44 protein-coding genes (2 of these 44 only partly in view) are annotated in these 57,671 nt (G+C 71.9%); 26 read left to right on the top strand and 18 right to left on the bottom strand.

All coding sequences use genetic code 11. The features are described 5' to 3' along the window. Positions 1–763: the 3' portion of an ROK family protein gene (locus tag ACFVDM_RS21360; RefSeq protein ID WP_383642091.1), read on the top strand. 476 nt of this gene lie to the left of the window's left edge; 763 of the gene's 1,239 nt are visible here — the last part of the coding sequence; its start codon lies off the left edge, out of view; its stop codon occupies positions 761–763. Positions 764–836: 73 nt separating this feature from the next. Here the strand turns inward: ACFVDM_RS21360 and ACFVDM_RS21355 are convergent, their stop codons facing one another. From ACFVDM_RS21355 to xylA, 5 genes are all read right to left on the bottom strand, one after another. Beyond that, positions 837–2,222 carry a GH1 family beta-glucosidase gene (locus tag ACFVDM_RS21355; protein WP_383642088.1) on the bottom strand — a complete coding sequence of 462 codons (1,386 nt, stop codon included), beginning with the start codon at positions 2,220–2,222 and terminating at the stop codon, positions 837–839. An 11-nt stretch (positions 2,223–2,233) separates the two neighbouring features. Then, a complete protein-coding gene (locus ACFVDM_RS21350; RefSeq protein ID WP_383642085.1) occupies positions 2,234–3,088 on the bottom strand; it encodes a carbohydrate ABC transporter permease in 855 nt (284 codons plus the stop codon). Positions 3,089–3,093: 5 nt separating this feature from the next. Continuing rightward, positions 3,094–4,053: a carbohydrate ABC transporter permease gene (locus ACFVDM_RS21345; protein WP_383642082.1), complete on the bottom strand. Its 960-nt coding sequence runs from the start codon at positions 4,051–4,053 to the stop codon at positions 3,094–3,096. Positions 4,054–4,063: 10 nt separating this feature from the next. Continuing rightward, positions 4,064–5,326: an ABC transporter substrate-binding protein gene (locus ACFVDM_RS21340; protein WP_383642080.1), complete on the bottom strand. Its 1,263-nt coding sequence runs from the start codon at positions 5,324–5,326 to the stop codon at positions 4,064–4,066. A gap of 141 nt (positions 5,327–5,467) precedes the next feature. Continuing rightward, complete coding sequence (gene xylA / locus ACFVDM_RS21335; protein ID WP_383642077.1) at positions 5,468–6,637, bottom strand: xylose isomerase; 1,170 nt, start codon at positions 6,635–6,637, stop codon at positions 5,468–5,470. A gap of 270 nt (positions 6,638–6,907) precedes the next feature. Here xylA and xylB point away from each other — a divergent pair, with 270 nt between their 5' ends. The 3 genes from xylB to ACFVDM_RS21320 all read left to right on the top strand — a co-directional run bounded on the left by xylB (position 6,908) and on the right by ACFVDM_RS21320 (position 11,481). After that, a complete protein-coding gene (xylB, locus tag ACFVDM_RS21330; protein WP_383642074.1) occupies positions 6,908–8,395 on the top strand; it encodes a xylulokinase in 1,488 nt (495 codons plus the stop codon). 60 nt (positions 8,396–8,455) lie between these two features. Then, positions 8,456–10,708: an alpha-xylosidase gene (yicI, locus tag ACFVDM_RS21325; protein WP_383642071.1), complete on the top strand. Its 2,253-nt coding sequence runs from the start codon at positions 8,456–8,458 to the stop codon at positions 10,706–10,708. 128 nt (positions 10,709–10,836) lie between these two features. Further along, a complete protein-coding gene (locus ACFVDM_RS21320) occupies positions 10,837–11,481 on the top strand; it encodes a histidine phosphatase family protein (RefSeq protein ID WP_383642068.1) in 645 nt (214 codons plus the stop codon). A gap of 118 nt (positions 11,482–11,599) precedes the next feature. Here the strand turns inward: ACFVDM_RS21320 and ACFVDM_RS21315 are convergent, their stop codons facing one another. Further along, positions 11,600–13,855, bottom strand: a complete 2,256-nt coding sequence (locus ACFVDM_RS21315) for a glycosyl hydrolase family 18 protein (protein WP_383642065.1) — start codon at positions 13,853–13,855, stop codon at positions 11,600–11,602. A gap of 771 nt (positions 13,856–14,626) precedes the next feature. Between ACFVDM_RS21315 and ngcE the strand changes: the two genes are divergently transcribed. The 9 genes from ngcE to ACFVDM_RS21270 all read left to right on the top strand — a co-directional run bounded on the left by ngcE (position 14,627) and on the right by ACFVDM_RS21270 (position 26,820). Next, positions 14,627–16,072 carry an N-acetylglucosamine/diacetylchitobiose ABC transporter substrate-binding protein gene (ngcE, locus tag ACFVDM_RS21310; protein ID WP_383642062.1) on the top strand — a complete coding sequence of 482 codons (1,446 nt, stop codon included), beginning with the start codon at positions 14,627–14,629 and terminating at the stop codon, positions 16,070–16,072. A 50-nt stretch (positions 16,073–16,122) separates the two neighbouring features. Then, positions 16,123–17,046 carry a carbohydrate ABC transporter permease gene (locus tag ACFVDM_RS21305; protein WP_383642058.1) on the top strand — a complete coding sequence of 308 codons (924 nt, stop codon included), beginning with the start codon at positions 16,123–16,125 and terminating at the stop codon, positions 17,044–17,046. A gap of 91 nt (positions 17,047–17,137) precedes the next feature. After that, a complete protein-coding gene (locus ACFVDM_RS21300; protein ID WP_383642055.1) occupies positions 17,138–18,055 on the top strand; it encodes a carbohydrate ABC transporter permease in 918 nt (305 codons plus the stop codon). 250 nt (positions 18,056–18,305) lie between these two features. Beyond that, the gene (locus tag ACFVDM_RS21295) at positions 18,306–19,505 is read left to right on the top strand and encodes an ROK family protein (protein WP_383642051.1); all 1,200 of its coding nucleotides are present in this window, start codon (positions 18,306–18,308) and stop codon (positions 19,503–19,505) included. Positions 19,506–19,628: 123 nt separating this feature from the next. Next, positions 19,629–20,696 (top strand): sugar ABC transporter substrate-binding protein, encoded by a 1,068-nt coding sequence (locus tag ACFVDM_RS21290; protein ID WP_383642048.1) that lies wholly within the window; start codon positions 19,629–19,631, stop codon positions 20,694–20,696. Positions 20,697–20,929: 233 nt separating this feature from the next. Beyond that, a complete protein-coding gene (locus tag ACFVDM_RS21285; protein WP_383642044.1) occupies positions 20,930–21,718 on the top strand; it encodes an ATP-binding cassette domain-containing protein in 789 nt (262 codons plus the stop codon). Beyond that, the gene (locus ACFVDM_RS21280; RefSeq protein ID WP_383642041.1) at positions 21,715–23,013 is read left to right on the top strand and encodes a sugar ABC transporter permease; all 1,299 of its coding nucleotides are present in this window, start codon (positions 21,715–21,717) and stop codon (positions 23,011–23,013) included. The genes ACFVDM_RS21285 and ACFVDM_RS21280 overlap by 4 nt, the downstream gene beginning before the upstream one ends. A 222-nt stretch (positions 23,014–23,235) precedes the next feature. After that, positions 23,236–25,158 carry a 1-deoxy-D-xylulose-5-phosphate synthase gene (dxs, locus tag ACFVDM_RS21275; RefSeq protein ID WP_383642446.1) on the top strand — a complete coding sequence of 641 codons (1,923 nt, stop codon included), beginning with the start codon at positions 23,236–23,238 and terminating at the stop codon, positions 25,156–25,158. Between the two features lie 159 nt (positions 25,159–25,317). Then, complete coding sequence (locus tag ACFVDM_RS21270) at positions 25,318–26,820, top strand: amino acid permease (protein ID WP_383642038.1); 1,503 nt, start codon at positions 25,318–25,320, stop codon at positions 26,818–26,820. A 69-nt stretch (positions 26,821–26,889) separates the two neighbouring features. Here ACFVDM_RS21270 and ACFVDM_RS21265 read toward each other — a convergent pair whose 3' ends face one another. Continuing rightward, positions 26,890–27,996, bottom strand: a complete 1,107-nt coding sequence (locus ACFVDM_RS21265) for an LCP family protein (protein WP_383642035.1) — start codon at positions 27,994–27,996, stop codon at positions 26,890–26,892. A 357-nt stretch (positions 27,997–28,353) separates the two neighbouring features. Here ACFVDM_RS21265 and ACFVDM_RS21260 point away from each other — a divergent pair, with 357 nt between their 5' ends. From ACFVDM_RS21260 to galU, 6 genes are all read left to right on the top strand, one after another. Next, positions 28,354–29,463 carry a hypothetical protein gene (locus tag ACFVDM_RS21260; protein WP_383642032.1) on the top strand — a complete coding sequence of 370 codons (1,110 nt, stop codon included), beginning with the start codon at positions 28,354–28,356 and terminating at the stop codon, positions 29,461–29,463. Positions 29,464–29,839: 376 nt separating this feature from the next. Beyond that, positions 29,840–31,603, top strand: coding sequence for a stealth family protein (locus ACFVDM_RS21255; RefSeq protein WP_383642443.1), 1,764 nt, complete (start codon positions 29,840–29,842; stop codon positions 31,601–31,603). Between the two features lie 56 nt (positions 31,604–31,659). Further along, complete coding sequence (locus ACFVDM_RS21250) at positions 31,660–33,324, top strand: stealth family protein (RefSeq protein ID WP_383642028.1); 1,665 nt, start codon at positions 31,660–31,662, stop codon at positions 33,322–33,324. 4 nt (positions 33,325–33,328) lie between these two features. After that, on the top strand, positions 33,329–35,332 hold the full coding sequence (locus ACFVDM_RS21245; protein ID WP_383642025.1) for a glycosyltransferase: 2,004 nt from the start codon (positions 33,329–33,331) through the stop codon (positions 35,330–35,332). Between the two features lie 39 nt (positions 35,333–35,371). Beyond that, the gene (locus tag ACFVDM_RS21240) at positions 35,372–37,378 is read left to right on the top strand and encodes a glycosyltransferase (RefSeq protein WP_383642022.1); all 2,007 of its coding nucleotides are present in this window, start codon (positions 35,372–35,374) and stop codon (positions 37,376–37,378) included. A 28-nt stretch (positions 37,379–37,406) separates the two neighbouring features. Continuing rightward, complete coding sequence (gene galU, locus ACFVDM_RS21235; RefSeq protein ID WP_383642020.1) at positions 37,407–38,321, top strand: UTP--glucose-1-phosphate uridylyltransferase GalU; 915 nt, start codon at positions 37,407–37,409, stop codon at positions 38,319–38,321. 76 nt (positions 38,322–38,397) lie between these two features. On the opposite strand, the gene ACFVDM_RS21230 is transcribed toward galU, so the two are convergent. The 5 genes from ACFVDM_RS21230 to ACFVDM_RS21210 form a co-directional block, all read right to left on the bottom strand. Next, positions 38,398–40,527: a 3-hydroxyacyl-CoA dehydrogenase NAD-binding domain-containing protein gene (locus ACFVDM_RS21230; RefSeq protein WP_383642017.1), complete on the bottom strand. Its 2,130-nt coding sequence runs from the start codon at positions 40,525–40,527 to the stop codon at positions 38,398–38,400. Beyond that, the gene (locus ACFVDM_RS21225) at positions 40,524–41,750 is read right to left on the bottom strand and encodes a thiolase family protein (RefSeq protein ID WP_383642015.1); all 1,227 of its coding nucleotides are present in this window, start codon (positions 41,748–41,750) and stop codon (positions 40,524–40,526) included. The genes ACFVDM_RS21230 and ACFVDM_RS21225 overlap by 4 nt, the downstream gene beginning before the upstream one ends. 279 nt (positions 41,751–42,029) lie before the next feature. Continuing rightward, a complete protein-coding gene (locus tag ACFVDM_RS21220; protein ID WP_383642012.1) occupies positions 42,030–43,304 on the bottom strand; it encodes an HRDC domain-containing protein in 1,275 nt (424 codons plus the stop codon). A gap of 156 nt (positions 43,305–43,460) precedes the next feature. Beyond that, complete coding sequence (locus ACFVDM_RS21215; RefSeq protein ID WP_018100712.1) at positions 43,461–44,123, bottom strand: response regulator transcription factor; 663 nt, start codon at positions 44,121–44,123, stop codon at positions 43,461–43,463. Between the two features lie 273 nt (positions 44,124–44,396). Then, positions 44,397–45,056, bottom strand: a complete 660-nt coding sequence (locus ACFVDM_RS21210; protein ID WP_383642009.1) for a DUF3000 domain-containing protein — start codon at positions 45,054–45,056, stop codon at positions 44,397–44,399. A 92-nt stretch (positions 45,057–45,148) separates the two neighbouring features. Here ACFVDM_RS21210 and hemE point away from each other — a divergent pair, with 92 nt between their 5' ends. Then, positions 45,149–46,222, top strand: coding sequence for a uroporphyrinogen decarboxylase (hemE, locus tag ACFVDM_RS21205; protein ID WP_383642006.1), 1,074 nt, complete (start codon positions 45,149–45,151; stop codon positions 46,220–46,222). Between the two features lie 22 nt (positions 46,223–46,244). On the opposite strand, the gene ACFVDM_RS21200 is transcribed toward hemE, so the two are convergent. Further along, on the bottom strand, positions 46,245–47,627 hold the full coding sequence (locus tag ACFVDM_RS21200; RefSeq protein WP_383642003.1) for an FAD-dependent oxidoreductase: 1,383 nt from the start codon (positions 47,625–47,627) through the stop codon (positions 46,245–46,247). Positions 47,628–47,711: 84 nt separating this feature from the next. Beyond that, positions 47,712–48,662, bottom strand: coding sequence for a DUF4349 domain-containing protein (locus ACFVDM_RS21195; RefSeq protein ID WP_383642000.1), 951 nt, complete (start codon positions 48,660–48,662; stop codon positions 47,712–47,714). 136 nt (positions 48,663–48,798) lie between these two features. Here ACFVDM_RS21195 and hemG point away from each other — a divergent pair, with 136 nt between their 5' ends. After that, a complete protein-coding gene (hemG, locus tag ACFVDM_RS21190) occupies positions 48,799–50,292 on the top strand; it encodes a protoporphyrinogen oxidase (RefSeq protein ID WP_383641997.1) in 1,494 nt (497 codons plus the stop codon). A 4-nt stretch (positions 50,293–50,296) separates the two neighbouring features. Then, positions 50,297–51,031, top strand: coding sequence for a hydrogen peroxide-dependent heme synthase (gene hemQ, locus ACFVDM_RS21185; RefSeq protein WP_383641993.1), 735 nt, complete (start codon positions 50,297–50,299; stop codon positions 51,029–51,031). Positions 51,032–51,165: 134 nt separating this feature from the next. Here the strand turns inward: hemQ and ACFVDM_RS21180 are convergent, their stop codons facing one another. The 4 genes from ACFVDM_RS21180 to ACFVDM_RS21165 all read right to left on the bottom strand — a co-directional run bounded on the left by ACFVDM_RS21180 (position 51,166) and on the right by ACFVDM_RS21165 (position 55,239). After that, positions 51,166–51,951 (bottom strand): TIGR04222 domain-containing membrane protein, encoded by a 786-nt coding sequence (locus ACFVDM_RS21180; protein WP_383641990.1) that lies wholly within the window; start codon positions 51,949–51,951, stop codon positions 51,166–51,168. 66 nt (positions 51,952–52,017) lie between these two features. Then, a complete protein-coding gene (locus tag ACFVDM_RS21175) occupies positions 52,018–53,052 on the bottom strand; it encodes a TIGR04222 domain-containing membrane protein (RefSeq protein WP_383641987.1) in 1,035 nt (344 codons plus the stop codon). 5 nt (positions 53,053–53,057) lie between these two features. Further along, the gene (locus ACFVDM_RS21170) at positions 53,058–54,362 is read right to left on the bottom strand and encodes a DUF692 domain-containing protein (RefSeq protein ID WP_383641984.1); all 1,305 of its coding nucleotides are present in this window, start codon (positions 54,360–54,362) and stop codon (positions 53,058–53,060) included. A gap of 109 nt (positions 54,363–54,471) precedes the next feature. Beyond that, positions 54,472–55,239: a peptidyl-tRNA hydrolase gene (locus ACFVDM_RS21165; protein WP_383641981.1), complete on the bottom strand. Its 768-nt coding sequence runs from the start codon at positions 55,237–55,239 to the stop codon at positions 54,472–54,474. Between the two features lie 71 nt (positions 55,240–55,310). Between ACFVDM_RS21165 and ACFVDM_RS21160 the strand changes: the two genes are divergently transcribed. From ACFVDM_RS21160 to ACFVDM_RS21145, 4 genes are all read left to right on the top strand, one after another. Continuing rightward, complete coding sequence (locus tag ACFVDM_RS21160; RefSeq protein ID WP_383641978.1) at positions 55,311–55,988, top strand: AIM24 family protein; 678 nt, start codon at positions 55,311–55,313, stop codon at positions 55,986–55,988. A gap of 11 nt (positions 55,989–55,999) precedes the next feature. Continuing rightward, positions 56,000–56,857 carry an ATP-binding cassette domain-containing protein gene (locus tag ACFVDM_RS21155; protein WP_383642440.1) on the top strand — a complete coding sequence of 286 codons (858 nt, stop codon included), beginning with the start codon at positions 56,000–56,002 and terminating at the stop codon, positions 56,855–56,857. Positions 56,858–56,936: 79 nt separating this feature from the next. Then, positions 56,937–57,608: an ABC transporter gene (locus tag ACFVDM_RS21150; protein ID WP_383641975.1), complete on the top strand. Its 672-nt coding sequence runs from the start codon at positions 56,937–56,939 to the stop codon at positions 57,606–57,608. A gap of 14 nt (positions 57,609–57,622) precedes the next feature. Continuing rightward, a protein-coding gene (locus ACFVDM_RS21145) for a hypothetical protein (protein WP_383641972.1) crosses the window boundary here: on the top strand, positions 57,623–57,671 show its start. Its footprint extends 173 nt past the window's final position; only the first 49 of its 222 coding nucleotides appear in the window; it begins with the start codon at positions 57,623–57,625; the stop codon falls past the right edge of the window.

The raw sequence follows: 57,671 nt of genomic DNA, 5'->3' as shown, positions 1-57,671 counted from the left end.
GGCCCTGCCCGGTCTGGTCTCCGGCGGCATGGTCCGCCAGGCGCCCAACCTCGGCTGGTACCGCGTCGCCGCCGAGGGCATTTTCGGACAGGCCCTCTCCACCCTCCGCCCGGCCGGCCGCGCGCTGGCGGTCAGCTCCGACAACGAGGCCAACCTCGCGGCCCTCGCCGAGCTGTGGTTCGGCGGACGCGGCGGAGAACGCGGCTTCCTCTACCTGACCGGGGAGATCGGCGTGGGCGGCGCCCTCGTCCTCCAGGGCGAACTGCTGCGCGGCGCCCACGGTTTCGCGGGCGAGGTCGGCCATGTGGTGGTCGATCCCGAGGGACCGCCCTGCGGCTGCGGCGCGCGCGGCTGCCTGGAGCAGTACGCCGGACAGGCCGCGCTGCTGCGCGCCGCCGGCATCGATCCCGCCGCCGGTGTCCGCGGACTCGGTGAACTGGAGCGGCGGGCGGGCGCCGGCGACCCCGGCGTCCTGGAGGTGCTGCGGGCGGCCGGCGAGCGGATGGGCGTCGTCCTCTCCGGGGCCGTCAACCTCTTCGACCTCGACGCGGTCGTCCTCGGCGGCATCTACCGCGATCTGATGCCCTGGCTGGCCCCCGCCGCCGACGCCCAGCTCGCCGCCCGCGTCGTGTCCGGCCGCTGGCGTGCCGGTGACGGCGGCGGGCTCCGCGCCTCCTCGCTCTCCGGCGACGCGGCCCGGGGCGCGGCGGCCCGGGTGGTGCGCGGCGTCCTCGCCGACCCCGCGGCCTACGCCGGCCGCTGACCCCGTACGGGCCCCGGACAGCGCACCGCCCCCGTCCGGGGCGGACGGGGGCGGTGCGGGTGCGCGGAAGGGGCTACTTCCCCGTGCGGTGGGCCGCGATCAGCTGCTGGTACCAGCGGTAGCTGTCCTTCGGGGTGCGCTCCAGGGTGTCGTAGTCGACCCGGACGATCCCGAACCGCTTCGCGTAGCCGAGCGCCCACTCGAAGTTGTCCAGCAGCGACCAGACGTAGTAGCCGCGGACGTCGACTCCCGCGTCCATCGCCGCGCGCAGCGCCGTGAGGTGCGTACGGAGGTACTCGACGCGGTCGGCGTCGCGCACCTCGCCGTCCGCGTCCACGGTGTCGAACTCGGCCGAGCCGTTCTCCGTGATGTGCACCGGCGGCAGCGCGTCGCCGTAGGTCTGCTTGAGCGCCGTCAGCAGATCGGTGAAGGTCTCCGGCACGACGGGCCAGTTCATCGCGGTCCTGCGGACGTCGGGGTACTCGCCCTCGCTGTAGCGGTTGTCGGTGGCGACCCGCAGCGCCGGGTCGGCCTCGCGGTGCGGGGCGGCGGCGACGACGATCGGGCGGTAGTAGTTGATGCCCAGGAAGTCCAGCGGCTGGGAGATCAGCTCCAGGTCGCCCTCGCGCCGGAAGTCCTCCCCGGTGATCAGCTCGCCCCAGGTCTCCTCCTCGGTGGCCGGGTAGCGGCCCGCGAGGATCGGCTCGGTCCACACCAGGTTGTGCTGGGTGTCCGCGCGGACGACGGCGGCGAGGTCGGCGTCCGATTCGGTGGCGGGGACGTTGCGGTCCAGGTTGAGGGTGATGCCCGCCTCGCGGACGCCGGCCGCGCGCAGTTCCTTCATGGCCAGGCCGTGGCCGACGAGCAGATGGTGGGCGGCGGCCAGCGCCCCGCGCCCCTCCTTGGCGCCCGGCGCGTGCCGGCCCACGGAGTAGCCGAGGAAGGCGCTGCACCACGGCTCGTTGAGCGTGATCCAGCGCGGCACCCGGTCGCCCAGGCGCTCGGCCATGAGCGCGGTGTACTCGCCGAAGCGCTCCGCGGTCTCGCGGACCCGCCAGCCTCCCTTGTCCTCCAGCGCCTGGGGCAGGTCCCAGTGGTAGAGGGTGGCGGCGGGTTCGATCCCCGCCTCCAGGAGTTCGTCGACGAGCCGGGAGTAGAAGTCCAGGCCCTTGGTGTTCACCGCGCCCGAGCCCTCCGGCAGGACACGGGACCAGGCGATCGAGAAGCGGTACGAGTCGACGCCCAGGCCGCGCAGGAGCGCCACGTCCTCGGGGTAGCGGTGGTAGTGGTCGCAGGCCACGTCACCGGTGTCGCCGCCGTCCGTCTTCCCGGGCGTGTGGCTGTACACGTCCCAGATCGACGGGCCTCGGCCGTCCTCCCGCACGGCGCCCTCGATCTGGTACGCGGCCGTGGCCGCGCCGAACACGAAGCCGGGCGGGAACACGGGGAACTCACTCATGGGTACGACCCTCACTTGACGGAGCCGCCGGTGATCCCGGCGGCGATGTACTTCTGGGAGAGGACGAGCAGGACGGCCGCGGGGATCGCGGACAGCACGGACGCGGCCATCACGGAGCCCCAGTCGCCGACGTGGGCGCCGATGTACTGGTAGATGCCCAGCGTGATGGGCTTCACGTCGTCGGTGGTGTTCAGGGTCAGCGCGAACATGAAGTCGCTCCACGCGTACAGGAACGAGAACAGCCCCGCGGTGATCAGGGAGTTGCGGCTCATCGGGAGCACGACCTGCACGAACGTACGGAAGCGGCCGGCGCCGTCCACCTCGGCGGCCTCGATGACCTCGCGCGGGATGGCGACCATGAACGACCGCATCAGGACGATCGCGAACGGGATGCCCAGCGAGGCGTCGGCCAGCATCAGCCCGACGTAGGAGTTGACCAGGCCCAGGTCCACGTACGCGCTGTACAGGGCGTTCGCGATGACGATGCCGGGCACCATCTGGGTGATCAGGGTGCCGAAGACGACGGTCTTGGTGCCGCGCAGCTTGAACTGCGCCAGGCCGTACGCGGCGGGCGCCGAGATCGCCAGGCAGATCGCCACGGCGCCGAGCGCGACGCCCAGCGAGGTCAGCAGATTGCCGCCCTGGTCGCTGAGGGCCGAGCGGAAGCCCGACAGGTCCAGGCTGTGCGGGAAGGCGTCGACCTCCAGCAGCCCGGACTCGGGCTGGAGCGCGGTGTTCACCATCCAGTACAGCGGGAACAGCATCACGCACAGCACCAGGATCCCGAAGGCCATGGCGCCCCAGCGCCGCTTGGTGCGGCGGACGGAAGGCGTGGGGGCGGCGGGGGTACGCACAGTGCTCGCCATGCCGGTCACTTCCCCTCGTTGCGGTTGGCCCGCAGGTAGAACACCGCGAAGACGGCGGAGATCAGGATCAGGATGTTGCCGACCACGGCACCGGCTCCGAAGTCCAGCTGGACGAAGGAGTTCTGGTACGTGAGCGTGCCCAGGGTCTGGGTGGAGTCGGCGGGGCCGCCGTCGGTGAGGGCGAGGATCAGGTCGAGGATCTTCACCGTCGACATGAAGCCGAGCACCAGCACCACGGTGATGACCGGCCGGAGCATCGGCAGGGTGATGGAGCGGAAGGTCCGCCAGGCGGAGGCGCCGTCGAGCGAGGCGGCCTCGTACAGCTCCTTGGGGACCTCCTGGAGGCCGCCGTAGAGGATCACCATGTTGAACGGGATGCCGATCCAGATGTTGACCAGGACCACGGAGGTCAGGGCCATGCTGGTGCTGGTCAGCCACGGGGTGTCGCCGCCGAAGCCGATCGTGCCGAGGAAGGAGTTGAGGACGCCGGTGTCCTGGTCGAGGATGCGCCGCCAGACGACACCGGAGACGACCATCGGGACGAGCCACGGCAGCAGGATCAGCGAGCGGAGCAGCCCGTTCAGCGGGAAGCGCCGGCTGAAGAAGACGGCGAGCCCGAGACCGATGCAGAACTGGCCGATCAGCGAGCCGATGGTGAACAGGATCGTGTGCCACAGGGCCTTGCCGAAGAGCTCGTCGTTGAAGACGTTGCTCCAGTTGTCCGTGCCGTTGAACGGGGACTTGCCCGTGAAGAACGTGGACGGCGAGTAGTCCTGGAAGCTCATCACGATGTTGCGGACGAGCGGGTAGCCGAAGAACAGCGCCATGAAGATCACGGCGGGGGCGATGAAGCCCCACTGGGCCAGGCGCTTGCGGCGCCGGGCACGGGCCGGGTTCGGCGCCTTCTTGACCGCGGCTGCCGGGCGGGCGGCGCCGGTGGCCGCGGAGGCGGTGGTGGTCGACATGTCAGGTACCTCAGTTCCCGCTCGTGGCGCGCTGCTGGGCGCGCTTGAGGGCGGTCTCGCTCGACTCGCCGGTCAGGGCGGACTGGAACGCGCTCTGCAGCGCGAGGGAGACGGACGACCAGCGCGCGCCGAGCTTGGCGGTACGCGAACGGGCCGTGGCGACCTGGTCGGCGAGGGCGGCCAGCTCCGGCGCCTTCGTCCGCCACACGGCCGCGGCCTTCTCGTTGGCGGGGACCATCCAGCTGTTGATGGCGTAGGTGATCTCCTCCTGTTCGCCCGACATACAGCCGATGATCTTCGCGGCGGTCCTCTCCCGCTCGCTGTCCCCGGTGTTGGGGACGGTCAGCACGCCGCCGCCCAGCGGGCCGACGGACTCGTCGCCGGCCTTCGGGACGGGGATCTGGGCGATGCCCCAGTTCAGGCCCTTCTTCGAGTTGAGGGTCTCCACCTGCCAGGGGCCGTTGATCATCATCGCGGCGTTGCCGGCCATGAACTGGTCGTTCACGTCGGCCTGGGTCCAGTTGACCGTGGACTTGGAGAGCGAGCCGTCCTTGAGGAGGCTCTTCCAGTAGTCCAGCGCCCCGGCGACCTCGGGGCTGTCCAGCTTCGTCTCGTCGCCGCCGTTGGACCACATGAACGGGGTGAACTGGAAGACGCCGTCCTCCGCGCCGCCCGCGCTCAGCGCCAGACCGTACTTCTTGCCCGAGGTGAGCTTCTTCGCGGTCTCCCGCATCTCGTCCCAGGTGGTGGGCACCTTCAGCCCGGCCTTGGCGAGGGTGTCCTTGTTGTAGAAGAGCGCCAGGGTGTTCACGGTGCGCGCGGCCCCGTAATAAGTCCCCTGGTACGACCCGAAGTTCACGATCCCCTCGGGGATGTCCTGCGTGGTCAGGCCCAGGTCCTTCAGCGGGATCAGCCCGCCGGCCTCGGCGAACGTCGGCATCTCCGAGGCGTCCAGCTGGAGCACGTCGGGCAGCGACTTCGAGGACGCCATCCGCAGGGCCTTCGTCATCACCTGCGAGGCCGGGACGCTCTGCTGCTCGATGGTGATCCCGAGCTGCTTGCTGCACCGGTCCAGCGTCTGGGCGTCCCAGCGGTGGTAGGACTCGTCGGTGGACGAGTTCAGGACGGTGTACACGTCCGGGTCCCGCTGCTGACCGCAGCCGGAGAGGACGACGCCGCCGATCAGCGCGGAGACGACGGTGAGCGGGACGACGACCCGCCGGTGGGGACGGCGGCGCGGCTGGCGCGTTCCGTCCGGAGAAGGTGCTGTCACGATGGTGCCCTTGCGTGAGAGGGGTGCCGGCCCGGGGGGACCACTGTGTCCCGACGAGGTGGTTCCGTCCGCCCGGACGCGGGTCCGGCAGGCCCGCGTCCGGGGAGAAGGGGGTGCTCCGGCCGGAGCACCCCGGGGGCGTCAGCGGACGCCGAGCAGGTGCTCCATGGCGAGCTGGTCCAGCGCCTCGAACGCCATCGAGCGCTCGGCGGCGGCGTCCACGTCGAAGTCCTCGAACGCGGAACGGTCCGCGAGCAGGCCCTTGACGCCGTCGGCGGCGGTGGGCTGCGCCAGCTCGTCCAGCCGCGAGGCGCGCAGCGCCTCCTGCACGGCCGGGTCGGCGCGGAACGCCAGCGCGCGCTCCTTGAGGATCAGGTAGTTCCGCATGCAGTTCTTCGCGGACTCCCAGACGCCGTCGATGCCGTCGGTGCGCACCGGCTTGAAGTCGAAGTGCAGCGGGCCCGTGTAGTCCGAGCTCTCCAGCAGGTCGACGAGCCAGAAGGCCTGGCGCAGATCGCCGGCGCCGAAGCGGAAGTCCTGGTCGTACTTGATGCCGGACTGGCCGTTGAGGTCGATGTGGTAGAGCTTGCCCGCCCACAGCGCCTGCGCGATGCCGTGCGGGAAGTTGAGCCCGGCCATCTGCTCGTGACCGGTCTCCGGGTTCACCCCGTACAGCTCCGGGCGCTCCAGGCGCTCGATGAACGCCAGCGCGTGACCCACCGTGGGGAGCAGGATGTCGCCGCGCGGCTCGTTCGGCTTGGGCTCGATGGCGAAGCGCAGGTCGTAGCCCTGCTCGGTGACGTACTCGCCGAGCAGGTCGAAGGCCTCCTTCATCCGGTCCAGGGCCACCCGCACGTCCTTGGCGCCGCCGGACTCCGCGCCCTCGCGCCCGCCCCAGGCGACATAGGTCTGCGCGCCCAGCTCGACCGCGAGGTCGATGTTGCGGATGACCTTGCGCAGCGCGTAGCGGCGCACGGCGCGGTCGTTGGAGGTGAAGCCGCCGTCCTTGAAGACGGGGTGGGTGAAGAGGTTGGTGGTGGCCATCGGGACCTTGAGACCGGTGCGGTCCAGGGCGTCCTTGAAGCGGCCGACGATCGCGGCGCGCTCGGCGTCGGAGGAGCCGAACGGGATCAGGTCGTCGTCGTGGAAGGTCACGCCGTGCGCGCCGAGCTCGGCGAGGCGCTCGACGGACTCGACCGGGTCCAGGGCGGGGCGGGTGGCGTCACCGAAGGGGTCGTTGCCTCGCCAGCCGACGGTCCAGAGCCCGAAGGTGAACCTGTCGGCGGGGGTGGGGGTGAAGCGGTTCGACATTCTGCTGCCTCTTGTCGACATGGACCGGGGCGGCTGCACCGCCGCCCGACCGATTTGTTTGCTGGCAGTACTAATACGGCATCTTGCTGTTTGTTTCTAGACCATCCCGGTGACACATCCGTCACATAGGGGCAACACGGGTGGTGCCACAAGGGTTTTCGGCCCGGAAAGAGCCCGGTCGTAGCCGCTCCGGGCCCCAGGTGAAGCGCTTCGAAGATTTATTTGTTTTGTGTACGATCAAAACCGGGACCCACAGGAACGAGGTACGACATGCCGCCGCGACCCGCCCAGGACCCGGCCGCCGCGCCGGTATCGGCCGTCATCGGAGTGGACAGCTCCACCCAGTCCACCAAGGCCGCCGTCGTCGACATCGCGACCGGCCGGCTGCTCGCCGTGGGCCGCGCCCCGCACACCGTGACCGGCCGCGCCGGCGCCCGCGAGAGCGACCCCGGACAGTGGTGGGACGCCCTGTGCGCCGCCGTCGCCGCCGCGCTCGCCGAAGCGGACCTGGACCCGGCCGCCGTCACCGGCATCGCCGTCGCCGGCCAGCAGCACGGACTGGTCGTCCTCGGCGCCGACGGCACCCCGCTGCGCCCCGCCCTCCTCTGGAACGACACCCGCTCCGCCCCCCAGGCCGCCGCCCTCACCCGCGCACTGGGCGGGACCGACGCCTGGCTGGAGCGCACCGGATCGGTGCCCGTCGCCTCGATGACCGCCGCCAAGTGGATGTGGCTGCGGGAGAACGAACCGGACACCGCCGCCGCCACCGCCGCCGTCCGCCTCCCGCACGACCACCTCACCGAACGGCTCACCGGCACCGCCGTCACCGACCCCGGCGACGCCTCCGGCACCTGCTGGTACGACCCGGTCGCCGGCGCCTACGACCCCGTGCTGCTCGACCTCACCGGCATGCGCGCCGCACTCCTCCCCGAGGTCGCCCCCACCGGAGCCGCCCCCGCCGGCCGCCTCACCCCCGAAGCGGCCCGCGCCCTCGGCCTGCCCCCGGGCATCCCGGTCGCCGCGGGCACCGGCGACAACATGGCCGCCGCCGTCGGCCTGGGCCTGGGCGCCGAAGGACTCCTCGACCACCCCGTCATCAGCCTCGGCACCTCCGGCACCGTCTTCGCCGCCACCCGCAACCGCCCGCACTCACCCCTGCTCGCCGGATTCGCCGCCACCGACGGCACCCGCCTCCCGCTGGGCTGCACCCTGAACTGCACCCTCGCCGTCGACAAGGTCGCCGCCCTGCTCGGCCTGGACCGCGAGGACGCCGCCCCCGGCGGCGAGACCGTGCTGCTGCCCTTCCTCGACGGCGAACGCACCCCCGACCTCCCCGACGCCTCCGGCCTCCTGCACGGACTGCGCCACGACACCACCCGGCAGCAGATCCTCGGCGCCGCCTACGAGGGCGCCGTCGTCACCCTCCTCCGGGCCCTGGACGTCCTCCCGCTCGACGCGCCGGACGCGCCGCTGCGCCTGATCGGCGGGGGCGCGCGCGGCACGATGTGGGTGGAGACCGTGCGCCGGCTGTCCGGCCGCGCGGTGGTGCTCCCGGCCGCCGGCGAACTGGTCGCGCTCGGCGCGGCCGCGCTCGCCGCGGGGGCCGCCACCGGCCGCGACCCGGTGGCCCTCGCCGTGGAGTGGGGCACCGGCGAGGGGCGCGAGCTGCCCGCCGTCCCGCGTGACACGACCACCTGGGACCGGGTGACCTCGGTCCTCGACCGGGCGGCGCCCGCGCTCCTGACCACGCGCCCCTGACGGCGCGCCCCCACGACGTACCCCGCACACCTCCGTACCACCGGCTAAGGAAGACCCCCCATGAAGTTCACCGACGGCTTCTGGCAGATGCGAGACGGTGTCCACGCCTCGTACGCCACCGAGATCCGCGATCTGCGCCTCGACGCCGACCGCCTCACCGCGCACGCCGCCGTCAAGCGGGTGACCCGGCGCGGGGACACGCTGAACGCGCCGCTGATCACGGTGGAGGCGCACGCCCCGGCCGAGGGCGTCATCGCCGTCCGCGTCACCCACCTCGCGGGCAGGCGAGCCCCCGGCCCCGACTTCGAGCTGCCCGGCGCCACCGGCGACCGCACGGCGGCCACCCACGACGACGGCCCGGCCGCCCGGCTCACCAGTGGTCCGCTCACCCTGCGGCTGCCCAGCGAGGGCGACTTCGGCATGGAGTTCCTGGACGCCGACGGCCGCACGCTGACCACCGCCGGCCGCAAGGGCACCGCCTTCGCCACGGTCGCCGACGGCGGCCACCACATGATCGCCCAGCTCGCCCTCGGCGTCGGCGAGAACGTCTACGGCCTCGGCGAGCGGTTCACCCCGTACGTCAAGAACGGCCAGGTCGTCGACATGTGGCAGGCCGACGGCGGGACCAGCAGCGAGCAGGCGTACAAGAACGTCCCGTTCTACCTGTCCTCGCGCGGCTACGGCGTCTTCGTCAACCACCCCGGCAAGGTCTCCTTCGAGGTCGGCTCCGAGGCCGTCGGCCAGGTGCAGTTCAGCGTCGAGGGCCAGGTCCTGGAGTACTACGTCGTCGCGGGCCCCACGCCCAAGGACGTCCTCACCCGCTACACCGCCCTCACCGGCCGCCCGGCGCTCCCGCCGGCCTGGTCCTTCGGCCTCTGGCTGACCACTTCGTTCACCACCGACTACGACGAGGCGACCGTCACCTCCTTCGTGGACGGCATGGCCGAGCGCGGCATCCCGCTCTCCGTCTTCCACTTCGACTGCTTCTGGATGCGCGAGTACCAGTGGTGCGACTTCGAGTGGGACCCGCAGACCTTCCCGGACCCGGAGGGCATGCTCGCCCGGCTCAAGGAGAAGGGGCTGAAGATCTGCGTCTGGATCAACCCGTACATCGCGCAGAAGAGCGCCCTGTACGCGGAGGGCGCCGAGAAGGGCTACTTCGTCCGCACGCCCGAGGGCGACGTCTGGCAGTGGGACAAGTGGCAGGCCGGCATGGCCCTGGTCGACTTCACCAATCCCGAGGCCACCGCCTGGTTCCAGGGCAAGCTGAAGACGCTCCTCGACCAGGGCGTCGACGGGTTCAAGACCGACTTCGGCGAGCGCATCCCCACCGACGTCGTCTGGCACGACGGCTCCGACCCGGAGCGCATGCACAACTACTACACGCACCTGTACAACAAGGCCGTCTTCGAACTCCTGGAGAAGGAGCGCGGCCAGGGCGAGGCCGTCCTCTTCGCCCGCTCGGCGACGGCCGGCGGCCAGCAGTTCCCGGTGCACTGGGGCGGCGACTGCTGGTCCTCCTTCGAGGCCATGGCCGAGTCCCTGCGCGGCGGGCTCTCCCTGTCGCTCTCCGGCTTCGGCTTCTGGAGCCATGACATCGGCGGCTTCGAGGGCACCCCCGACCCCGCCGTCTTCAAGCGCTGGCTCGCCTTCGGCCTGCTCTCCTCGCACAGCCGGCTCCACGGCTCCTCCTCCTACCGCGTGCCGTGGGCCTTCGGCGAGGAGGCCGTCGAGGTCGCCAAGCGGTTCACCGAACTCAAGCACCGCCTGATGCCGTACCTGTACGGAGCCGCCGTCGAGGCCCACCGCACCGGCGTCCCCGCGATGCGCCCGATGCTGCTGGAGTTCCCCGGCGACCCCTCCGCCCGCGTCGCCGACCGCCAGTACCTGCTCGGCCCCGACGTGCTGGTCGCCCCCGTCTTCAGCGAGGACGGCGAGGTCGAGTACTACGTCCCCGAGGGCACCTGGACCCACTTCCTGACCGGCGAGACCGTCACCGGCCCCGCCTGGCACCGGGAGACCCACGGCTTCGACAGCCTGCCGCTCCTCGTCCGCCCCGGCGCCGTCGTCCCCTTCGGCGCCGACGCCTCCCGCCCGGACGGCGACTGGACCCGGGACCTCGAACTGCGGGTGTACGCCCCCGAGGGCCTCGGCGACTTCTCCCGCACCGTGACCGTCCCGGACCTCACGGGCGCCCCGGCCGCCACGTACGAGGTGGTCCGCGAGGACGGCACGCTGCGCGTCACCGCCGACACCGACCGTCCCTACCGGGTCGTGGTCGTCGGCGAGCCGCTGGAGGTCGTCACGGGCTGAGCCCGCACCACCCGCCCGGCGGGCGCGCCCCGCGCCCGCCGGGCCGTGCCGGAATGCGAAGGTGGGCCGGCGGGTTCACACCGGCGACAGCACCCGAGCGGTACGGCACACGAGAACGGATGGTCTCCATGGGCGAGTTGATCCTGATCCGGCACGGCGAGACCGAATGGTCCCGCAACGGACAGCACACGAGCCACACCGACCTGCCCCTGACCCCCCTCGGCGAGCGCCAGGCCCGCGCGCTGGCACCGCTGCTCGCCGACCGCGCCATCGCCCTCACCCTGGTCAGCCCCTCCGTCCGGGCCCGGCGCACCGCCGAACTCGCGGGGCTCGCCGCGCCCCGCATCACCCCCGAACTGCGCGAATGGGACTACGGCGGCTACGAGGGGATCACCACCGACGAGATCCACCGGACCCGCCCCGGCTGGAACCTGTGGACCGACGGCGTCACCCCCGGTCCCGACGCCCACCCGGGCGAGACGCCGGCCGCCGTCGGCGCCCGCGCCGACCGGGTGCTCGCGGAGGTCCGGGAGGCCGCCGGGCGCGCCGGTGACGAGGACGTGGTCCTGGTCGCCCACTCGCACTTCCTGCGGGTCCTGACCGCCCGCTACCTCGGGCTGACCCCGGCCGAGGGGACCCTCTTCCAACTGGCCACCGGGGCCGTGTCCCGGCTCGGCAGGGAGCACGGCCAGCCGGTGATCACCGCGTGGAACGTCACCCTGCCCGAGAGCCTGTTCCCCACCGCCGTACCGGAGACGCCGGAACGCGTCTGAGCGCCTCCCGGGAGGCCGTCCGCCCCCGCTCCGACGCGGTCCACGACGGCGGGAAAGGCCGCGGGAACGGCCGCGGGCCGCCCGGGATCACCGGACGGCCCGCGGTTCGGGGAAGCGCTCAGCGCAGCGCGCCGGTCATCGTGTTGAGCAGCGTGCCCGAGGCGTCGTCGTTCTCCAGCGAGAAGGCGAACATCCCGGCCAGCCCCTTGCTCTTCGCGTAGGCCGCGCGTGCCTGGACGGCGCGCGGGGTGTCACCGGTCCAGAAGTTGGTGCCGTCGTAGATCCAGGAGCTCTCGGTGACCGGGTCCCAGAAGGTCTGGGCCTCGGTGGGGTTCAGCTCCTTCCAGGCGGCGAGCCCGGACTCCTGGCTCAGCGGCTTGGCGGGGGTGGGCCCGGTCGCGCTCTGGTAGAGCCCGTGGTTCGCCCCGGCCGGCACCCCGGTCCAGCCGCGCCAGTAGAACGGGATCCCCAGGACCAGCTTGGAGGCGGGGAAGCCGCCCTTGATGCCGTACTCGGGCAGCCCGTCGGTGTACGCGGTGAGCGCGGTGTCCAGGTTGTACCTGGCGGTGCCGGGCGCCACCGGGGTGGTGGGGTCGGCGGCGCTGTCGTGCAGCGGGTCCTGGTGGTTGGTGGGCCCGGTGGCGTCCCAGGCGCCGTGCATGTCGTACGTCATGACGTCGGCGTAGTCCAGGTAGGCGCCGATCCTGTCGGTCTCCAGGTAGGCGATCTTGTCCTGGCCGCTGGGCAGGGCGGCGGTGAGCAGGAACCGCTTGCCCTGCGCCGCGCCGTAGGCGTCGAGCTGGGTGCGGAACTCCTTGAGGAGCAGGGTGAAGTTGGCCTTGTCCGCGTCGCTGTAGTGGTTGCCGGTGTGGCCGCCGGCCGAACCCGGGTACTCCCAGTCGATGTCGATGCCGTCGAAGATCCCGGCGGCCGAGGCGGGACCGCCGGACGGGTCGCCCTGGACGTTCTTCGGCAGATTGCCCTTCAGGAACATGTCGATGCAGGAGGAGACGTACGCCTTGCGGGAGGCGTCGGTCGCCGCGGCGTCGGAGAAGTACTTGGAGTAGGTCCAGCCGCCCAGCGAGACGGTGAACCGCAGGTTCGGGTACTTCGCCTTCAGCGCGCGCAACTGGTTGAAGTTGCCCTTCAGCGGCTGCTCGTAGACATCGGCGGTGCCGTCCACGCTGTCCGCCGCCGAGACGTCGGCCTGGTAGTCGGCGTAGGCGTCCCCGGCGCTGTCACCGGCGTTCGGGTTGTCCTCGTTGCCCGCGTCGGAGGCCTTGACGGTCTCGAAGCACTTGTGCGTCGTGGGGTGGATGTTCTCGAAGGCGTAGGTCACCACGTCGAGTCCGGCCGCGGCGCCGCTGGTGCCGATCTGCTTTGGGTAGTAGGCGTTCTCGTAGATCCCCCACTGGTCGAAGTAGGCGGAGGCGTAGGGCTTCGCGGCGGGCGCGGCCCCGGTGGTCACCTTGACCGCCGTGGACTGGGCGGAGGCGTGGGAGCCCTGGTAGCCCTGGACGGTGAAGGTGTAACTGTGGTTGGGCAGCAGCGAGCTGACGGCGACGGTGGTACCCATGGACGTCGCGACGAGCTGGCCGCCCGACCATACCTTGTACGAGGCGACGCTGCCGTCCTGCGAGGACGTCGTCGAGCCGTTCCACTTGAGGACGGCGGCGTTGCCGGTGACCTTGGTCGCGGCGAGGCCGGTGGGGGTGGTGACCTTGCCGTCACCGGCGGGTCCGTTCGGGTCGCCCGGGGGGTCCGTCGGCGGGTCGGTCGGATCGGTCGGCGGGTCGGTCGGGTCCGTGGGCGGGTCGGTCGGTCCGCCGCCGGGACCGGTCAGGGCGAAGTCGTCGGCGTGGAAGGCGCCCTGCCCGTACCAGCCGTGGGTGTAGACGGTCACCGAGGTCGTGGTGGCGCCCGTCGTGAAGGTGGTGGACAGCTGCTGCCAGGAGGACGCCGAGGGGGCCCAGGCGCTGGCGTCCACGCCGGTGCCCTTGGCGCCCAGATAGACGTAGCTGCCCTGCACCCAACCGCTCAGCGTGTAGGAGGTGTTGGGCAGCACGGCCACGGTCTGGCCGCACTGGCCGGTGTCGGCGGCGGAGGCGTTGCCGGCCAGGCCGTGCGTTCCGCTGTGGGCGGTCGAGGTGACCGAGCCGCCGTTCGCACAGCTCCATCCCTCCAGGGTGCCGGTCTCGAAACCGGCGTTGGTGAGCAGTTCGGCGCCGGCAGCGGAGGCGTGGCCGGGGACGGCGGCGAGCGCCGCTCCCGAGGCGACGAGGACGGCGGCGACCGCCAGGGCTCCGTTGCGTCGTGCGCGTGCGGCGGGACCGCGGACCGGTGCGGCGGGGGAACCGGCTGGACGTGCGGGCATGTTCTTCCTCCGTGGGGATGCGGGGGGACAGGCGTCCGATGTCATGACATCGGCCATCTTTTAGGTGTTCATGCCAAGTGTTCGTACCTGGTGAGATTGGACTGGACCAATAGATCGAGTCAAGAGATCGCACGGACTTGGGAGAAATTTGGTGTAGACCAATTTCGGGACGCACGGAGCCGCTCCGAGGGGCGTCCGCGGCGCCGCGCCGAGGTCCCGGAGGTCGTGGATGTACGGAGCCGGCGGCGTCCATCATGAGGTCCGGCCGACGGAGGGCCCGTCGCGGGCCGCAACGCCCCTGTCCTGGGGTTATGGCCTCGGAGGGAGTGCCGGAAGGGGGTGGAGTGGCGGCCGGTGTCAAGGGTGCCGGCACCGATTCGGCGGGCCGATCGACCGGAATGCGGAAATCGTTACCTCCGGTCGAGGGCCACCGGGGTCCAGGTGTCCGCGAGGTCTCAACTCGGGAAAGACTGCCGACCAAACCTGCATTCGATCTTGCTCAGTTGGCGGCAAGTGGACTATACCTGTCGGCGTCCGCACAGGTTCTTTCCAACTGCGCGGCTGGGGGAGACACGGGGGCAGGACATATCGGGACGCCAGGGCGGCGTCCGTTGTTCCGTCTTCCCGGACCCCCCACTGCAATGGCTAGCCTGAAAATCTGTACCACCCAAGCGCAACTGACCGCGGTGGCGGGGCCCTTCGCCTGAGGCGAATTTCGACGGGGCGACCGGTACACACCGCCTGAGTCCTGGAGAAGGCGAGGACTTGAGCATGGGATCCACCTCCGCCCACAAGAATGAGGGCCTTGGCCGTCGCGATCTGATCAAGCGGTCTGCCGCACTCGGTCTGATCACCGTTCCGACGATGAGCTTCCTGTCGGCCTGTGCGAGCAGCGACGGCGGCAGCGACGACACGGTCAAGAAGGGCAAGACCAGCGCGAAGAACCCGCTGGGCGTCAACGAGACGGCCGCGCTCGACGTGGTCATCTTCGACGGCGGCTTCGGCCAGCAGTACGCGATCGACGCGGAGAAGAAGTACACCGCGGCCTACCCGAAGGCCAAGGTCAAGCACACCGCGACGCAGAAGATCCAGTCGCAGCTCCAGCCGCGCTTCAACGGTGGCACCCCGCCGGACCTGATCGACAACTCCGGTGCCGAACAGATGGACATGGGCGTCCTCGTCGACAAGAAGCAGCTGTTCGACCTGACCCCGCTGATGGACGCCCCGTCCATCGACGACCCGAGCAAGAAGGTCCGCGACACCCTGCGGCCGGGCGTCCTGGAGATGGGCCAGTTCGAGGGCGCCCCGGTCTGGATCATGTACTACGCCTACACCGTGTACGGCGTCTGGTACTCGCAGACCAACCTGGAGAAGCTGGACGCGCAGTACCCGGAGAACTGGGACGACATGCTCGCCCTCTGCGCCAAGGCGAAGAAGCAGGGCATCGCGGGCTGGACGTACCCGGGCAAGTACCCGTACTACCTGCCGTTCTCCCTCTACCCGTTCATCGCCAAGATCGGTGGCCGGGAGGTTCTCGACAAGATCGACAACCTGGAGCCGAACGCCTGGAAGGACCCCGCGGTCAAGGCGGCGTTCGAGGCGTACTACGAGCTGTACAAGAAGGGGTACATCCTCAAGGGCACCCCGGGTCTGACGCACATCCAGTCGCAGACCGAGTGGACGAAGGGCAAGGCGCTCTTCATCCCGAACGGTTCGTGGGTGGAGAACGAGGCGGCGCCGACCACGCCCAAGGACTTCAAGATGATGGTCGCGGCGCCCTCCAGCCTGGATGCGTCCGACAAGATGCCCTTCGGCACCATCTGGGCGTCCGGCGGCGAGCCCTTCGTCGTCCCGTCCAAGGCGAAGAACCCGCAGGGCGGCATGGAGCAGCTGCGCATCATGCTCTCCGAGGAGTCCTCGAAGAACTTCACCAAGCAGGTCAAGTCCCTGTCCGCCTTCAACGGCGGCACCGACGGCCTGACCCTCTCCACGGCCCTGCAGGCCGGTGTCGACGCGCTGAAGAAGGCCGGCGACAACGTGGTGAACCCGCGGATGCAGGACTGGTACGTGAAGCTCCAGAAGGAGCAGATCGGCACCGCCGGTCTCGGCGAGATGATGGCCGGGCGCCTCACCCCCGCCGAGGCCATCAAGAAGATCCAGGGCTTCGCGGACGCCGCGGCCAAGGACTCGTCCGTCAAGAAGTACAAGCACCAGTGAGCAACCGTCACCAGCGGCGGCACCCGCGGAAAGATCGGGGTCGGTAAAAGATGCAGCACGGCAAGTACCGGTTCATTGTGGGATTCCTGGTCGTCCCACTGGCGTTGTACGCGGTCTTCGTCATCTGGCCGTTCATCCAGTCCATTTACTATTCGTTCACGGACTGGACCGGCCTGAGCCCGGACTTCAAGATGGTCGGCTTCGACAACTACACCAGGATGTTCAAGGACGACATTTTCTGGAAGTCGCTGCAACACAGTGTGCTGCTCGTGCTGCTGCTGCCGCTGGTGACGCTGGGTCTCGCACTCTTCTTCGCCTTCATGCTCAATGTCGGCGGCCGACGGCGCAAGAACGCCGCGGTCGCCGGCGTGCGGGGTTCGGGTTTCTACAAGATCGCCTATTTCTTCCCGCAGGTGCTCTCGATCGTCATCGTCGCCCTGCTCTTCCAGTTCGCGTACAACCCGCGCAGCGGCATGCTGAACTCGGCGCTCAAGGGCGTCGGACTGGACTCGGTCCAGCCGGACTGGCTGGGCGACCCCGACCTGGCGCTCATCTGCGTGATGGTCGTCCTGGTCTGGTCGACGGTCGGCTTCTTCGTCGTCCTCTTCTCCGCCGGCATGGCCTCCATCCCGAAGGACTTCTACGAGGCGGCGCTGCTGGACGGCGCGAGCCGCGTCACGACGTTCTTCCGGATCACCGTGCCGCTGCTCTGGGACACCATCCAGTCGGGCTGGGTCTACATGGGCATCCTGGCCCTCGGCGTCGAGGCGTTCACGGCGGTCCAGGTCATGACCGTGGGTCCCGGTGGCCCCGACTACGCGACCTCGGTGCTCCCGCTGTACGTCTACCAGACGGCGTTCCGCGACGGTCAGGCCGGCTACGCGACCACGATCGGTGTGGGGCTGCTCGTCGTCACCATGGTGTTCGCCGCCGTCGTGATGCGTCTGGGCCGGCGCGAGCGGCTGGAGTTCTGATGCCGAGCTCCCCGGGACTTGCCGCCCGGACCCCCATCAGGCACAACCACCCGGTCCCGGGGGCCGGCTCGACCGTACGAGGTGACCACGCGTGAAGACCACCGAAACCCCTGCCGTGGTCAAGGTGACGCCCCCGGGCCCGGTGTCCGGGGCGCCCGGGAAGAAGGGCCGGGAGAAGAGCGGTGAGGGCAAGGTCCTCAACGTCTTCTCGCACGGCGTGCTGATCATCTGGGCGATCCTCGTGGTCATGCCGCTGCTGTGGGCGGTCATGACCTCGTTCAAGACGGACGACTCGATCCTGTCGACCCCGTGGGCCCTGCCGGACAAGCTCCACTTCGAGAACTGGTCGCGCGCCTGGAGCCAGGCGCACATGAGCGAGTACTTCGGCAACACCCTCGTGGTGGTCGGCGGTTCGCTCGTCGGCACCCTGCTGCTCGGTTCGATGGCGGCCTACGTCCTGGCCCGCTTCGACTTCCCGGGCAACCGCTTCATCTACTACCTGTTCATCGGCGGGATGAGCTTCCCGATCATCCTGGCGCTGGTCCCGCTGTTCTTCGTGATGAACAACATGGGGCTGCTGAACACCACGCACGGGCTGATCCTGGTCTACATCGCCTACTCGCTGCCGTTCACCGTCTTCTTCCTCACCTCCTTCTTCCGGACGCTGCCCAGCTCCGTGGCGGAGGCGGCGATGCTCGACGGGGCCTCGCACACCCGGACGTTCTTCCAGGTGATGCTGCCGATGGCGAAGCCGGGTCTGATCAGCGTCGGCATCTTCAACTTCCTGGGGCAGTGGAACCAGTACATGCTGCCGACGGTCCTCAACAGCGACCCCGACCATCGGGTGCTCTCCCAGGGTCTGGTCGAACTGGCCAACAGCCAGGGCTACAAGGGCGACTGGTCCGGACTCTTCGCCGGTCTCGTGATGGCGATGCTCCCGGTCCTCGCGGCCTACATCGTCTTCCAGCGCCAGGTCGTCGCCGGCCTGACCGCCGGGGCGGTGAAGTAGCCCGACCGCGGGTGCCGTGAAGTAGTAGGCACCACTCCCGTCCCACCAGCACCTCCGCTTCACCGAACCGCCCGCCGGCAGCCATGCCGGCGGGCGGTTCGTCTGTGTACGGGGAGGTTCGTGCCGGGTCCCGTGCGGGGGTCCGGTGCTCATCGGTGCCTCGGACTGCTCAAGGTCTTGACGGGGAGCACCCCAAAACGCTGAGCTTAGAGTTCACATGTTGGAGAATACGGCAGGAGTGAGAGAGTCGATGGAGACTCCGGGGTCGCAGACGTCTCTGCATCGCGCCAACCTTGAGCGGGTCGTGCGCGCCGTACGGATGGCGGGGTCACTCACCCAGGCGGAGATCGCCAGGAGCACGGGCCTCTCCGCGGCCACCGTCTCCAATATCGTTCGCGAACTGAAGGACGGCGGCACCGTCGAGGTGACGCCCACCTCGGCCGGCGGCCGGCGGGCCCGCAGCGTCTCGCTCAGCGGGGACGCGGGCATCGTCATCGGCGTCGATTTCGGCCATACGCACCTGCGGGTGGCGGTCGGCAACCTGGCCCACCAGGTGCTCGCCGAGGAGTCCGAGCCGCTGGACGTGGACGCCTCGTCCGCCGAGGGCTTCGGCCGGGCGGAACAGCTGGTCAACCGGCTGATCGAGACCACGGGCATCAGCCCCGGCAAGGTCATCGGGGTGGGGCTCGGTGTTCCCGGCCCGATCGACGTCGAGTCCGGCACGCTGGGCTCCACGTCGATCCTGCCGGGCTGGACGGGCATCAACCCCGGCGAGGAGCTCGCCGGTCGCCTGGGCGTCCCGGTCTACGTGGACAACGACGCCAACCTCGGCGCCCTCGGCGAGCTGGTCTGGGGGAGCGGCCGCGGGGTCAGGGACCTCGCGTACATCAAGGTCGCCAGCGGTGTCGGCGCCGGCCTGGTGATCGACGGGCACATCTACCGGGGGCCCGGCGGCACGGCCGGCGAGATCGGCCACATCACCCTCGACGAATCGGGCCCCGTCTGCCGCTGCGGCAACCGCGGCTGCCTGGAGACCTTCACGGCGGCGCGCTACGTCCTGCCGCTGCTCCAGCCCAGCCACGGGCCCGATCTCACCATGGAGCGGGTGGTCCAACTGGCCCGCGAGGGCGATCCGGGGTGCCGCCGGGTGATCGGCGACGTCGGACGGCACATCGGCAGCGGGGTGGCCAACCTCTGCAATCTCCTGAACCCGAGCCGTGTGGTGCTCGGGGGGTCGCTGGCGGAGGCCGGGGAGCTGGTCCTGGGGCCCATCCGCGACTCCGTGTCGCGCTACGCCATCCCCAGTGCCGCCCGGCAGCTCTCGGTGCTTCCCGGGGCCCTGGGCGGCCGTGCGGAGGTGCTGGGCGCACTGGCCCTCGTGCTGAGCGAGATGGGGGATTCGACCCTTTTGGAGAGCACCCTCCCCGCGGCGACTCCTGCCTTCACTTAGATAACGGATGGCACCGTTGTCATCTCGTTAAGGATTTACTCCTTGACGTCGCCCCTGCGGCCGAGTTGACTCCAAGCCACCTCGGCCGCAACGCTGCGGCCTCGTCAGGGAGGCACACCCCCAATGAACGCAACGACGCGACGCATCGTCATCGGCACGGCCGCCGTCTCGATGGCCCTCTCCCTCGCCGCCTGCGGCAAGGCCGGCGACGACAAGAAGGACTCGGCGGACTCGGGCAGCAAGACCAAGATCGGCCTGCTGCTCCCGGAGAACAAGACCGCCCGCTACGAGACGCTGGACAAGCCGCTGTTCATCGAAGCGGTCAAGAAGGACTGCGCGGACTGCGAGGTCGTCTACAACAACGCGGCCGGTGACGTCGGCCAGCAGAAGCAGCAGTTCGAGCAGCAGATAGCCGACGGCATCAAGGTCATCGCGATCTCCTCGGTCGACGCCGAGAAGTCCGCCGCGTGGGTCGCCGACGCGCACAAGAAGGGCGTCAAGGTCGTCGCGTACGACCGCGCCATCGCCGGTGCCGACGCCTACGTCAGCCACGACAACGAGAAGATCGGCACGCTCCAGGGCCAGGCGATCCTCGACGCCCTCGGCTCCAAGGCGGCCACCGCCAACCTCGTCATGATCAACGGCGACGAGAAGGACCCGAACGCCGGTCTGTTCAAGAAGGGCGCCCACACGGCCCTCGACGGCAAGATCAAGATCGCCTACGAGGCCTCCGGCGAGTGGGACCCGAAGATCGCCGGCGAGAAGATGACCGCCGCCATCTCCTCGGTCGGCAAGGGCAAGATCAACGCCGTCTACTCCGCCAACGACGGCATGGCGGGCGGCATCATCACGTCCCTGGACAACGCCGGCATCAAGGACATCCCGGTGGGCGGCCAGGACGCCGAACTCCCCGGCATCCAGCGGATCATCGCCGGTACGCAGACCTTCACGATCTACAAGTCGCCGAAGCAGCTCGCCCCGGCCGCCGCCCAGTTCGCCGTCAACCTGCTCCAGGGCAAGGACATCGGCGCCCAGGGCGAGACGGACGGCGTCCCGTCCACGCTGCTGGAGCCGACCGTGGTGAACAAGGACAACATCCAGGACACCGTGATCAAGGACGGCATCTACAAGGTCGGCGACGTCTGCGTCAAGGACATCGCCGCCAAGTGCACCGCGCTGGGCATCAAGTAGTCCCCCCTCGCGCCGGGGTCGACGGACCCCGGCGCGCACGGGCGTGACCCCCGCCGTACGGCGCGGTCCGCCCGCCCCGTGACTGTCCGGCCCCGGCCCGGTTCACACCCCGCTGCCGGCCGGGTGCCGGACACTCGACCCCCAGAACTTCCAGTACGTCGACGCCGCCCCCTCGTGGCGTTGCGTCTCCGCCGGTCAGGCGGCACATCCCCGCCGGTCAGGCGGCGAAGGAGATGGTTCACGTGTCACAGACGCCCGTGCTGGCGTTGCGTGGAGTCTTCAAGCGATTCGGAGCGGTCCAGGTCCTCTCCGGTGTCGATCTCGAAGTCCACGCCGGAGAAGTGGTCGCCCTGGTCGGCGACAACGGTGCAGGAAAGTCCACGCTGGTCAAGACGATCGCCGGCGTGCACCCCATCGATGAGGGCGTCATCGAGTGGGAGGGCGAGAAGGTGGACATCAGCCGCCCGCACGACGCCCAGAACCTCGGCGTCGCCACCGTCTACCAGGACCTCGCGCTCTGCGACAACCTCGACGTCGTCGCCAACCTCTTCCTCGGCCGCGAGATCAAGAAGGGCGGCGTCCTCGACGAGGTCGCCATGGAGAAGCGGGCCCAGGACCTGCTGTCCACGCTCTCCATCCGCATCCCCAGCGTCCGTATCCCGGTGGCCGCGCTCTCCGGCGGTCAGCGCCAGGTCGTGGCCATCGCCCGCGCCCTGGTCGGCGACCCCAAGATCGTGATCCTGGACGAGCCCACCGCCGCACTCGGCGTCGAGCAGACCGCCCAGGTCCTCGACCTCGTGGAGCGGCTGCGCGAGCAGAACCTCGGCGTCATCCTGATCAGCCACAACATGGCCGACGTCAAGGCCGTCGCCGACAAGGTCGCCGTGCTCCGCCTCGGCCACAACAACGGCACCTTCCCCGTGGCGACGACCAGCCACGAAGACATCATCGCCGCGATCACGGGCGCCACGGACAACGCCGTGACCCGCCGCAAGTCCCGCACCGCGGAGGCATCCAAGTGAGCAACACCAACGAGACGTCGGCCAAGGTCCCGGCCCAGGCGGAGACCACCGAGGCCCCCGCGGCGGCGCCCGGCGCCGTCCCGGCCGTCGACCCCCGCCTGCTCGTCCGCGAGCAGGGCTTCAAGGGCTACTGGACCGAGTTCAAGCGCAAGGTGCGCTCGGGCGAGATCGGCTCGCTGCCCGTCGTGGTGGGCCTGATCATCATCGGGATCGTTTTCCAGGCGGAGACCGGCAACTTCCTCACCTCGTACAACCTCGACCAGATCACGCTGTACGCGGCGGGCCCCGGCATCATGGCCGTGGGCATCGTCTTCGTCCTGCTGCTCGGCGAGATCGACCTCGCCGTCGGCTCCGTCGCGGGTCTCGCGGGCGCGGTGTGGGCCGTGCTCGGCACGGACATGCCCGACTCCCTCGCCATCGTGCTCGGCATCCTGTCCGGCACGGTCATCGGCGCCTTCCACGGCATCGTCTTCGCCAAGATCGGCGTGCCCGCGTTCGTCGTGACCCTGGCGGGCTTCCTGGGCTGGGCCGGCATGCAGACCTGGGTGATGGGCGAGAAGTCCACCATCACCACCCCGCTCGGCAGCTTCGTCCGCGACCTGACCAGCTACTACTTCGAGGACGTCGCCGCCGCCTACGGCCTCGCCGTCTTCGTGATCGTCGCCTTCTACCTCGCGCAGCTGCGCGACGCGCGGCGCCGCAAGGCCGCGGAGCTGCCGCACCGCCCGCAGAGCGAGATCATCCTGCGCACCGCGCTGCTCGCCGTGCTGTCGCTGCTCGCCGCGTACGCGTTCAACCAGGAGCAGGGCCTCCCGCTCTCCCTGGTGATCTTCCTCGCGATCCTGGTCGTCACCGACTTCGTCCTGCGCCGCACCACCTACGGCCGGCAGATCTTCGCGGTCGGCGGCGGCATCGAGGCGGCGCGCCGTGCCGGTATCAACGTCTCCTGGATCCGGATCTCGGTGTTCATGATCTCCGGCACGCTCGGTGCGGTCGGCGGTCTCTTCCTGGCCTCCGCGACCGGCGGCGCCGACCGTTCGCTCGGTGGCGGCAACCAGCTCATGATGTGCATCGCCGCGGCCGTCATCGGCGGTACGTCCCTGTTCGGCGGACGCGGCAAGGTCTGGTCGGCGCTGCTGGGCATCCTGGTCATCCAGTCGATCGTCCAGGGCCTCAACCAGATGAACCTGTCGTCGAACGCGATCCAGTACATGATCACCGGTGCGGTGCTGCTCATCGCCGTGATCATCGACTCGGTCTCGCGCCGGACCCAGAAGACCGCGGGCCGCGCCTGACGCGCCCCCCGAGGTCCGTGCCCGGCACCCGCCAAGGGTGCCGGGCACGGCCGCGTTCCGGCACGGGTGGGCCAGCACACCCCCGCCCGCCGCCCGCCGGAGCGGGCGGAACATTAGACTCATCGGATCGGCAATGCTCGACCAGCACAATCGCAAGGAGGCACGGTGACACAGCCGCGCGAAGCGCGTCAGGCACGGGCGGTGGTGGGCGACGGATGGGATCTGCTGACCCGCATCGGCGGACCGCGTGACCTGGACCGGCTCACCCCCGAGCAGCTGGAGCAGCTCGCCGAAGAGATCCGGACCTTCCTCGTCGACGCCGTCTCCAAGACCGGCGGCCACCTCGGACCCAACCTCGGCGTGGTCGAGCTGACCATCGCCCTGCACCGGGTCTTCGACTCGCCGAAGGACAAGGTCCTCTTCGACACCGGCCACCAGAGCTATGTGCACAAGCTGCTCACCGGCCGCCAGGACTTCTCGAAGCTCAAGAGCAAGGGCGGCCTCTCCGGCTACCCCTCGCGTGCCGAGTCCGAGCACGACGTCATCGAGAACTCGCACGCCTCGACCGTGCTGGGCTGGGCGGACGGCCTGGCCAAGGCCAACGAGGTCCTGGGCAGGGACGACCACGTCGTCGCGGTCATCGGTGACGGAGCCCTCACCGGAGGCATGGCCTGGGAGGCGCTGAACAACATCGCCGCCGCCAAGGACCGCCCGCTCGTCATCGTGGTCAACGACAACGAGCGCTCCTACGCCCCGACCATCGGCGGCCTGGCCAACCACCTGGCCACCCTGCGCACCACCGACGGCTACGAGCGCTTCCTGGCCCGCGGCAAGGACCTCCTGGAGCGCACCCCCGTCGTCGGCAAGCCGCTCTACGAGACGCTGCACGGTGCCAAGAAGGGCCTCAAGGACTTCATCGCCCCGCAGGGCATGTTCGAGGACCTGGGGCTCAAGTACGTGGGCCCGATCGACGGCCACGACCTGGAGGCCCTGGAGTCCGCGCTCCAGCGCGCCAAGCGCTTCGGCGGCCCGGTCATCGTGCACTGCCTCACGGAGAAGGGCCGCGGCTACACCCCGGCCCTCCAGGACGAGGCCGACCGCTTCCACGCCGTCGGCAAGATCCACCCCGACACCGGGCTGCCCGTCGCCACCTCCGGTCTCGACTGGACCTCCGTCTTCGGCGAGGAGATGGTCAAGCTCGGCCACGAGCGCGAGGACATCGTCGCGATCACCGCGGCCATGCTCCAGCCGGTCGGCCTGACCGCGTTCGAGAAGGAGTTCCCGGACCGGATCTACGACGTCGGCATCGCCGAGCAGCACGGCGCGGTCTCCGCCGCCGGTCTCGCCACCGGCGGACTGCACCCGGTCTTCGCGGTGTACGCCACCTTCCTCAACCGCGCCTTCGACCAGGTCCTCATGGACGTCGCCCTGCACAAGTGCGGGGTGACCTTCGTCCTGGACCGGGCCGGGATCACCGGTACGGACGGCGCCTCCCACAACGGCATGTGGGACATGTCGATCCTCCAGGTGGTGCCCTCGCTGCGGATCGCCGCCCCGCGCGACGCCGACCAGGTCCGCGCCCAGCTGCGCGAGGCCGTCGCGGTCGACGACGCCCCGACGGTCGTCCGCTTCTCCAAGGGCGCGGTCGGCCCCTCGGTCAAGGCCGTGGGCACGGTCGGCGGCATGGACGTGCTGCGCGAGTCCGCCGCGGCCCGGCCGGACGTCCTGCTGGTCTCCATCGGCGCGCTCGCCCCGATGTGCCTGGAGATCGCCGGTCTGCTCGACGCCCAGGGCATCTCGACCACCGTCGTCGACCCGCGCTGGGTCAAGCCGGTGGACGCGGCCATGGCCCCGCTCGCCGCGAAGCACCGCGTCGTCGTCACCGTCGAGGACAACAGCCGGGCCGGCGGTGTCGGCTCCGCCGTCGCCCAGGCGCTGCGCGACGCCGACGTCGACGTACCGCTGCGCGACTTCGGCATCCCGCCGGTCTTCCTCGACCACGCCTCCCGCAAGGAGGTCATGGCCGAGATCGGGCTGACCGCGCCGGACATCGCCCGTCAGGTCACCGGCCTGGTCGCCAAGCTCGACGGCCGCTTCGGCGCGGACCGGGCCGAGACCTCCGTGGTGGAGCCGATCCGCGACTGACGCGTACGTCCGTACGGCCCATGGGGCCGGTCTTTCACCCGCACGGGTGATCCGACCGGCCCCTTCGCGTGAAATACCGCCCCTTCCGGCGTCGCCCGGCTGACGGCGGCCCCGGGGTCCGAATCATGGCGTGCACGACGAGTGCGTGGAGGTACGCCGGTGAGCACCCAGCAGGACCTGCCCCCGGGCGGAAACGGCCTGTTCCGGACCAAGACGGTCGAGCAGTCCATCCGTGACACCGAGGAGCCGGAGCACGCCCTCAGGAAGTCGCTGTCGGCGCTGGACCTCACGGTCTTCGGGGTCGGCGTCATCATCGGCACCGGCATCTTCGTGCTCACCGGAAAGGTGGCCAAGGAGACCGCCGGCCCCGCCACCGCCATCGCCTTCGTCGTCGCCGGCGTCGTCTGCGGACTGGCCGCGCTCTGCTACGCGGAGTTCGCCTCCACCGTCCCGGTGGCGGGCTCCGCGTACACCTTCTCGTACGCCTCCCTCGGCGAACTGGTCGCCTGGATCATCGGCTGGGACCTCGTCCTGGAGTTCGCGCTGGGCACGGCGGTGGTGGCCGTCGGCTGGTCCGGCTACATCCGCTCACTGCTGGACAACGCCGGCTGGCACCTGCCCGACGTGCTCTCCGGAACCGATGTGGCGAATGGTTTCGGCTTCGACATCCTCGCCACCGCGCTGGTCCTCGTGCTGACCGTCGTCCTCGTCCTCGGGATGAAACTCTCCGCCCGCGTCACCACGGTCGTGGTGGCGGTCAAGGTCGCGGTGGTCCTGATCGTGATCGTCGCCGGGGCCTTCTTCATCGACACCGACAACTACTCCCCGTTCATCCCCGAGGCCGAGCCGCAGCCCGCCGGATCGGGGCTCACCGCCCCGCTCGTCCAGCTGATCTTCGGCTACGCGCCGACCAACTTCGGCGTCATGGGCATCTTCACCGCCGCCTCCATCGTCTTCTTCGCCTTCATCGGTTTCGACGTGGTCGCCACGGCCGCCGAGGAGACCAGGCTCCCGCAGCGCGACATGCCGCGCGGGATCATGGCCTCGCTCTTCATCTGCACGGCGCTCTATGTCGCCGTCTCGGTCGTCGTCACCGGGATGCAGCACTACACCGAACTCTCCGTGAGCGCCCCGCTCGCCGACGCCTTCAAGGCCGTCGGCCACCCCTTCTACGCGGGCGTCATCAGCTTCGGGGCCGCCGTCGGCCTCACCACGGTCTGCATGATCCTGCTGCTGGGCCAGACCCGGGTGTTCTTCGCGATGAGCCGCGACGGGCTGCTCCCGCGCTTCTTCTCCAAGACGCACCCCCGCTTCCGCACCCCGTACCGCCCGACCATTCTGCTGGGCGTGGTGATCGCGATCGTCGCCGGCTTCACCAGCATCGACGAGCTGGCGACGCTGGTGAACATCGGCACCCTGTTCGCCTTCGTCGTGGTCGCCCTCGGGGTCATCGTCCTGCGGCGCACCCGCCCCGACCTGCACCGCGCCTTCCGCACCCCCTGGGTCCCGCTGCTCCCGCTGCTGTCGGTGGCCGCCTCGGTCTGGCTGATGCTCAACCTGCCGGCGGAGACCTGGCTGCGGTTCGGCATCTGGATGGTCATCGGCGTGGTCGTCTACTTCGCCTACGGGCGCGGACACAGCCGGGTGCACCGGGGGCGCTGACGACACGACCGGCCCCGCCGGCCCGGGTGGGCCGGCGGGGCCGGTCGTCGTCGTGCGGGTTCCGGCCCGTCAGCCGCCCGTGGCGGGGGACTTCTTGGCGGACTCGGGGATGGCGCCGTCCTCGCGGATCGCCTTCCAGAGCGTGTCGGCCTGCGGCTGCGCGGCCACCACACGGTTCCGGTCGATCTTGTCGTACGCGACGGGCAGCATGATCGTCTCCATGGTCTCGGGGTCGACCCCGTTCATGGACCGCGCGAACTGCGTCAGCGACTTGAGCGAGGACAGGCCCTCGTCGGTGGTCAGCGACTTGGTCGCCGAGTTGGCGATCTTGTAGGCGCTGGTCGGGCTGCCGAGCAGGTCCTGCTTCTTCACCTCGCTGAGCAGCGCGAACAGGAACTGCTGCTGGAGCGTGATGCGGCCGAGGTCGCTGCCGTCACCGATGCCGTGCCGGGTCCGGACGTACTTCAGCGAGTCCGTGCCGTCGAGCTTCTGCGGCCCGGCCTTCACATCGAGCCCGGTCGAGGTGTCGTGGATGTCCTGCGGGACGTCGACGGTGACCCCGCCTATCGCGTCGACGAGCCCCTTGAACCCGGCGAAGTTGATCTCCAGGTAGTGGTCGATGCGCACACCCGACATCTTCTCGACCGTCTTCACCACACAGGCCGGTCCGACCTGCGCGTACACCGAGTTGAACATCCGCCGCTCGGCCGAGGGCACCTTCGTCCCGTCGGACTTGGTGCACTCGGGCCGGGTGACCAGCGTGTCACGCGGGATCGACACGGCGACGGCCCTGCTCCGGCCCTCGGGAATGTGCACGACCAGAGCGGTGTCCGAACGCGCGCCGCTCACACCCCCGCCGCCGCCCAGCTCCTTGTTCTCGGCCCCCGCGCGCGAGTCCGAGCCCAGCACCAGCAGGTTCTGCCCGCTGGTCGGCAGCTTCTCGGGCCGGTCCTCACCGAGCGCCTTGTCGATGTCGACGCCCTTGATGTTCCCGTCCAGCTGGCTGTAGAGCCAGTAGACGGTGCCGCCGGCGGCGATGACGAGGACGAGCAGCACGCCGAGGGTGATCTTCAGGCCGCGGCGGCGCTTGCGGCGACCGTCCTTGCGCTTGCGTCCGCCGCCATGAGACGCCGGGCGGCCTTCGGGAGTGTCCTGGGGCGTGGGGTCGTGACTCATCGTGGTGGAGTCCTCAAATCTCGTGGCCCCGGAGGGGCTGTGGAGTGCGTGGGACTCGGGTGGGGGGTGGGGCCGGTCCGTATGTGCATGGCTGAGCGTGCACTATAGAACAGAGAATCGTTCGAATGGGTGTTTTGGTCCGGGGGGTCCCCGGCGGGGCCGCCCGGAACCGCGCCGTCCGAATCCCCGTCCGCCCGGCGGAGGACGGATCGTCCGGGGCTCCCGCGAGGCCCCGGGACGCGGGCCCGTACGGGAGGCCTCCTGCCTGATGGGGCGGGCGGGCGCTGAGCATATGATGTCGTCGCCCGTGTGCGGGCGGTACGAAGAACCGGTGAAGCGGAGAGGGCGTTGCGGGCCATGCGGAGAAGAGGAACGGGCTCCGCGGGCAGTGCCCCTGCGCCGGGCCGGGTGACCGGGCGCCACGAGGTCGCCGGAACGCCGCGCGGCCGCTGGATGACGCGGGGCAAGGACGGCCGGCTGACCGTCTACACCCTCACGGACGGCGGACTGCTCCGCTGGACGGAGCTGACTCCGGGCGGCGACGGCTGGGAGGGCCCGGTCTTCGTCGAGATCGCGGGACTGACCGATCTCACCGTCGTGCAGGGCGCCGACTCCTATGTGCACTTCCTCGGCCGCCGCGAGCGCGGCGGGGCCGACGGTCCGGGCGTCGACTTCGTGCACGCCATCCAGTACCAGACCGGCCGCCCCGTCACGGAGTGGCGTTCCCTCGGCAATTTCTACGCGGACAAGGAGAAGGGCCGGCTCGTGGGCCGGCCCGCCGCCGTGGTCACCCCGCAGGGCGTGGTCTTCGTCTTCGTGCGCAACGCGGGCGGAGGCCTGCAGATGCGCCGCGAGGGCAAGGGCGGCAAATGGTCGGGCTGGAAGGACCTCAAGGGCGCCGGGCTCTCCGCCGACCTCGTGGCGTCGACGACCTCCGGCGGGCTGGTCGAGGTGTTCGCGACGGGGGAGCGGGGGGTGCAGCAGTGGCGGCAGAGCGATCCGGAGGGCCCGCCGGTGATCGCCCCGCCCGTGCAGTTCCAGGCGCTGGAGGGCTCGGTGACTGCGCTGGAGACGGCGCCCGAGCGGCTCACGTACTACTGGACCGATGTGAACCGGTCCGGTGTCGTCGGCTACCGGCCGGGCGCCTGGCCCGTGCCGGTGGGGGGACAGCCCGGGGACGGCGCCGTCGTGGCGCTGCGGGCCCCGCTGGACGGCTACGACTGCACGGTGCTGGCGCAGCGCGGCGCGGGCGGCACCCTGCTGATCGGGGTCTGCGGCACCGAGGCCGAGCAGGACGGCGTCTGGTGGACGGACACCGCCGCTCCGTGCGTGGGTGATCCCGCGCTCGCCCTGGACGGGCGGGGCCGGGTCGTCGTGGCGATGTGCGGCCGCGACGGTGCGGTCGCGGTGGCCCGGCAGGAGCCGGGGCCGGGTCTCACCCTCTCGCCGCACTGGCGGCGGCTCTGAGCCGTCGGTGCCGCCGGAAGCGGGCGACGGCGAGGATTCACCGCACGTTCATGTGATGCTTCCGTGAAGTTGTAAAAGGTTGTACAGACCCTTCGTGGGATTCGTCACGAGTATTTGCCTCCTATGTCCCCTTTTTTGACTGGACGTTGACCGGCTCTTTATGTGAAGGTTCTGTGACTCGCTCACCGGTGCGCGGGGGACGCCGTCCCGAGGGGCGGTCTGAAGGGGATGACAGGTTTCGGTCTCGTACCGTCCGTCAGACGGAGGCGATGCCGCCCGTCGGCGGGCGTTGGACCGCAGTGGCGTGGACGGTGGATGCCTCGTGGTCGGTTCCGGCAATCCGGAGGCGGGATCGCTGGTTTCGGCGTATCGGTCCGTGATACCGGCCGGGGCGCGCAAGGGCATCGTCCGCAAGGTGCCGGCCCCGCTGCGTTCCGCCGTGAAGTCCTCGTTCACCTCCGTGGACGCCATCCGGTCCGCGACGGTCGTGTGGGCGATGGGCGGGCGCCGCAGCGCCGCCCGGCACAGCGCCGCCGCCTCCCGCCGCGTGGTGCGCGTCAAGGGGCGGCACATGCGGGCGCTGCTGGTGGAGGGCGCCACGGCCTGGGCCGCCCGCGCCCGTAATCTGCACATCCTCATCGCCGCGCTGGAGGCCGGCGGAGTCGAGTACTTCTGTGTCCGGGGCGGTGCGAAGGACATCCCGACGGTCGCCGTCCCCGTGGCGATGCGCGAGTCGGCCACCGAGATGCTCCAGATCGCCTTCGACCAGACGCCCGGCTACATCGGCGCGGCCACCGGCGCGGAGTCGGACATGCGCCCCGGCGAGGACGACCGCTCCTGGCGCGCCCTGCGCAAGCACGACGTCCTGCGCGTGGCCTGGTACGTCACCGACCCCACCCAGCACCTGGTCTTCGGCGCCGACCAGGGGTGCGACCTGGAGTTCTGGGCGGAGCGGGACGGGAGCTACGAGGCGCCCCGCCCCAACCGCGTGGTGGACCTGGTCCCCGCCGCCACGGCGCGGCCGGTCGCGCCGCAGGCCCTGTTCGCCCTCGTCCCCGGCGCCTACACCACGGGTGTCGCGCACACCCTGCCCGAGTTCACCCAGCCGCTTCCGGACGACCATCTCTTCCCGGTGGACGTCGTCTACACCTGGGTCGACGACAAGGACCCGGTCTGGGCCGCGAAGCGGGACGCCGCCCGCTCCGGGCGCGCCGGTTCGCCCGCGCCCGGTCTGCACGCCCAGGCCGCGAACGACGCCCGCTTCACCAGTCGCGACGAACTGCGCTACTCGCTGCGCTCCCTGCACCAGTACGCGCCCTGGGTGCGCAACATCTACCTGGTCACCGCCGGGCAGCAGCCCGCGTGGCTCGACACGGACGTGCCGGGTCTCCGGGTCGTCGACCACCGGGAGATCTTCTCCGACCCCGAGGCGCTGCCCACGTTCAACTCGCACGCCATCGAGAGCCAGCTCCACCACATCGACGGTCTGTCCGAGCAGTTCCTGTACCTCAACGACGACGTGTTCTTCGGCCGTCCGCTGACGCCGGGGCACTTCTTCCACGCCAACGGACTGAGCAAGTTCTTCCAGTCCAAGGCGCTCGTGCCCACCGGACCCTCCGGCCCCGGCGACCTCCCGGTCAACGCCGCCGGCAAGAACAGCAGGGCCCTGATCGAGCGGTCCTTCGGCACCCGGATCGCGCAGAAGATGAAGCACACGCCGCACGCCCTGCGGCGCAGCGTGCTCGCCGACATTGAACTGGTGTACGCCGAGGAGCACGGCCGTACGCAGTTCTCCCGCTTCCGCTCGCCGGAGGACGTGCCGATCGCCTCCTCCCTGCACCACTACTACGGCTTCCACACCGGCCGCTCGACCACGGGCAATGTGCGCTACCAGTACATCGACCTCGCCGCCGACCAGGCCCGGCGGCGGCTGAACAGCCTGCTCGCGCACCGGAACTTCGACACCTTCTGTCTGAACGACACCGTCGAGCACCCCGACCCCGAGGCCCAGGAGCGCATGGTCCGGGACTTCCTCGACGCCTACTTCCCGGTGCCCAGCCGCTTCGAGCGCGTGGACTCGGCCGAGTACCGCAACGCGAGTCTGCCGAGCCGGTCGCCGCAGGCCGGCATCAAACGCTGAGGAAACGTTTCCTCTGTTCTCGTACCACCCATCCCTCGCAAACGAAAGTGAACCGCGTGTTTGACATCTCCGGTCGAGTAGCGGCCGGCGGGACCACCGCGGGCACCGGCCCCCGCCCGGAGCCCGCGCAGCTGCGCAGGAGCCGTACGGAGCGGCAGGTCATCGTGGACATGCACAAGCGTGTCGCGCTGGTGCACGACCGGCTCACCCCGCTGTCCGCACGCGAGCTGAACAACCTGGAGGTCCGCCGCGCTCTCGAAGCCGCGCAGATCGACTGGTTCGCCGTACCCGGCCTCGACGACACCGCGTCCGCCGTCGGCGTCGACGCGCGGCTGCGCCCCCAGGCCCTGGCGGCGCTGCGCACCCTGCTCTCCGGCAGCAAGGGCTACCTCGCCCGGCCCAAGTCCGGAATGGCCCCCGGCGACGGCGCGTGGGAGGGCGGCGCGGACAAGACGTGGGAGCGGGCGAGCACGCTGGCCGTCGTCCGCGCCTTCTGGTTCCGCACCACCCAGGAGGGCCACCTGACCCACGGCGCCGACACCGGCTGCGACGTCGAGTTCTGGGAGCCCGCCGAGAGCGTCCCCGGCCAGGGCGTCGACCGCCTCGTCGCACCCCGCCGCAACCGCGCCAGCGAGTACGTCACCCTGGACCACCAGCAGCTCGTCGTCCCCGGCGAGCAGATGACCCGGCTCGTCGGCCGGGCCCACGGGGCCGAGGCGCCCCGGCTGCGCCCCACCCGCACCCGGCCCGAACTGGACATCCTCTTCCCCGACGAGCACCCCTTCCCGATCGACGTCGTCTACACCTGGGTGGACGGCGACGACCCGGAGTGGCAGCGCCGCCGTGCCGAGAGCCGCGGCGAGGTCTTCCACGCGGAGGCGGCCAGCCTGGCCCGGTACGTCTCCCGGGACGAGCTGAAGTACAGCCTCCGCTCCGTGCGGATGTTCATGCCGTGGGTACGGAACATCTACATCGTCACCGACCAACAGACCCCGCACTGGTGGGCCCCGGGCGACGGCCGGGCCCGCGTGGTGGACCACCGGGAGATCTTCGACGACCCCTCCCACCTGCCCACCTTCAACAGCCACGCGATCGAGTCCCGGCTCCACCACATCCCGGGACTCTCCCGCCACTTCGTCTACTTCAACGACGACATGTTCATCGGCCGCACGCTCACGCCCTCGGCCTTCTTCCACCCCAACGGCATCGCCAAGTTCTTCCCGTCCCCGGCCCAGGTCCCCTACGGCCCGCCCGAGCCGGACGAGGTGCCCACCTCGGTCGCCGCCAAGAACAACCGCCGGCTCATCCAGCAGCGCTTCGGCCGCACCCTCGTCCAGAAGATGAAGCACGTGCCGTACGCCCTCAACCGGGACGTCCTCACCGCGATCGAACGGGACTTCCCCGAGGAGCACCGGGGCACCTCCGCCAGCCCCGTGCGCAGCATCACCGACCTGTCCATCGCCTCCTCGCTGCACCACTACTACGGCTACTACTCGGGCTGCAGCCTGCCCGGCGACCTGCGGTACGGCTACTTCGCGCTCGACGACCCCGAACTGGAGCACAAGCTGGAACTCCTGCTGCTGCGCCGGGACAGGGACACCTTCTGCCTCAACGACTCGGCCAGCGACCCCGCCGAGATCGAGCACCAGAGCGAGCTGCTCCACCGGTTCCTGGAGGCCTTCTACCCGGTGCCGAGCCCGTACGAGAAGACGGCGGACTGAGCCCATGAACATCGAGATCCTGGCCCGCACCCTGGCCACCGACTCCGCCGGCGCGCGGGCCGCCGCCCGCCTCGCCCAGACCCTCGCCGCCGGGCACCGGGTCACCGTCGTCGCCGTGCGCGGCGCCGGCACCGCGCACCCGGCGCTCAGGCTGCCCGAGCACATCGACGTCGTCGCCCTCGCCCCCGGGGTCGCGCCCGGCGACCGGGACGCCGACGACACCTCCCAGCTGGTCATCGCCGGCGACCCCGAGTTCCGGCGCTACGACCGCGCCGACGACGACCGGATCCGGAAGCACCTGGCGGAGACCGGCGCCGACGTGGTCATCGCGCTCAGCTCCGCACTCGGCGCCGCCCTGGCCCAGTGCCGCACCCCCCATGCCCGGCGCATCGCCCGCCAGCCCGCCCCGGTCGAACGGCTCCCGGAGTCGGTGCGCGCCCGCTGGACCGAGCTCTACCGCTCCCTCGACGCGGTCGTCCCGCTCACCCGGGGCGACGCCGCCGACCCCGCCTACCGGGACCTGGCCGAGGCCGGCGTCGAGGTGCGCCAGATCGCCGAACCCGTCCTGATCGCCGACAGCCCCGAGAAGGCGACCACGGGCGTGGTCGTCAGCGCGGGACGGCTCGTCTCGCACCGGCGGGTGGACCTGGCGCTCCACGCCTTCGCCCGCACCCACGAGACCCAGCCCGGCTGGCAGCTGAGGATCTTCGGCACCGGACCGCTGCGCCGCGAGACCCGGGATCTCATCACCGCGCTCGGGCTCCACGACCGGGTCCTGCTCGTCGACCGGGAGGCCGGCGAGGAGGACTTCTACGACGCCGACATCGCCCTGGTGACCGCCGAGCGCCAGGACAGCGCCCGCCCCGCGCTGGAGGCACTCGCCCAGGGCACCCCCGTCGTTGCCACGGACGTGCCCTACGGCGCGGCCGAAGTGCTCGGGGACGGACACGGCGGACTGCTGGTCCCGGCCGGGGACGTCGACGCCACGACCCGCGCCCTGGAGCGCCTCATGGCCGACGAGCAGCTGCGCGCCGTGCACCGGGGGCACGCCCTGCACCTCGCCCGGTCCGCCGGCACGGAACAGGTCGGCGAGGCGTACGACGCGCTGTTCACGGCGGTCAGGGCCGGGGTGCGCGGCCGGTGGGGCCAGCGCCGCCGGGCGGCCGGCGGCGCCCCCGCGGAGGAACGCCCCCGCCCCACCGCCGACTGCCGGATCCTGCCGAACGGTCAGTGGGAGCTCACCCTGCACGGGGTGTCCTCCACCCGCACCGTACGCGTCAAGGAACAGGGCAAGGGCCGCCAGGAGGTCGTCGACTTCCCGGCCGAGGGCGGCACCCGGGCCCGCGTCGACGTCCGCGCGCTCGCGGCGCTCGGCGAGGGCCGCGCCGACCTCTACGCCGTCGACGGCAAGGGCAAGGAACGCCGGCTGCGGTACGGACGGTGCACCGTCGGCGGGGCCCGCGACGTCGGACACCTCGGCGATCTGGAGCACTTCCACTGGGTTCTGCCGTACGCGACCGAGGGCGGCTATCTGCGCCTGCGCGTCTGGTCCCGCACGAGCCACGCCGAACTGGTCACCGTCGAGTACGGCGACACGAGCCTGTGGCTCACCGGCTGGCTCCAGGGACAGTGGCGGCTCGGCGCGGAACCGCTGCTGCTCCTGCGCCGGCGCCAGGAACCCACCGTCACCATCGCCGCCGGACGGGTCCGCTTCGAGGGCGGCTGGTTCGGCGCGGAACTGCACATGGACGAGCCCATGCGGGCCCGGCTGCTCCTCCGCGAGAACTGGGACGTCCTCATCACGGACGGCAACGGCGGGGAGCCCGTCAGGCTCGCGCGCATCGCCGACGACCAGGTGGTACGGCGCGATGTGCAGCGCTTCCCGGAACTCGTGGGGGAGGAACCCTCCGACCTGTTCGGCCCCGACGTCGGCCGCGCCGTCGTCGGACTGCGCCCCTACTTCACCGCGGACAACGAACTCTCGCTCGTGGTGACCGAGCATCACTGACAGCGGTTCCCAGAACCCCGAGCATCCCAGAGGACAGTTGTGCGGATCTCCTTCCTGCTCCACAGCATCGACAACTTCGGCGGGGTACCCCGGGCGACCAGCAGCCTGGCCTCCGCGCTCGCGGTGCACCACGAGGTCGAGATCGTCTCGGTCTTCCGCACGGCGGACCGGCCGCCCTTCGCCCCGTCCGACCGGGTGGGGCTGCGGTACCTGGTGGACCAGCGGGGCGGCGCGCCGAAGACCGCGGGCGGCCCCCGGTCCCGGATCATGCCGCGCGAGGACAGCTGGTCCGACCAGTACACCCAGGACATCGACGACCTGATCCTCGGCGCGCTCGGACGCGGCGGGTCCGACATCGTGATCGCCGCCCGGCCCTCGTTCGGCGCGTACTTCATCGCCCACGGGCGCCACGGCTACGGCCGCGTGGTCATCGACCACGAAGGCTCCATGGTGCCCTCGCAGGAGCTGCGCGACCGCACCCTGGAGCTGTACCGCGAGATGGACGGCGTCGTGTGCCTCACCCAGGCCGACGCGGACAACTACCGCCGCCAGCTCGGCGACCAGGCACCCCCGTTCGCCGCCATCGGCAACATCGTGCCGCCACCGGCCCGTCACGCACCCGTGCGCGGACTGCCGCTCATCATGGCCGCGGGCCAGCTCGTTCCGCGCAAGGGCTTCGACACGCTCATCAACGCCTTCGCCCGGGTCGCGCCCCACCACCCGCAGTGGCGGCTGCGCATCTTCGGCCGCGGTCCCGAGCGCGAACGGCTCCAGGACCTCGTCCACGCCCACGGGCTCAGCGACGCGGTCCGCCTGATGGGCGCCGTGCCGGATCTCACGGCCGAATGGGACAAGGCCGCCTTCGCGGTCAGCTCCGCCCGTCGCGAGTCCTTCGGCCTGACCCTCGTCGAGGCCATGCACCACGGACTGCCCGTGCTGGCCGCCGACGCGCCCTTCGGCCCCGGCGAGATCGTCGCGCCGGGCCGCAACGGCATCCTGGTGCCCGTCGGCGACGACGAGGCGATGGCCCACGGGATGCGCTACCTCATCGAGCAGCCCGCCGAACGCGAGCAGCTCTCCCAGGGCGCCTACGCCTCGGCCCCGCTCTACAGCGCCGAGCGCATCGCCTTCCGCTACGACACCTTCCTGCGGGAGGTCTCGGCGGCGGTCCCCCGGCCGGGCGGGGGCGTGGACACCGCCCCGGCCCCCGCGCCCGTGGGCCTGCCCGTCGAGGTACTGGTGCGCGGCGACGGCACCATCGAGGTCGGTGCCGTGCTGCCCCCGGGGACCGAACCCCCCGTGCTCCGCGTCACCCTGCGCAAGGCAGACAGCCCGCTGGCCCGCCTGGCCGCGCTCGGAACCTCGGTGGACGAGGCGACGGGCGCCGTACGCGCGGTGTACGCGATCCCCGCCGAACCGGCCGTCCTCGGCGAGGGCCGCTACGACATCGACGCCGAACTGCCGGACGGCGGACGGAGCCCCCTGACCGTGGAGAGCATCCACACCGGAGGCCTGCTGGTCCGCCGCATCGCGCCGGAGGGCCCCGCCTACTGGCCCTTCCCCTACCGCACCGCCGACGGCCACCTCTCGGTCTTCGTACGCCACCGCGCCGAGCACGCCGAGGTGACCTCCGTCGTCGTCGGCCCGGACGGCTGGCTCGTGCGCGGCACCCTGATCCTGCCGCCGGGCGGCGACACGAACGGGCTGCGCCTGGCGGCCGTGCCGCGCAAGGGGAGCGCCGCCTCCACCGTGTCCGGCCAGGTCTCCGTCGGATACGAGGGCGCCTTCGAGGCCCATCTGCCGTTCGCCGGGGTGGTCGCCGCCTCCTCGGGCGGCCACGACGACTGGGACCTGTGCCTGGAACGCGAACCGGGCCGGCCGCGCATCCGGCTCGCGCGCTTCTTCGACGACCTCCTGGAGCGCAAGCGGATCGACGTCTACCCCACCCAGCGCTGGCACCACCCGACACAGGGCGCCTCGCGCGGACGGGTCTTCTACACCCCGGGCAACGAGCTGTCCTTCACCGTCAGCCCCGACAAGTCCTGACCCCGACGTCTCCGGAGTACACGCGTACATGACCACGCACCACCGCCGCACCCGCAAGGCCGTCATCCCGGCCGCGGGCCTCGGCACCCGATTCCTCCCCGCGACCAAGGCCACGCCCAAGGAGATGCTCCCGGTCGTGGACCGGCCCGCCATCGAGTACGTGGTCGCCGAGGCCGTGCGCAGCGGACTCGACGACGTCCTCATGGTCACCGGCCGCAACAAGCGGGCCCTGGAGGACCACTTCGACCGCGCCTACGAGCTGGAGCACCTGCTGGAGCTGAAGGGCGACCTCGGCCGGCTCGGCCAGGTCCGGGAGTCGAGCGACCTGGCCGACGTCCACTACGTACGCCAGGGCGATCCGCTGGGCCTGGGCCACGCCGTCCTGTGCGCCGAACCGCACGTCGGCGACGCCCCGTTCGCGGTGCTCCTCGGCGACGACCTCATCGACGAGCGCGATCCGTTGCTCGCCCGGATGCTGGAGATCCAGGAACGGCACGGCGGCAGCGTCGTCGCCCTCATGGAGGTCCCCGACGACCGCACCCACCTGTACGGCTGCGCCGCCGTGGCCCCGCTGGACGGCGAGGCGGACGACGTCCTGGCCGTCACCGACCTCGTGGAGAAGCCCGAACCGGGCACCGCGCCCAGCAACCTCGCCGTCATCGGCCGCTATGTCCTCGCCCCGCAGATCTTCGGCGTCCTGCGCGACACCCCGCCGGGCCGCGGCGGCGAGATCCAGCTCACCGACGCCCTGCGCCGGCTCGCCCTCGACCCCGCGCTCGGCGGCCCCGTCCACGCCGTCGTCTTCGACGGCCGCCGCTACGACACCGGCGACCGCGGCGACTACCTGCGCGCCGTCGTCCGCCTCGCCTGCGAACGCGACGACCTCGGCCCGGACTTCCGCGCCTGGCTGAAGGAGTTCGTCCAGGAGGACGCCGTCCGTTAGGGGCGTGCCCGGAACCGCATACGACGAGGGCCGTACGGGACGATCCCGTACGGCCCTCGCGCGGCACCCGGAAGGGTTACGCCGGAACGCTCGCCACGCCCCGCTCCAGGAACTTCTTCCCGTTCACCCGCTCGGAGACGCCCTCGCGGTCCAGGTACGGCGTGATGCCGCCCAGGTGGAAGGGCCAGCCGGCGCCGGTGATCAGGCAGAGGTCGATGTCCTGGGCCTCGGCGACGACGCCCTCGTCGAGCATCAGGCCGATCTCCTGGGCGACGGCGTCCAGGACGCGGTCGCGGACCTGCTCCTCGGACAGGACGGAGTCGCCCTGCTTGAGGAGGGCGGCGACCTCCGGGTCCAGCTCCGGCTTGCCGGAATCGTAGACGTAGAAGCCGCGCTTGCCGGCCTTGACCACGGCGGCCAGGTTCTCGGAGACGGTGAACCGGTCCGGGAAGGCGCGGTTCAGGGTCTCGGAGACGTGCAGGCCGATCGCCGGGCCGACCAGCTCCAGGAGCACCAGCGGGGACATCGGCAGGCCGAGCGGCTCGATGGCCTTCTCGGCGACCTCGACCGGGGTGCCCTCGTCGATGACGTTCTGGATCTCGCCCATGAAGCGGGTGAGGATGCGGTTGACGACGAACGCCGGGGCGTCCTTCACCAGCACCGCGGTCTTCTTCAGCTTGCGGGCGACACCGAAGGCCGTCGCCAGCGAGGCGTCGTCGGTCCGCTCGCCGCGCACGATCTCCAGGAGCGGGAGGATCGCGACCGGGTTGAAGAAGTGGAAGCCGACCACGCGCTCGGGGTGCTTCAGCTTCGACGCCATCTCGGTGACCGAGAGGGAGGAGGTGTTGGTGGCGAGGATCGCGTGCGCCGGGGCGACGGCCTCGACCTCGGCGAACACCTGCTGCTTGACGCCGATCTCCTCGAAGACGGCCTCGATGATGAAGTCGGCGTCGGAGAAGCCCTCCGCCTTGTCCAGCACACCGGAGACCAGGGCCTTCAGGCGGTTGGCCTTGTCCTGGTTGATGCGGCCCTTGCCGAGCAGCTTCTCGATCTCGGCGTGGACGTAGCCCACACCCTTGTCGACGCGCGCCTGGTCGATGTCGGTCAGCACGACCGGCACCTCAAGGCGGCGCAGGAACAGCAGGGCGAGCTGGCTGGCCATCAGGCCCGCGCCCACCACGCCGACCTTGGTGACGGGGCGGGCCAGGTTCTTGTCCGGGGCACCGGCCGGGCGCTTGGCGCGCTTCTGGACCAGGTTGAAGGAGTAGATCCCGGAGCGCAGCTCGCCGCCCATGATCAGGTCCGCCAGGGCCTGGTCCTCGCGGTCGAAGCCGGCCGACAGGTCGCCGTCCTTGGCCGCGGCGATGATCTCCAGCGCGCGGTACGCGGCCGGGGCGGCGCCGTGCACCTTGGAGTCGGCGATGGCCCGGCCGCGGGCGACGGCCTGGTCCCAGGCCTCCCCGCGGTCGACCTCGGGACGCTCCACCGTGACGGTGCCGTTGAGCACGTCGGCGGTCCAGACGAGGGACCGCTCCAGGAAGTCCGCGCCCTCGAAGATCGCGTCGGCGATGCCCAGCTCGTGGACCTGCTTGCCCTTGAGCTGGCGGTTCTGGTTCAGCGAGTTCTCGATGATCACCGAGACCGCGCGGTCGGCGCCGATCAGGTTCGGCAGCAGGGCGCAGCCGCCCCAGCCGGGAACCAGGCCGAGGAAGACCTCGGGCAGCGAGAACGCCGGCAGCGCCTTGGAGACGGTGCGGTACGAGCAGTGCAGACCGACCTCGACACCGCCGCCCATGGCCGCGCCGTTGTAGTACGCGAAGGTGGGCACGGCGAGGCCGGAGAGCCGGCGGAAGACGTCGTGGCCGCCCTTGCCGATGGCCAGCGCGTCCTGGTGCTCCTTGAGCAGCTCGACGCCCTTGAGGTCGGCGCCGACGGCGAAGATGAACGGCTTGCCGGTGATGCCGATGCCGGTGATCGCGCCCTCGGCGGCCTCCTTCTCGACCTGGTCGATCGCGGCGTTCAGGTTCGCCAGCGACTGCGGTCCGAAGGTGGTCGGCTTGGTGTGGTCCAGGCCGTTGTCCAGCGTGATGAGGGCGAAACGGCCCGCACCGGCCGGGAGGTCCAGGTGGCGTACGTGCGCCTGGGTGACGACCTCGCCGGGGAACAGCTCGGCCGCCCCCTTCAGAAGCTCGGCGGTGGTGCTCACTTGTCGCCTCCGGCGTTCTCGAAGTGCGGGTTCTCCCAGATGACGGTGGCGCCCATGCCGAAGCCGACGCACATCGTCGTCAGGCCGTAGCGGACCTGCGGCTGCTCCTCGAACTGGCGGGCCAGCTGGGTCATCAGCCGGACGCCGGAGGAGGCCAGCGGGTGGCCGTAGGCGATGGCGCCGCCGTACTGGTTGACGCGGGCGTCGTCGTCGGCGATGCCGTAGTGCTCCAGGAAGGCCAGCACCTGTACGGCGAAGGCCTCGTTGATCTCGAAGAGGCCGATGTCCGAGATGGACAGGCCGGCCTTGGCGAGGGCCTTCTCGGTGGCCGGGATCGGGCCGTAGCCCATGACCTCCGGCTCCACGCCGGCGAAGGCGTAGGAGACCAGGCGCATCTTGACCGGGAGGCCCAGCTCGCGGGCGACGTCCTCGGCGGCGAGCAGCGAGGCGGTGGCGCCGTCGTTGAGCCCCGCGGCGTTACCGGCCGTGACGCGGCCGTGGGCGCGGAAGGGGGTCTTCAGGTTCGCCAGGGACTCCATGGTGGTGCCCGGACGCATCGGCTCGTCGGCGGTGACCAGGCCCCAGCCCGTCTCACCGGCGTCCGCGTTGGTGCGGCGCACCGAGACCGGCACCAGGTCCTGCTGGATCGTGCCGTTGGCGTACGCCTTGGCGGCCTTCTCCTGCGAGCGCACCGCGTAGGCGTCCGCGCGCTCCTTGGTGATCGTGGGGTAGCGGTCGTGCAGGTTCTCCGCGGTCATCCCCATGAACAGGGCGGACTCGTCGACCAACTTCTCCGACACGAAGCGCGGGTTCGGGTCCACGCCCTCGCCCATCGGGTGGCGGCCCATGTGCTCGACACCGCCGGCGACGACCACGTCGTACGCGCCGAAGGCGATGGAGCCGGCCGTCGAGGTCACGGCGGTCAGCGCGCCCGCGCACATGCGGTCGATCGAGTAGCCCGGGACCGACTGCGGCAGTCCGGCGAGGATCCCGGCGGTACGGCCGAGGGTGAGGCCCTGGTCGCCGATCTGGGTGGTCGCGGCGATGGCGACCTCGTCGATCTTCTTGGGGTCCAGGTCCGGGTTGCGTCGCAGCAGCTCCCGGATGGCCTTCACGACGAGATCGTCGGCGCGGGTCTCGTGGTAGATGCCCTTCGGGCCCGCCTTGCCGAACGGGGTGCGGACGCCGTCGACGAAGACGACGTCCCGGATGGTACGAGGCACGATGGCTCTCCTCCAGGGTGCGGGATGGCACTGCTGCGAGGCACGCCCGGAGGCGTGCCGCCCTCACATGCTACTAGCGGGTAACCAGACTGCCCAGTCCTTGCGCCGGGAGCGGCGAAGGTCACATGCGCGAAACGGGCCGGACGCCTTCCGGGACGATGCGCGAAAGGGCCCGGACCGCCTCCGGGGAGAGCGGTCCGGGCCCGGTGCGTCCGCTGAACGGACACCACGCGAACCTGGCGTGAATACGACCCTGGCGGCACCTCCGCCCGCAGGCGCTCAGGCCCCCGTGGCGAGCGCGCGGACCAGGAGGGGGGCCACCTGTTCGATCTGCCAGTGCCGCGCGCCGTGGCCGGCGAGCGCGTCCTCGACCGTCTCGGGCGTCAGCCGCTTCGGCGGCTCCCAGCAGACCCGGCGCACGGTGTCCGGCGTGATCAGGTTCTCCTGCGGCATGTGCAGCCGCTCGGCCAGCCCGGAGACGGCCGCGCGGGCGGCCGACAGCCGGGCCGCCGCCGCCGGGTCCTTGTCCGCCCAGGCCCGGGGCGGCGGCGGACCGGCCAGCGGCTGGCCGGGCTGCGGCAGCTCCGTGTCGGGCAGCGCCTTGGCCCGGTCCACCGCGGCCTGCCACTGCTCCAGCTGGCGCCGGCCCATGCGGTGGCCGAAGCCGGGCAGCGCGGTCAGGGCGTGGGTGCTGGACGGCAGCGCGAGCGCGGCCTCCACGATCGCCGCGTCGCCGAGGACCTTGCCGGGCGAGATGTCGCGGCGCCGGGCGACCTGGTCGCGCAGGTTCCACAGCTCGCGGACCACGGCCATCTGCCGGCGGCGGCGGACCTTGTGCATCCCGGAGGTGCGGCGCCAGGGATCCTGGCGCGGGGGAGCGGGCGGCGCCGTCGCGATGGCGGCGAACTCCTCCTGCGCCCACTCCAGCTTGCCCTGCCGGTCCAGCTCCTCCTCCAGCGCGTTGCGCAGGTCGATCAGCAGCTCGACGTCGAGGGCCGCGTAGCGCAGCCACGGGTCGGGCAGCGGGCGGGTCGACCAGTCGACGGCCGAGTGGCCCTTCTCCAGGGAGTACCCGAGGACGCTCTCGACCATGGCGCCGAGGCCGACCCGGGGGAATCCGGCGAGCCGTCCCGCCAGCTCCGTGTCGAAGAGACCGGTCGGTGTCATCCCTATCTCGCGCAGACAGGGCAGGTCCTGGGTGGCCGCGTGCAGGATCCATTCGGTGCCGTGCAGGGCCTCACCGAGACCGGACAGATCGGGGCAGCCGACCGGGTCGACCAGGGCGCTTCCCGCCCCGTCGCGGCGCAGCTGCACCAGGTAGGCGCGCTGCCCGTAGCGGTAGCCCGAGGCGCGCTCGGCGTCCACGGCCACGGGGCCGGAGCCCGCGGCGAAGGCCGCGATCACCCCGGCCAGGGCGTCGTCGGTGGCCACCACCGGCGGAATGCCCTCGCGAGGTTCGAGCAAGGGGATCGGCGCCGGGGCGACGTCGTCCGGGGGGGCGCCCCCGGTGGTTCGCAGTGAACTGTCTGCTGCGGTCTCTTGGGCGTCGGTCACGTGTCAAGGGTATCCGGGGATGTGCGGCGCCCGTCGACGGAATGATCCGTTGACGGGCGCCGATGCATGTAATCCGGCCGGATCCGCATGGCTGCGCACCGGCGGGGGCGCTGTGTCGTCGGGGGCGGGTGGACTCGTGGTCGGGTGGGCTCGGGGTCAGTGGATGATGCCCGTGCGCAGGGCGACGGCGACCATGCCGGCCCGGTCGCCGGTGCCGAGCTTGCGGGCGATGCGGGCGAGGTGGCTCTTGACGGTCAGGGCGGAGAGGCCCATGGAGACGCCGATGGCCTTGTTGGACTGGCCTTCGGCGACCAGCCGCAGGACCTCCACCTCGCGGCCGGAGAGTTCCCGGTAGCCGCCCGGGTGGCTCGGGGTGCCGGGGGGCCGGCGGTGCATACGGGCGGCGGTGGCGCCGATGGGGGCGACGCCGGGGCGGGCGGGGTGGCCGATGTTGGTGCGGGTGCCGGTGACGACGTAGCCCTTGACGCCGCCCGCCAGGGCGTTGCGCACGGCGCCGATGTCGTCGGCGGCCGAGAGGGCGAGACCGTTGGGCCAGCCGGCGGCTCGGGTTTCGGACAGCAGGGTCAGCCCGGAACCGTCGGGCAGGTGGACGTCGGCAACGCAGATGTCGCGCGGGTTGCCGACGCGGGGACGGGCCTCCGCGATGGACGACGCCTCGATGACGTCACGAACTCCGAGTGCCCACAGATGGCGGGTGACGGTGGAACGGACGCGCGGGTCGGCCACGACGACCATGGCCGTCGGCTTGTTCGGGCGGTAGGCGACCAGGCTTGCGGGCTGCTCTAGGAGAACGGACACCAGGCCTCCTGGGGAGTGGCGGGACGGCCGGCTCGGGGATGAAGCCGGGGCGAACCGTGCTTGAAGGGTCATTGACTCCTTCGGCAGGGGACCCCTGCTCCTTTAGGGGAAGATCACGATTTGGTGAGTAACAATTCGGGCAAATAGGACGCGCGATCGATTGTACGAAAAGAACGCCGGTGGCTGTGCGACATCGCGTGACGGAGCGTCACGGAGAACGCCGGCGGGGCACGCGGCCCCGCCGGCGGAACGAGGATCCGGAATCCGGACCGGTTACGGCGTCTGCGGACCCCGCCGCTGCGGCAGCGTCACCACGGCCGCGTCCACCGGACCCGACGGCGGCAGCCCGGCGATCTGGCACAGCAGATCGCCCCACGCCATCAGATGCGCCCCGGTGTCCGGCACCCCGCCGCGGCCCTCGCGCGGCGTCCAGGACGCCCGGATCTCGATCTGCGTCGCCGGCCGCCGGGTCTCCAGCGCCCCGAAGTAGTGCGAGCCCGCCCGCGTGACCGTGCCGCCCGCCTCGCCGTACGACAGCCCGCGCGCCTCCAGCGCACCGGTCAGCCAGGACCAGCACACCTCCGGCAGCAGCGGATCGGACGCCATCTCCGGCTCAAGCTCCGCGCGCACCAGCGTCACCAGCCGGAACCCGCCCTGCCAGGCGTCGTGCCCGGCCGGATCGTGCAGCAGCACCAGCCGCCCGTCCGCGAGGTCGTCCTCGCCGTCGACGACCGCCGCCTCCAGTGCGTACGCGTACGGCGCCAGCCGTTTCGGCGGACGCGTCGGCTCCACCTCCAGCTCGGGGCGGAGCCGCGCCGTGCGCAGGGCGTCCACCGCCGCACGGAACGCGGGCGGGACGGATCCACCCTCCGCGCCGCTCTGCTCGCCGGCGCCGTCGGATTGTTCGGAGAAGTGTCCCTGAGCCGCAGCCATGCGGGGAAGAGTAGGCGGAACCGGAGCCCCGCGTCCGGAAGGACACCCGTGCGGGGCCGGGCTCATTCCGCGTACATGCGAAGATTCTGTACGTGAGCGCCATTGACCGCCCCTCGGGCCAGCAGACGACGACCTCCGCCCCCCACGACTCGGTGTTCCTGAAGGCGTGCCGGCGCGAACCCGTGCCGCACACGCCGGTCTGGTTCATGCGCCAGGCGGGCCGGTCGCTCCCCGAGTACCACAAGGTGCGCGAGGGCATCCCGATGCTGGACTCCTGCACGATCCCGGACCTCATCGCCGAGATCACCCTGCAGCCCGTGCGCCGCCACAAGGTCGACGCCGCGATCTACTTCAGCGACATCGTCGTCCCGCTCCGGGCCATCGGCATCGATCTGGACATCAAGCCCGGTGTCGGCCCCGTCATCGCCGAGCCGATCCGCACCCGCGCCGACCTGGCCCGGCTGCGCGACCTCACCCCCGAGGACGTCCCGTACGTCACCGAGGCCATCGGCATCCTCACCGCCGAACTGGGCGCCACCCCGCTGATCGGTTTCGCGGGCGCCCCGTTCACCCTCGCGAGCTACCTCGTGGAAGGCGGCCCCTCCCGCAACCACGAGCACACCAAGGCCATGATGTACGGCGACCCGGAGCTCTGGGCCGACCTCCTCGACCGGCTCGCGGAGATCACCGGAGCGTTCCTCGAGGTCCAGATCGAGGCCGGCGCGAGCGCCGTGCAGCTCTTCGACTCCTGGGTCGGCGCACTGTCACCCGCCGACTACCGCCGCTCGGTGCTGTCCGCCTCCGCGAAGGTCTTCGACGCCGTCGCCCCGTACGGGGTCCCGCGCATCCACTTCGGCGTCGGCACCGGCGAACTGCTCGGCCTCATGGGCGAGGCCGGCGCGGACGTCGTCGGCGTCGACTGGCGGGTCCCGCTCGACGAGGCCGCCCGCCGCGTCGGCCCCGGCAAGGCGCTCCAGGGCAACCTCGACCCCGCCGTGCTCTACGCCCCGACCTCCGTCGTGGAGGCCAAGGCGCAGGAGGTGCTGGACGCCGCGGCCGGTCTGGAGGGCCACATCTTCAACCTGGGCCACGGCGTCATGCCGTCCATGGACCCCGACGCCCTGACCCGCCTCGTCGAGTACGTCCACCGCAGCAGCGCCCGCTGACCCGGGCGCGGGGCCGGCACGCTCAGACCGTGCCGGCCGCCCGCACCGCGGCCACCGCCTTGCGCGCTGCCACCAGGACCGGGTCCCACACCGGGGAGAACGGCGGCGCGTAGCCCAGATCGAGGGCGGTCATCCGGTCGACGGTCATCCCGGCGGTCAGCGCCACCGCCGCCACGTCCACCCGCTTCGCCGCCCCGTCACGGCCGACGATCTGCACCCCCAGCAGCCGCCCCGTGCGGTACTCCGCGATCATCTTCACCGTCATCGGCCGCGCCCCCGGGTAGTAGCCCGCCCGGCCCGTCGACTCGATCGTCGCCGTGACGAACCGCAGCCCCACCGCACGGGCGTCCTTCTCGCGCAGCCCCGTCCGGGCGATCTCCAGATCGCAGACCTTGCTCACCGCGGTGCCGACGACACCGGGGAACGTGCCGTAGCCGCCGCCCACGTTGGACCCGATGATCTGACCGTGCTTGTTGGCGTGCGTGCCCAGCGCGATGTGCCGGGTGCGGCCCGCCACCAGGTCCAGGACCTCGACGCAGTCCCCGCCCGCCCAGATGTCCTGCCGGCCCTCGACCCGCATCGACAGATCGGTGAGCAGCCCGCCGTGCGGCCCCACCGGCAGCCCGGCCGCGCGGGCCAGCTCCGTCTCCGGCTCGACCCCGATGCCGAGCACCACCACGTCCGCCGGGTACGAGCCGTTCGCCGTCTCCACGGCGCTCACCCGGCCGTCCGCCCCGGTCCGGATCGCGGTGACCGCCGCCCCGTTCACCGTCGTGATCCCCAGCCCGGCCATCGCCTCGCCGACCATCCGGCCCATGTCCGGGTCGAGCGTCGCCATCGGCTGCTCGCCCCGGTTGAGGACCGTCACCTCGAAGCCCCGGTTCAGCATGGCCTCGGCCATCTCGACGCCGATGTACCCGGCGCCGACGACGACGGCCCGCCGCCCCCGCGTACGGTCCAGCGAGTCCAGCAGGGCCTGCCCGTCGTCCAGGGTCTGCACCCCGTGCACCCCGGCCGCGTCCATCCCCGGCAGGTCCGGGCGGACCGGGCGGGCGCCCGTGGCGATCACCAGCTTGTCGAAGTCCGTCCAGTACGTCTCGCCCGAGTCCCGGTCCCGGGCGCGCACCCGCCGTTCCGCGGTGTCGATCTCCGTCACCTCGGTGCGCATCCGCAGATCGATGCCGCGGGCCCGGTGCTCCTCGGGCGTACGGGCGATCAGATCGTCCCGCTCCGCCACGTCGCCGCCCACCCAGTACGGAATGCCGCAGGCGGAGAACGAGGTGAAGTGACCGCGCTCGAAGGCGACGATCTCCAGCTCCCCGGGGTCCTTGAGCCGACGCGCCTGGGAGGCGGCGGACATCCCCGCCGCGTCGCCGCCGATGACCACCAGTCGTTCCGCCACCATGCCCGTACCTCCGACGCCCGTCCGAAAAGGCCCACGCTACGGCGCCGGGGGACCCGGGGGCGCGGCGGCGCCCCCGGGACGCGCTCACCCGCCGGCCGGCGGCGCCGCCTTCCGCCTCCGGCGGGCGGCGAACCGCCACAGGACCAGTGCGGCGGCGGCCACGGCCAGGAACGGCGCCGAGGCCCCCACGGCCATCGCCAGCCACCGCAGCATCGTCGTGAAGGCGTGCCAGCCGCCGGTCAGGGCGTCCAGGAACCCCGGATCGTCGTCGGACGCGGCGGCCGGGGACTCCGGCTCGATGAGGTCGAGGGTGACCGTGGCCATCGAGGTACGGTCCTTGAGCGAGGCCTGCTGGGCGAGCAGCGACTCCAACGCGGCCTGGCGGCTGCTCAGTTCGCCCTCCAGGGCGACCACGTCGGTGAGCTTGTCGGCCCGGTCCATCAGCGCGCGCACCCGGGCCACGCTGGAGCGCTGGGTGGCGATCCGGCTGTCGGTGTCGACGACCTGGTCCGTGACGTCCTTCGCCTCCGAGGTGCGCGACAGCAGCTTCCCGGCCCCCGACAGCTCCCGCAGCACCCGGTCGTACGCGTCCTGCGGGACGCGCAGCACGAGATGCGAGGTGGAGCGGTCGCCGTCCACCCGCTCGGTGCTCTCCTCGGCGACCAGCCCGCCCGCGTTCTGCGTCACGGTCCGGGCACTCGCCGCCGCCCGGGAGGCGCTCCTCACCTCGACGGACAGCGTCGCGGTGCGGATGACGTGGGTGGCGGCCGGTTTCGGCTGCTTCGGCGCCGCCGAGCCGGCCGCGCCCTTCGCTGAGCCGTCCGCCCGCGCGGTGTCGGCCGCCTCACCGGCGGCGGAGTCGGCCTTCCCCCGGGCCTCGGCGGTCAGGCCGCGCTTGTCGCCGTCCCCTCCGGAGTCGTCGGACGCGGCGCCGCAGCCGCCGAGCGCGAGCGCGGCGGCGAGCAGTCCGGCGGCGAGGACGATCCGGGAACGGCGGGCGGCGGACGCCGCCGGGCCGGAGCGGAGGTCGGGCACGGGATGCATAACAGTCCCCCCAGGACAGGTGGTTGATGGTGCCGGTTCGACGGATGAGGGGGCGTCAGCGGTTTCGCCCCGACGGTTTCGAAGCGGTCACGGTCAGGACTCGGACGGGGTTTGAGAGAGTGGGGGCATGCAGCGTTCAACACAGCGTGCGGACCGGGCCCCGGCCCATGTGGTCGTCATCGGCGGCGGCATCGCCGGACTCGCGGCCGCCCACCGGCTCCTCGGCAGCGGTCTGCGGGTCACCCTCCTGGAGGCGACCGCCCGGCTCGGCGGCAAGCTCATGACCGGCGAGGTCGCGGGCGTCCGGGTCGACCTCGGCGCCGAGTCCGTGCTCGCCCGCCGCCCCGAGGCGGTCGACCTGGCCCGCGCCGCCGGCCTCACCGACCGTCTCCAGCCGCCCGCCACCGCCACCGCCGCCCTCTGGACGCGCGACGCCCTGCGCCCCATGCCCAAGGGCCATGTGATGGGCGTCCCGGGCGACCCGGCGGTCCTGGGCGACGTCCTGACGCCCGAGGGCCTGGCCCGGATCGCCCAGGAACGCGAGCTGACCCCCACCGCCGTCGGCGAGGACGTCGCGGTCGGCGCCTACGTCGCGGACCGGCTCGGCCGCGAGGTCGTCGACCTGCTCGTGGAACCGCTGCTGGGCGGGGTGTACGCGGGCGACGCCTACCGCATCTCGATGCGCGCCGCCGTACCGCAGCTCTTCGAGGTCGCCCGGGGCGCCGGCTCGCTCCTCGACGGCGTCGCCCGGATCCAGCGGGAGGCGGCCGCCCGGCAGCTCACCGGCCCGGTCTTCCAGGGCATCGAGGGCGGTATCGGCACCCTGCCCGGAGCCGTCGCGGACACCGTGCGCGCGGCCGGCGGGGAGATCCTCACCGAGACCCCGGTGCTCGGCCTGACCCGTACCGCCGACGGCTGGGACGTGCGCACCGACGCCCGGGTGATCGCCGCCGACGGCATCGTCCTCGCCGCCCCCGCCTGGTCGGCGTCCACCCTGCTCGCCGCCGAGTCCCCGGCCGCGTCGGCCGAGCTGGCGGGCGTCGAGTACGCCTCGATGGCCCTGGTCACCATGGCGTTCAGGCGCTCCGACGTGGCCGGGCTGCCGGCCTTCGACGGGCGCTCCGGCTTCCTGGTGCCCCCGGCCGAGGGCCGCACGATCAAGGCCTCCACGTTCTCCACCCACAAGTGGCGGTGGGTCGCCGACGCGGCCCCCGGGCTCTTCGTACTGCGGACCTCGGTGGGCCGTTACGGCGAGGAGGACCATCTGCACCGCGAGGACGCCGACCTCGTCGCCGTCTCGCTGGCCGACCTCGCCGACGCCACCGGACTGACCGCCCGCCCCGTCGGCACCGAGGTCACCCGGTGGATCGGCGGACTGCCCCAGTACCCCGTGGGCCACCTCACCCGGGTCGCCCGGATCCGCGAGGAGGTCGCCAAGCTGCCCGCGCTGCGCGTCTGCGGAGCGGTCTACGACGGCGTCGGCATCCCCGCCTGCATCGCCAGTGCCCGGCGCGCGGCGGACGAGATCGCCCACGACCTCGGGGGCGACACGCCCCGGGACGGGGAGATCATCGCCACCCCACCCCTGGTTCAGGGCACAGGGAGCGAGGCGGGACAATAGCCGTATGAGTGCTCCTGAGACTGCGACATCCAGCAAGAGTCCGAACGCCGGAAAGAAGGCGAAGGACCTCAACGAGGTCATCCGCTACACGCTCTGGTCCGTGTTCAAGCTGCGCGACGTCCTGCCCGCCGACACGGACCGGGCCGCCGTGGCCGGCGAGGTCCAGGAGCTGTTCGACCAGCTCGCGGCCAAGGACATCACGATCCGCGGCACCTACGACGTCTCCGGCCTGCGCGCCGACGCCGACGTGATGATCTGGTGGCACGCGGAGACGGCGGACGAGCTCCAGGAGGCGTACAACCTCTTCCGCCGCACCCGGCTGGGCAGGAACCTCGAACCGGTCTGGTCGAACATGGCGCTGCACCGCCCCGCCGAGTTCAACAAGTCGCACATCCCGGCCTTCCTCGCCGACGAGAACGCGCGCGACTACGTCAGCGTGTATCCGTTCGTGCGCTCCTACGACTGGTACCTGCTGCCCGACGAGGACCGTCGCCGGATGCTCGCCGACCACGGCAAGATGGCCCGCGGCTACCCCGACGTGCGCGCCAACACCGTCGCCTCGTTCTCGCTCGGCGACTACGAGTGGGTGCTGGCCTTCGAGGCGGACGAGCTGTACCGCATCGTCGACCTGATGCGTCACCTGCGGGCCTCCGAGGCGCGGATGCACGTCCGCGAGGAGGTCCCCTTCTTCACCGGCCGGCGCAAGTCGGTCGCGGACCTGGTGGCCGGGCTCGCGTAGCGAGCGGGACCCGGTCACCCCAGCCCGGAAGATCAGACGGCGGACCGAGCGGCACCCCGTGCCGCCCGCCGGTCCAGCGACACCGGGTTCGGCTCACGGTGCGGCGCGCCTCCGGCGCGCCGCACCGTTGTCGTCTACGGGACGGTGCGCGCCGTCCTGCCGGTGAGCGCGGCCCGCAGCGCCGGATCGGCGACCGCCGCGACGCCCCGTACGGCGACCGCCGCCAGCACATCGCCCTCCGGACCGGACGCGGCGAGCCGGCGGGCGTCCAGCAGCCGCTGTCCGGCCGGTGAGGCCCACGGGCTGTGCGGTCCCGACTCCATCCGCGCGATGAGCAGACAGCCCACGGTCAGCACCAGCGGCATCGCGAACCAGACGAGCACCGGCACCTCCGACCCCGCCGGACGGGCTCCCTGGAGGGGCACGGTCAGCGCGGCGGCACCCATCACGAGTACCAGCGCGGCGGCCCGGCGCACCGCGTGCACGGCCGCGGCGATGTCCGATCCGCCGCCCGGCAGGGCCAGGCCCGCGGCGACCAGCCGGTCCGCGACGGCCCGCACCGCGTCCGCGGCGGCCGCCGCCGCCCGGACCGGCGGTATCGGCGACTGCCCCTGGGGCCCTATGGCACGGATCACCGTCCGCTCCATGTCGTCCCGTCCGTCCGGATCGACGACCGTGGCCCAGCCGGTGTGGGCGAGCAGCAGCCGGCGGCGCAGATGCATCGAGACCAGCGCGGTGTCGGCGACCCGGTGCGGGCCGCCGGCCAGGAACGCCGTCTCGTACAGGCTGAGTTCGTCCCGCGTGGCGGTGCGCGGCGCGGGCCGGGGAGGGGCGGCCTGCCGGGCGGTGGCCAGGCAGAGCCGGATGCAGGAAACGGCAGCCGCACCCCACGCGACCAGCAGGAACAGAACCCAGAGCATGTCCGATTTCTATGCGACACGCGCGTTTCGCGCCATGGGCTGTTCACCATGCGGACGCGGGACCGTTCAGGAACTGCTGCCGCAGCTCGATCCGCAACTGCTGCCGCCCCCGCAGCTCGACCCGCCGCCACCGCAACTGGACCCGCCGCCCCCGCAGCTCGAACCGGACCCCGAACCGCAGCTCGAACCGGACCCCGAACCGCAGCCCGACCCGCCGCCGCTCCCCGAGGAGCCGCCGCAGCTCCCGCCGCCCGGCGCGGACCCGGCGCACCAGACCGCCGGGGCGAGCAGCAGCGCGGAGGAGGCGCCGTCGTGCGACGGGGACGGTGCGGAGCCGGAGCGCCGGGGCGTCCCGGTCCCGGCCCGGACCGCCGTGAGCAGATACGCGCGCAGGACGGGGTCGGGGTGCGCGCGGGGGCCGGCCGTCGCCACCAGATGGGCCGCGTCGGTGCGCCCGGGGTGGGCGGCCCGGAACGCGGCGGCGGCCCGGCGCCCCGCCCGGGTGATCCGGGAGCGCGCGACCGCCGCAGTGACGAGGCCCACGACGCTGCCGGCGACCAGGGCGGGCAGCACCTTGAGGACGAACGGGACGCCCTCGTCCACGAAGCCGTCCGAGGCCATCCACTCCGCGACGGTCAGCGCGAACGCGACGGGCAGGGCGAGCAGGCAGAGCACCCCCTGCGTCATGCCCCAGCGCTGCTGGAGCCGGTGCGAGCCGGGGACCTGGAGCAGCCCGCGCGCGGCGAGGCCGTCCCCGATCTCCTGGACGGCGGGGTGGCGCATCACGGCGTCCCGCAGGGTGTGCAGCGCCCCGTTCGGGGCGGCGGCGTGCGCGTGGAGCACGGCGCGCTCCACCGGGTCGTGGGCGACGGCCCGCTGCACCGCCACGATGCCGGGACCGCCGACGAGGATCCGGCCGTCCGCGTGCATCGCGGTGAGCGCGGCGTCGACGACCCGCCCGGGTCCGCCGCCGAGGAACGCCGCCTCGGCCGGATCGTGGACCGGGCCGCCGGGCGCCCGGCGTTCGCGGACGAGCCCGGTGACCAGCAGCACCGAGGACACGGCGACGGCCAGCGAGAACAGCACGGCGAGTGTGGTCATCCCGTTCACCGCCCCACCAGCACGGAGCGGGCCGCGCGGGCCAGCCGGACGGCCCGGCCGGGCGGCCGGGACCCCGCGCGGTCCTGCCACCACAGGGTGAGCCGGCGCCGTGCCGCGTCGTCGGCCGGCCGTCCGGCGACCAGCAGGTGCTCGGCGAAGTCCAGCGCGTCGCGCCGGTATCCGCCGGACATCGGCCGCGCCCCCGCGTACGCCAGGAACGCCTCCCGGTAGCCGCGCCCCAGGATCTCCGGAAGCTCGGGAGCCACCTTCGCCACCACATCGGCCCGCTTCGCGGCCAGCGCCCGGCTCTGCACCCCGAGCCTGCGCCGGTCGAAGCCCTCGGGGGCCGGGGTGCCCGCGACCAGGGCGGAGAGCAGCGCGGTCTGGTCGACCGCGAGCCGGTCCCGTACCGCCTCGGACGGTGCGGCGGCGGGCCGTACGGGGCCCTGGCGCACCGGTCCGCGCGGCGAGCGGCCCGGCCCGTCGTCCCCGCCCCGGTCCAGGACCGCGCGGATGGCGTCCAGTTCACCGGCGAGTTCGGCGGCGGGCGGGAAGGCGTCGTCGCGTTCCAGGAGGACGCCGGGCGGGGAGACCCGGGAGCGCAGTTCGGCCAGCACGTCCAGGACCGGGGCGGTGACGGGATGGGCGTGGGTGTCGTGCCAGACCCCGTCCTTCTCGACGCCGCCCGCGACATGGACGTACGCGAGGGACTCCACCGGCAGTGCGGCCAGTGCCTCGGCCGGGTCCTCGCCCCGGTTGACGTGGTTGGTGTGCAGATTGGCCACGTCGATGAGCAGCCGCACCCCGGTGCGCTCGACCAGCTCGGCGAGGAACTGCCCCTCGGTCAGCTCCTCGTCCGGCCAGGAGACGAGGGCCGCGATGTTCTCCAGGGCCAGCGGCACGGGCAGCGCGTCCTGCGCGATCGCCACGTTCTCGCAGAGCACGTCCAGGGCGGCCCGGGTCCGGGGGACGGGCAGCAGATGCCCCGCCTCCAGGGCGGGGGAGCCGGTGCGGACACCGCCGCCCCTGACGAACGCGATGTGCTCGGTGACCAGCGGCGCCTCGGTCAGCGCGGCGCGTTCCGCGAGCGCGGCGAGCCGGCCGGCGTCGGGCCGGTCCGCCCCGCCGAGCCCCAGCGAGACGCCGTGCGGCACCACCGTGACCCCGCGTTCTCTCAGCCGCACCAGCGAGTCCGGCAGATGGCCGGCGCAGAGGTTCTCCGCGACCGCCTCCACCCAGTCGATCCCCGGCAGTGCCTCCACCGCTTCGGCGATCTCCGGCCGCCAGCCGATGCCGATTCCCAGCTCCACGCCGTCCCCCCGTCTCCGTTCCGTGCAGGGGTGATGGCCCCGCGGTGTCCTGCCGAATCCGCGAAGGGAGACGTTCAGAGCTTGATTTGAGGTTCCGCCTCCCGGCGGCTCAGCGGCGCAGCGCCGGATGGTCGGCGACCACCGTGCAGGAACCGGGGGCGATCTCCGTGAACCCCGCGTCCCGGACCACGGGCAGCCCGCTCACCGTCAGCTCCTTCCAGCGCACCGGGTCCGGGGTGGCGACCGAGAGCGGGAAACCGGCCTCGCGCCAGGCCGTGCGCTCCGCGTCGGACAGCTCCCACCAGGCGAGCTGGGCCCCGTGCCCGGCCTGCGCCATCTCCTTGCCGGCGGACATGCCGAGATCCGGGTTGAGCCAGAGGACCGGACCCGAGAGGTCCGGGGCGGCGGGTGGCTCCGGATCGTCCAGGTCCGTCCCCGAGACCTGGAGCTTCGCCAGCTCCTTGGGCCAGCCGTCCAGCGGCACCGGGGGATAGACCCGCACCTCGGCCTCCTCGCCGGTGACGGTGATCCCGGGCAGCGCCGAGGCCTTGCGCCACTCCGCGCCGCGCGCCCGCCGGACCACCTTGCGGATCCGGGCGTCCTGCCAGTCGCGCATCGCCTCCGCCCACTCGCCCTCGCCCGTGGACCGCTCGTCGGAGAGCATCACCAGCACCGCGCGGGCGGCCGTGCGCAGGGCGTCGGTACGGGCCGGGGGCGCCGTCTTCTCGATGTGCACGACCAACGGCAGGACGTACTGGGGTGCTTCGTCCCGGTCCGTCCGTTCGGTGCGGAACGGGCTGTCCTCGGACGGACCGGCGGAGCCGGACGCGGGGGAAGGGGTGTCGGACGCGGGGAAGGAGGTGTCGTTGCTGCTCACCCGTCCAGTCTGCCAGCCGCCCGTACCGGGCTTCTTGGCGGAACGAAACCCTCCGGGTGAGGATGCACGCCATGAAGAGCGATCTCTTTTCCAGCGAGCACATGGCCCAGCAGGCGACCGCGCCCGGAATGACCCTGCAGAACCCCAAGTCGGTGAAATACGCGGTCAACGGCGAGATGCACGCCCGCCAGGGATCGATGATCGCCTTCCGCGGCAATCTCCAGTTCGAACGCAAGGGCCAGGGCATCGGCGGCATGCTCAAGCGGGCCGTCACCGGCGAGGGACTGCCGCTGATGGCGGTGCGCGGCCAGGGCGAGGCCTGGTTCGCCCACGAGGCGGCCAACTGCTTCATCGTGGACATCGAGCAGGGCGACGCGCTCACCGTCAACGGCCGCAACGTGCTGTGCTTCGACGCCACGCTGGCCTACGAGATCAAGACCGTGAAGGGCGCCGGCATGGCCGGGGGCGGGCTCTTCAACAGCGTCTTCACCGGGTACGGGAAGCTCGCCCTGATGTGCGAGGGCCACCCGATCGTGATCCCCGTGAGCCCGCAGCAGCCGGTCTGCGTCGACACCGACGCGGTCGTCGGCTGGAGCGCCCACCTCTCCACCTCGCTGCACCGTTCGCAGAGCGTCGGTTCCATGCTGCGCGGCGGCTCCGGCGAGGCCGTCCAGCTCCGGCTGGAGGGCGAGGGCTTCGTGATCGTCCGGCCCAGCGAGCTGAAGCCCGAGAAGGCGTCGTCCAACTGAACAGGCCCCTGCTGCGACTGGAGGCGGTGGGCCGCCGGTACGGACCGGCCGGGCCCTGGGTGCTGCGCGGGATCGATCTCGCCCTGCCGGCGGGCGCCCTGGTCCGGGTCGAGGGCGCCAACGGCACCGGCAAGTCCACGCTGCTGCGGCTGCTCGCGGGGACGGACGCCCCGACCGAGGGCCGCATCACCCGGCACCGGCCGCGCACCGCGTACGTCCCCGAACGGTTCCCGGCGGCCCTGCCGTTCACGGCCGCCGGCTACCTCGTCCATCTGGGCCGGATCCACGGACTGCGGCGCGCCGAGGCGGCCCGCCGGGCGGAGGAGTGGCTGACCCGCTTCGGGGCCGCCGGTCATGCCGGGACGCCCCTGGCCGAACTGTCCAAGGGCACTGCCCAGAAGGTCGCGGTCGCCCAGGCGCTGCTGGCCGAGCCCGGACTGCTGGTGCTGGACGAGGCGTGGACCGGACTGGACACCGCGGCCCGCGACGAACTGGACCGGGCCGTCGCCGCCCGCGTCGCGGCCGGCTCCACCGTCGTCTACGTCGACCACGACCCGCGCAGGTTGGCGGGCGCCGCGGACACGGTGCTGCGCGTCGAGGGCACCGGGCTCCGCGAGGTGCCCGCGGCCCCGGCCGGACCGGCCGCCGGCCCCCGGGTCCGTATCGAGGTGACGGGACCGCCCGGCACCCCGCTGCCGGACCGGCTCCCCGGAGCCCCCGAACGCACCGCCACCGAGGACGGCGCCCTGCGCCTCACCGTGGCCGCCGCGCACTCCGACGCGCTGCTCACCACCCTGCTCACCGCCCGGCCGCCCTGGCACGTCACCGGGGTCGCGGTCCTGCCGGCCCCCGCGGACGAGGCGGTATGAGCGCGCTGATCGGCCACCGGGCCGCTCCGGCCCGTCAGCGGGGGCGTGTGCCCCTGCCGGACCCCTTGGACGAGACCGTATGAACGCACTGATCCGCTACCAGGCCGCCCTGCTCCTGCGCTCCCAGCGGTGGCTCGCCCCGGTGCTCCTGTACCTCGCCTTCGTCGGCACCGTCGTCCAGGCCGGCCAGCCCGTCCTGGACTCGCTCGGTTACGTCGCCGCCGCGCTGCTGCCCGTCACCGCCTGGCTCGTTCAGGTCTGCGTCACCCAGGAGCCGTCCGCCGCCCGGACCGTCGTCGCCGCGGCCGCCGGGGGCCGGCCCCGGGTCCATCTGGCGGCCCTGCTCACGGCGCTCGGCTGCGCGGCGCTGCTGGGCGCGGCGGCCACCGCCGTCGTGCTGGCGATCAGCGATCCGGCCAGTACCGACCACCGGGTCCGGGTACCGCTGCCCGCGGCCGGTCTCGCCGGGCTGCTCGCCGCCTGCTGCTGTGCGCTGACCGGAGCGGCGGTGGGGACGCTGGGCAGCCGGCCGCTGCTGCACCGGCGCGGCTGGTCGCTCACCGCGATTCCGCTCGGGGCGCTGCTGTGCCTGGTGACCACCGGATCGCCCGCGAAGTACGCGGTGACGGGACTGGTCACCGGGTCGTTCACCGGAACCGTCCGGGTGCCCGTCCTGCCGCTGCTCGGCGCGGCGGCGGTGGCCGCCGCCGCGGGGGCGCTCGCCTGCCGGCTCACTTCGGTGCGCGGCTGAGTAGGCTCGTACGCATGGACGAGCGCGGAGCTGAGCCCCTGAATCCCGAGGACACGGACTACT

It is taken from the genome of Streptomyces sp. NPDC057682 (assembly GCF_042799575.1).
Lineage (GTDB): Bacteria > Actinomycetota > Actinomycetes > Streptomycetales > Streptomycetaceae > Streptomyces.
Note: the sequence above shows the minus strand (reverse complement) of the source record. Positions and strands in the feature narration are given on the sequence as shown.

What these genes read in the sequence shown, in the direction of transcription:
- ACFVDM_RS21305 (WP_383642058.1), top strand. Translation starts at nt 16,123, where the DNA reads ATGCAGCACGGCAAGTACCGGTTCATTGTGGGATTCCTGGTCGTCCCA.
- ACFVDM_RS21285 (WP_383642044.1), top strand. Translation starts at nt 20,930, where the DNA reads ATGGTTCACGTGTCACAGACGCCCGTGCTGGCGTTGCGTGGAGTCTTC.
- ACFVDM_RS21150 (WP_383641975.1), top strand. Translation starts at nt 56,937, where the DNA reads ATGAACGCACTGATCCGCTACCAGGCCGCCCTGCTCCTGCGCTCCCAG.
- ACFVDM_RS21245 (WP_383642025.1), top strand. Translation starts at nt 33,329, where the DNA reads ATGAACATCGAGATCCTGGCCCGCACCCTGGCCACCGACTCCGCCGGC.
- galU (WP_383642020.1), top strand. Translation starts at nt 37,407, where the DNA reads ATGACCACGCACCACCGCCGCACCCGCAAGGCCGTCATCCCGGCCGCG.
- ACFVDM_RS21345 (WP_383642082.1), bottom strand. Translation starts at nt 4,053, where the DNA reads ATGTCGACCACCACCGCCTCCGCGGCCACCGGCGCCGCCCGCCCGGCA.
- ngcE (WP_383642062.1), top strand. Translation starts at nt 14,627, where the DNA reads ATGGGATCCACCTCCGCCCACAAGAATGAGGGCCTTGGCCGTCGCGAT.
- ACFVDM_RS21175 (WP_383641987.1), bottom strand. Translation starts at nt 53,052, where the DNA reads ATGACCACACTCGCCGTGCTGTTCTCGCTGGCCGTCGCCGTGTCCTCG.
- ACFVDM_RS21290 (WP_383642048.1), top strand. Translation starts at nt 19,629, where the DNA reads ATGAACGCAACGACGCGACGCATCGTCATCGGCACGGCCGCCGTCTCG.
- ACFVDM_RS21295 (WP_383642051.1), top strand. Translation starts at nt 18,306, where the DNA reads ATGGAGACTCCGGGGTCGCAGACGTCTCTGCATCGCGCCAACCTTGAG.
- hemG (WP_383641997.1), top strand. Translation starts at nt 48,799, where the DNA reads ATGCAGCGTTCAACACAGCGTGCGGACCGGGCCCCGGCCCATGTGGTC.
- ACFVDM_RS21160 (WP_383641978.1), top strand. Translation starts at nt 55,311, where the DNA reads ATGAAGAGCGATCTCTTTTCCAGCGAGCACATGGCCCAGCAGGCGACC.
- ACFVDM_RS21200 (WP_383642003.1), bottom strand. Translation starts at nt 47,627, where the DNA reads ATGGTGGCGGAACGACTGGTGGTCATCGGCGGCGACGCGGCGGGGATG.
- ACFVDM_RS21355 (WP_383642088.1), bottom strand. Translation starts at nt 2,222, where the DNA reads ATGAGTGAGTTCCCCGTGTTCCCGCCCGGCTTCGTGTTCGGCGCGGCC.
- yicI (WP_383642071.1), top strand. Translation starts at nt 8,456, where the DNA reads ATGAAGTTCACCGACGGCTTCTGGCAGATGCGAGACGGTGTCCACGCC.
- xylB (WP_383642074.1), top strand. Translation starts at nt 6,908, where the DNA reads ATGCCGCCGCGACCCGCCCAGGACCCGGCCGCCGCGCCGGTATCGGCC.
- ACFVDM_RS21210 (WP_383642009.1), bottom strand. Translation starts at nt 45,056, where the DNA reads ATGGCTGCGGCTCAGGGACACTTCTCCGAACAATCCGACGGCGCCGGC.
- ACFVDM_RS21265 (WP_383642035.1), bottom strand. Translation starts at nt 27,996, where the DNA reads ATGAGTCACGACCCCACGCCCCAGGACACTCCCGAAGGCCGCCCGGCG.
- ACFVDM_RS21260 (WP_383642032.1), top strand. Translation starts at nt 28,354, where the DNA reads ATGCGGAGAAGAGGAACGGGCTCCGCGGGCAGTGCCCCTGCGCCGGGC.
- ACFVDM_RS21180 (WP_383641990.1), bottom strand. Translation starts at nt 51,951, where the DNA reads ATGCTCTGGGTTCTGTTCCTGCTGGTCGCGTGGGGTGCGGCTGCCGTT.
- ACFVDM_RS21320 (WP_383642068.1), top strand. Translation starts at nt 10,837, where the DNA reads ATGGGCGAGTTGATCCTGATCCGGCACGGCGAGACCGAATGGTCCCGC.
- xylA (WP_383642077.1), bottom strand. Translation starts at nt 6,637, where the DNA reads ATGTCGAACCGCTTCACCCCCACCCCCGCCGACAGGTTCACCTTCGGG.
- ACFVDM_RS21315 (WP_383642065.1), bottom strand. Translation starts at nt 13,855, where the DNA reads ATGCCCGCACGTCCAGCCGGTTCCCCCGCCGCACCGGTCCGCGGTCCC.
- ACFVDM_RS21350 (WP_383642085.1), bottom strand. Translation starts at nt 3,088, where the DNA reads ATGGCGAGCACTGTGCGTACCCCCGCCGCCCCCACGCCTTCCGTCCGC.
- hemQ (WP_383641993.1), top strand. Translation starts at nt 50,297, where the DNA reads ATGAGTGCTCCTGAGACTGCGACATCCAGCAAGAGTCCGAACGCCGGA.